This is a genomic window from Pseudomonas wayambapalatensis, assembly GCF_049942315.1.
GTDB classification, from domain to species: domain Bacteria; phylum Pseudomonadota; class Gammaproteobacteria; order Pseudomonadales; family Pseudomonadaceae; genus Aquipseudomonas; species Aquipseudomonas wayambapalatensis.
On the sequence record NZ_JBNFMU010000237.1, the window covers coordinates 57672 to 115342 of the forward strand.

48 protein-coding genes (2 of these 48 cut by a window edge) are annotated in these 57671 nt (G+C 63.3%); 14 read left to right on the plus strand and 34 right to left on the minus strand.

Annotated features, from left to right (window positions below; genetic code table 11):
* Window positions 1-1826, plus strand: partial view of an efflux RND transporter permease subunit gene (locus ACPZMI_RS25090; protein ID WP_426353264.1) — the 3' portion only. Its footprint begins 1306 nt before the window's first position; 1826 of the gene's 3132 nt are visible here — the last part of the coding sequence; its start codon lies beyond the left edge, outside the window; it ends in the stop codon at window positions 1824-1826.
* Between the two features lie 27 nt (window positions 1827-1853).
* Here the strand turns inward: ACPZMI_RS25090 and ACPZMI_RS25095 are convergent, their stop codons facing one another.
* Together ACPZMI_RS25095 and ACPZMI_RS25100 are read right to left on the minus strand one after the other, a co-directional pair.
* Entirely contained in the window at window positions 1854-3176 is a 1323-nt protein-coding gene (locus ACPZMI_RS25095) for an MFS transporter (protein WP_426353265.1), read from the minus strand.
* A gap of 177 nt (window positions 3177-3353) precedes the next feature.
* Entirely contained in the window at window positions 3354-4037 is a 684-nt protein-coding gene (locus tag ACPZMI_RS25100; protein ID WP_426353266.1) for a FadR/GntR family transcriptional regulator, read from the minus strand.
* Between the two features lie 278 nt (window positions 4038-4315).
* On the opposite strand from ACPZMI_RS25100, the gene ACPZMI_RS25105 reads away from it, so the two are divergent.
* From ACPZMI_RS25105 to ACPZMI_RS25120, 4 genes are read left to right on the plus strand one after another with little or no spacing between them, the layout of a single operon-like run.
* A complete protein-coding gene (locus tag ACPZMI_RS25105) occupies window positions 4316-5101 on the plus strand; it encodes a transporter substrate-binding domain-containing protein (protein WP_186664961.1) in 786 nt (261 codons plus the stop codon).
* A 22-nt stretch (window positions 5102-5123) separates the two neighbouring features.
* On the plus strand, window positions 5124-5789 hold the full coding sequence (locus ACPZMI_RS25110; protein ID WP_426353267.1) for an amino acid ABC transporter permease: 666 nt from the start codon (window positions 5124-5126) through the stop codon (window positions 5787-5789).
* Window positions 5790-6437 (plus strand): amino acid ABC transporter permease, encoded by a 648-nt coding sequence (locus ACPZMI_RS25115; protein ID WP_054890698.1) that lies wholly within the window; start codon window positions 5790-5792, stop codon window positions 6435-6437.
* Complete coding sequence (locus ACPZMI_RS25120; RefSeq protein ID WP_186664957.1) at window positions 6424-7158, plus strand: amino acid ABC transporter ATP-binding protein; 735 nt, start codon at window positions 6424-6426, stop codon at window positions 7156-7158. Before ACPZMI_RS25115 ends, ACPZMI_RS25120 begins: the two co-directional genes overlap by 14 nt.
* Before the next feature lie 73 nt (window positions 7159-7231).
* Here ACPZMI_RS25120 and ACPZMI_RS25125 read toward each other — a convergent pair whose 3' ends face one another.
* Together ACPZMI_RS25125 and ACPZMI_RS25130 are read right to left on the minus strand one after the other, a co-directional pair.
* Entirely contained in the window at window positions 7232-8122 is an 891-nt protein-coding gene (locus ACPZMI_RS25125) for a dihydrodipicolinate synthase family protein (RefSeq protein ID WP_426353268.1), read from the minus strand.
* 33 nt (window positions 8123-8155) lie between these two features.
* Window positions 8156-8938, minus strand: a complete 783-nt coding sequence (locus ACPZMI_RS25130; protein WP_186664954.1) for an aldolase — start codon at window positions 8936-8938, stop codon at window positions 8156-8158.
* A gap of 151 nt (window positions 8939-9089) precedes the next feature.
* Here ACPZMI_RS25130 and ACPZMI_RS25135 point away from each other — a divergent pair, with 151 nt between their 5' ends.
* Window positions 9090-9632 carry a helix-turn-helix domain-containing protein gene (locus ACPZMI_RS25135; protein ID WP_426353269.1) on the plus strand — a complete coding sequence of 181 codons (543 nt, stop codon included), beginning with the start codon at window positions 9090-9092 and terminating at the stop codon, window positions 9630-9632.
* 10 nt (window positions 9633-9642) lie between these two features.
* Window positions 9643-10431, plus strand: coding sequence for an AraC family transcriptional regulator (locus ACPZMI_RS25140; RefSeq protein WP_426353270.1), 789 nt, complete (start codon window positions 9643-9645; stop codon window positions 10429-10431).
* Here ACPZMI_RS25140 and ACPZMI_RS25145 read toward each other — a convergent pair.
* Entirely contained in the window at window positions 10428-11012 is a 585-nt protein-coding gene (locus ACPZMI_RS25145) for a LysE family translocator (protein ID WP_186664951.1), read from the minus strand. The two genes, ACPZMI_RS25140 and ACPZMI_RS25145, sit on opposite strands and share 4 nt — an antisense overlap.
* A gap of 261 nt (window positions 11013-11273) precedes the next feature.
* Between ACPZMI_RS25145 and ACPZMI_RS25150 the strand changes: the two genes are divergently transcribed.
* Window positions 11274-12845 carry a TerC family protein gene (locus tag ACPZMI_RS25150; protein ID WP_426353271.1) on the plus strand — a complete coding sequence of 524 codons (1572 nt, stop codon included), beginning with the start codon at window positions 11274-11276 and terminating at the stop codon, window positions 12843-12845.
* On the opposite strand, the gene rarD is transcribed toward ACPZMI_RS25150, so the two are convergent.
* Entirely contained in the window at window positions 12808-13695 is an 888-nt protein-coding gene (gene rarD / locus ACPZMI_RS25155; protein WP_426353272.1) for an EamA family transporter RarD, read from the minus strand. The two genes, ACPZMI_RS25150 and rarD, sit on opposite strands and share 38 nt — an antisense overlap.
* Window positions 13696-13728: 33 nt before the next feature.
* Entirely contained in the window at window positions 13729-15315 is a 1587-nt protein-coding gene (locus tag ACPZMI_RS25160; protein WP_186664948.1) for an EAL domain-containing protein, read from the minus strand.
* A gap of 308 nt (window positions 15316-15623) precedes the next feature.
* On the opposite strand from ACPZMI_RS25160, the gene hppD reads away from it, so the two are divergent.
* Window positions 15624-16700 carry a 4-hydroxyphenylpyruvate dioxygenase gene (gene hppD, locus ACPZMI_RS25165; RefSeq protein ID WP_186664947.1) on the plus strand — a complete coding sequence of 359 codons (1077 nt, stop codon included), beginning with the start codon at window positions 15624-15626 and terminating at the stop codon, window positions 16698-16700.
* 42 nt (window positions 16701-16742) lie between these two features.
* Here hppD and ACPZMI_RS25170 read toward each other — a convergent pair whose 3' ends face one another.
* Window positions 16743-17525, minus strand: a complete 783-nt coding sequence (locus tag ACPZMI_RS25170) for a CSS-motif domain-containing protein (RefSeq protein WP_186664945.1) — start codon at window positions 17523-17525, stop codon at window positions 16743-16745.
* 314 nt (window positions 17526-17839) lie between these two features.
* On the opposite strand from ACPZMI_RS25170, the gene ACPZMI_RS25175 reads away from it, so the two are divergent.
* Entirely contained in the window at window positions 17840-19909 is a 2070-nt protein-coding gene (locus ACPZMI_RS25175; RefSeq protein WP_426353273.1) for a hybrid sensor histidine kinase/response regulator, read from the plus strand.
* Window positions 19910-19915: 6 nt separating this feature from the next.
* Here the strand turns inward: ACPZMI_RS25175 and ACPZMI_RS25180 are convergent, their stop codons facing one another.
* Together ACPZMI_RS25180 and ACPZMI_RS25185 are read right to left on the minus strand one after the other, a co-directional pair.
* A complete protein-coding gene (locus ACPZMI_RS25180; RefSeq protein ID WP_288376678.1) occupies window positions 19916-21508 on the minus strand; it encodes a response regulator in 1593 nt (530 codons plus the stop codon).
* 100 nt (window positions 21509-21608) lie between these two features.
* Complete coding sequence (locus tag ACPZMI_RS25185; RefSeq protein ID WP_186708165.1) at window positions 21609-22664, minus strand: tetratricopeptide repeat protein; 1056 nt, start codon at window positions 22662-22664, stop codon at window positions 21609-21611.
* A 196-nt stretch (window positions 22665-22860) separates the two neighbouring features.
* On the opposite strand from ACPZMI_RS25185, the gene ACPZMI_RS25190 reads away from it, so the two are divergent.
* The gene (locus ACPZMI_RS25190; RefSeq protein WP_186719271.1) at window positions 22861-23730 is read left to right on the plus strand and encodes a pirin family protein; all 870 of its coding nucleotides are present in this window, start codon (window positions 22861-22863) and stop codon (window positions 23728-23730) included.
* A 29-nt stretch (window positions 23731-23759) separates the two neighbouring features.
* On the opposite strand, the gene ACPZMI_RS25195 is transcribed toward ACPZMI_RS25190, so the two are convergent.
* Window positions 23760-23987, minus strand: a complete 228-nt coding sequence (locus tag ACPZMI_RS25195; RefSeq protein WP_426353297.1) for a DUF6555 family protein — start codon at window positions 23985-23987, stop codon at window positions 23760-23762.
* 236 nt (window positions 23988-24223) lie between these two features.
* On the opposite strand from ACPZMI_RS25195, the gene ACPZMI_RS25200 reads away from it, so the two are divergent.
* Window positions 24224-24502: a DUF1652 domain-containing protein gene (locus tag ACPZMI_RS25200; RefSeq protein WP_186664940.1), complete on the plus strand. Its 279-nt coding sequence runs from the start codon at window positions 24224-24226 to the stop codon at window positions 24500-24502.
* Window positions 24503-24525: 23 nt separating this feature from the next.
* Here the strand turns inward: ACPZMI_RS25200 and ACPZMI_RS25205 are convergent, their stop codons facing one another.
* The 10 genes from ACPZMI_RS25205 to ACPZMI_RS25250 form a co-directional block, all read right to left on the minus strand.
* Window positions 24526-24813, minus strand: a complete 288-nt coding sequence (locus ACPZMI_RS25205) for a hypothetical protein (protein WP_186664939.1) — start codon at window positions 24811-24813, stop codon at window positions 24526-24528.
* Window positions 24814-24929: 116 nt separating this feature from the next.
* Complete coding sequence (locus ACPZMI_RS25210) at window positions 24930-25766, minus strand: ABC transporter permease (RefSeq protein WP_426353274.1); 837 nt, start codon at window positions 25764-25766, stop codon at window positions 24930-24932.
* Between the two features lies 1 nt (window position 25767).
* Entirely contained in the window at window positions 25768-26553 is a 786-nt protein-coding gene (locus ACPZMI_RS25215) for an ABC transporter ATP-binding protein (RefSeq protein ID WP_202885220.1), read from the minus strand.
* Window positions 26550-27560: an ABC transporter substrate-binding protein gene (locus ACPZMI_RS25220; protein ID WP_186664935.1), complete on the minus strand. Its 1011-nt coding sequence runs from the start codon at window positions 27558-27560 to the stop codon at window positions 26550-26552. Before ACPZMI_RS25220 ends, ACPZMI_RS25215 begins: the two co-directional genes overlap by 4 nt.
* 114 nt (window positions 27561-27674) lie before the next feature.
* On the minus strand, window positions 27675-28292 hold the full coding sequence (locus ACPZMI_RS25225; protein WP_426353275.1) for an START domain-containing protein: 618 nt from the start codon (window positions 28290-28292) through the stop codon (window positions 27675-27677).
* A 120-nt stretch (window positions 28293-28412) separates the two neighbouring features.
* Window positions 28413-29249 carry a bifunctional allantoicase/(S)-ureidoglycine aminohydrolase gene (locus tag ACPZMI_RS25230; RefSeq protein WP_054890674.1) on the minus strand — a complete coding sequence of 279 codons (837 nt, stop codon included), beginning with the start codon at window positions 29247-29249 and terminating at the stop codon, window positions 28413-28415.
* 159 nt (window positions 29250-29408) lie between these two features.
* Window positions 29409-30104, minus strand: coding sequence for a sel1 repeat family protein (locus ACPZMI_RS25235; protein WP_186664928.1), 696 nt, complete (start codon window positions 30102-30104; stop codon window positions 29409-29411).
* A gap of 158 nt (window positions 30105-30262) precedes the next feature.
* Window positions 30263-31357: a hypothetical protein gene (locus ACPZMI_RS25240; protein ID WP_426353276.1), complete on the minus strand. Its 1095-nt coding sequence runs from the start codon at window positions 31355-31357 to the stop codon at window positions 30263-30265.
* A 25-nt stretch (window positions 31358-31382) separates the two neighbouring features.
* Window positions 31383-32021 carry a LysE family translocator gene (locus ACPZMI_RS25245; RefSeq protein ID WP_186664924.1) on the minus strand — a complete coding sequence of 213 codons (639 nt, stop codon included), beginning with the start codon at window positions 32019-32021 and terminating at the stop codon, window positions 31383-31385.
* Between the two features lie 2 nt (window positions 32022-32023).
* Window positions 32024-32800 (minus strand): YqcI/YcgG family protein, encoded by a 777-nt coding sequence (locus ACPZMI_RS25250; RefSeq protein ID WP_426353277.1) that lies wholly within the window; start codon window positions 32798-32800, stop codon window positions 32024-32026.
* 163 nt (window positions 32801-32963) lie between these two features.
* Between ACPZMI_RS25250 and ACPZMI_RS25255 the strand changes: the two genes are divergently transcribed.
* On the plus strand, window positions 32964-33884 hold the full coding sequence (locus tag ACPZMI_RS25255) for a LysR substrate-binding domain-containing protein (RefSeq protein WP_186708153.1): 921 nt from the start codon (window positions 32964-32966) through the stop codon (window positions 33882-33884).
* Between the two features lie 62 nt (window positions 33885-33946).
* Here the strand turns inward: ACPZMI_RS25255 and ACPZMI_RS25260 are convergent, their stop codons facing one another.
* The 13 genes from ACPZMI_RS25260 to msuE all read right to left on the minus strand — a co-directional run bounded on the left by ACPZMI_RS25260 (window position 33947) and on the right by msuE (window position 49426).
* The gene (locus ACPZMI_RS25260; RefSeq protein ID WP_063544979.1) at window positions 33947-34411 is read right to left on the minus strand and encodes a nuclear transport factor 2 family protein; all 465 of its coding nucleotides are present in this window, start codon (window positions 34409-34411) and stop codon (window positions 33947-33949) included.
* A 129-nt stretch (window positions 34412-34540) separates the two neighbouring features.
* Entirely contained in the window at window positions 34541-34774 is a 234-nt protein-coding gene (locus tag ACPZMI_RS25265) for a hypothetical protein (protein ID WP_426353278.1), read from the minus strand.
* Between the two features lie 113 nt (window positions 34775-34887).
* Window positions 34888-36069, minus strand: coding sequence for an MFS transporter (locus tag ACPZMI_RS25270; RefSeq protein ID WP_426353279.1), 1182 nt, complete (start codon window positions 36067-36069; stop codon window positions 34888-34890).
* Between the two features lie 79 nt (window positions 36070-36148).
* A complete protein-coding gene (gene dkgB / locus ACPZMI_RS25275; RefSeq protein ID WP_186708149.1) occupies window positions 36149-36952 on the minus strand; it encodes a 2,5-didehydrogluconate reductase DkgB in 804 nt (267 codons plus the stop codon).
* A 235-nt stretch (window positions 36953-37187) separates the two neighbouring features.
* The gene (locus ACPZMI_RS25280) at window positions 37188-39545 is read right to left on the minus strand and encodes a TonB-dependent siderophore receptor (RefSeq protein WP_426353280.1); all 2358 of its coding nucleotides are present in this window, start codon (window positions 39543-39545) and stop codon (window positions 37188-37190) included.
* Window positions 39546-39711: 166 nt separating this feature from the next.
* Window positions 39712-41361 (minus strand): cyclic peptide export ABC transporter, encoded by a 1650-nt coding sequence (locus ACPZMI_RS25285; RefSeq protein WP_426353281.1) that lies wholly within the window; start codon window positions 41359-41361, stop codon window positions 39712-39714.
* Window positions 41362-41377: 16 nt separating this feature from the next.
* Window positions 41378-42712, minus strand: a complete 1335-nt coding sequence (locus ACPZMI_RS25290) for a lysine N(6)-hydroxylase/L-ornithine N(5)-oxygenase family protein (protein WP_186664914.1) — start codon at window positions 42710-42712, stop codon at window positions 41378-41380.
* Window positions 42713-42827: 115 nt separating this feature from the next.
* Window positions 42828-43688: a formylglycine-generating enzyme family protein gene (locus tag ACPZMI_RS25295; protein WP_426353282.1), complete on the minus strand. Its 861-nt coding sequence runs from the start codon at window positions 43686-43688 to the stop codon at window positions 42828-42830.
* A gap of 14 nt (window positions 43689-43702) precedes the next feature.
* Complete coding sequence (pvdN, locus tag ACPZMI_RS25300) at window positions 43703-44980, minus strand: pyoverdine-tailoring periplasmic protein PvdN (RefSeq protein WP_288376652.1); 1278 nt, start codon at window positions 44978-44980, stop codon at window positions 43703-43705.
* Window positions 44981-44995: 15 nt separating this feature from the next.
* The gene (gene pvdM, locus ACPZMI_RS25305; RefSeq protein ID WP_426353283.1) at window positions 44996-46348 is read right to left on the minus strand and encodes a pyoverdine-tailoring dipeptidase-like protein PvdM; all 1353 of its coding nucleotides are present in this window, start codon (window positions 46346-46348) and stop codon (window positions 44996-44998) included.
* A 194-nt stretch (window positions 46349-46542) separates the two neighbouring features.
* Window positions 46543-47658 (minus strand): sigma-54 interaction domain-containing protein, encoded by a 1116-nt coding sequence (locus tag ACPZMI_RS25310; protein WP_426353284.1) that lies wholly within the window; start codon window positions 47656-47658, stop codon window positions 46543-46545.
* A 10-nt stretch (window positions 47659-47668) separates the two neighbouring features.
* Entirely contained in the window at window positions 47669-48856 is a 1188-nt protein-coding gene (locus ACPZMI_RS25315; RefSeq protein ID WP_186708137.1) for an acyl-CoA dehydrogenase family protein, read from the minus strand.
* Between the two features lie 9 nt (window positions 48857-48865).
* Window positions 48866-49426, minus strand: coding sequence for an FMN reductase (gene msuE / locus ACPZMI_RS25320; RefSeq protein ID WP_054890659.1), 561 nt, complete (start codon window positions 49424-49426; stop codon window positions 48866-48868).
* Between the two features lie 351 nt (window positions 49427-49777).
* Between msuE and ACPZMI_RS25325 the strand changes: the two genes are divergently transcribed.
* On the plus strand, window positions 49778-57671 hold the 5' portion of the coding sequence (locus tag ACPZMI_RS25325; protein WP_426353285.1) for an amino acid adenylation domain-containing protein. It continues 5009 nt past the right edge of the window; only the first 7894 of its 12903 coding nucleotides appear in the window; its start codon is at window positions 49778-49780; its stop codon lies off the right edge, out of view.

Sequence of the window (57671 nt, forward strand, 5' to 3'; positions counted from 1 at the left end):
AGCGCTTCCATGAAGTGTTCGCGGCCGCTCGCGAGGCACGCCGGCCCCTGATCTACGGGCAGTTGATCATCATGGTGGTGTACCTGCCGATATTTGCCCTGACCGGTGTGGAAGGCAAGATGTTCCACCCCATGGCGTTCACCGTGGTCATGGCCTTGCTGGGGGCGATGATTCTTTCGGTGACCTTCGTGCCGGCGGCGATTGCGTTGTTCGTTACCGGCAAGGTGAAGGAGGAGGAAGGTGTGCTGATGCGTACTGCTCGCCAGCGTTACGCTCCGGTGCTCGCCTGGGTGCTGCAACGACGCAAGCTGGCCTTCACCGCCGCTGCAAGCCTGGTGCTGCTGTCGGGTGTATTGGCCAGCCGCATGGGCAGTGAGTTCATCCCCAGCCTCAGCGAGGGTGACTTCGCCCTGCAGTCGCTGCGGGTGCCGGGCACCAGCCTGAGCCAATCGGTGGACATGCAGCAACGCCTGGAACGGGCGATCATCGCCCAAGTGCCCGAGGTCGAGCGGGTATTCGCCCGCACCGGTACTGCCGAGATCGCCTCGGACCCGATGCCGCCGAACATCTCCGACGCCTATGTGATGCTCAAGCCGCGTGAGCAATGGCGCGATCCAGGCAAGCCGCGCGAAGCGCTGATTGCCGAGGTGCAGCAAGCCGCCGCCAGTGTGCCTGGCAGCAACCATGAACTGTCGCAACCCATCCAACTGCGCTTCAACGAGCTGATTTCCGGGGTGCGCAGCGATGTGGCGGTGAAGGTCTTCGGCGATGACATGGACGTGCTCAACGCCACGGCGGCGAAAATTGCCACCACCTTGCAGCAGGTGCCGGGGGCATCGGAGGTCAAGGTCGAGCAGACCACCGGGTTGCCGGTACTGACCATCGATATCGACCGCGACAAGGCGGCACGCCACGGTCTGAACATTGCCCAGGTGCAGGATGCGGTGGCCATCGCTGTCGGCGGGCGCAAGGCGGGGACGCTGTACGAGGGTGACCGGCGCTTCGACATGGTGGTGCGCCTGTCCGAAGCCCTGCGCACGGACGTCGACGGGCTGGCGAACCTGCTGATACCGGTGCCGGCCGGTGCTGGCGCGGCACAAATCGGCTTCATCCCGTTGTCGCAGGTGGCGAGCCTCAACCTGCAATTGGGCCCGAACCAGGTCAGCCGCGAGGATGGCAAGCGTGTGGTGGTGGTCAGTGCCAACGTGCGTGGCCGCGACCTGGGCTCGTTCGTCGAGCAGGCCGAGCAGGCCCTGATCGACCAGGTGCAGGTCCCGCTTGGGTACTGGACACGCTGGGGCGGGCAGTTCGAGCAGTTGCAGTCGGCTGCCGAGAGGCTGCGGGTAGTGGTCCCGGTTTCACTGCTGCTGGTGATGGCGTTGCTGCTGATGATGTTCAACAACCTGCGTGACGGCTTGCTGGTGTTCACCGGGATTCCCTTCGCCCTGACCGGAGGGGTGCTGGCCTTGTGGCTGCGGGACATTCCATTGTCGATTTCGGCAGGGGTCGGGTTTATCGCGCTGTCGGGGGTTGCGGTACTTAACGGCCTGGTGATGATCGCCTTCATTCGCAGCCTGCGAGAAGAGGGGCGATCGCTGCGGGTGGCGGTCGAGGAGGGCGCATTGACCCGGCTGCGGCCGGTATTGATGACCGCGCTGGTGGCGTCGCTGGGGTTCATCCCGATGGCGCTGGCCACCGGCACGGGCGCCGAGGTGCAGCGGCCGCTGGCGACAGTGGTGATCGGCGGGATCCTGTCGTCGACGGCCTTGACCTTGCTGGTGTTGCCCGCACTCTATCGCTGGGCGTATCGGCGGGAAGAAGAGTGAGGTGGCTGCCAGTCGGCTCCGGTGATGTCAGGCCGGGGCTGGCTGGCTCCCCAGCGATTCCTCATGCAGGGAAATGCGCGAAGTCTCCGGCAGCGCCAGCCCGCCAACCAGCGCCACCAGGGCGATGATCACCAGGTAGAAGGCCGGTGCCAGGCTGCTGCCGGTCTGTCCGATCAGCCAGGTCGCCACCAGCGGCGCGGTACCGCCGAACAGGGTATAGGCGACGTTGTAGGTGATGGCCGAGGCAGTGTAGCGGGTCCGGGTCGGGAAACTCTCCGACAGCAAGGCCGCTGTCACCACACCGCTGGACAAGGCGCCTACCGCCAGCAGGATCACGCCCAGCAGCGCGCCTGGCATCGAGCCGGAGCTGGCCAGCCAGTACGCGGGGAACACGCAGACCATCACCCAGATGCACGTGAAGCCGATGGTGCGGCGGCGTCCGATCCGGTCCGAAAACGCACCTGCCAACGGGCAGCCGGCTGCTGCGAACAGCAGCGCCACGGTGGTTACCAACAGCGACTGGGCGCGGCTGAGGTTGCCGACCAGTTGCAGGTAGGTGGCGAAGTAGGTGGTGAACATGTAGAACGACAGCGCCGTCAGTGAAATGAATGCGCCCAGGTTGCGGATCGCCCGGCCATGGTGGCGAAGCGTTTCCTTGAGTGGCGAATGTTCATGCTCGCGGCCCTCGGCGATGGCCTCGCGGAAGGCGGGTGTTTCTTCCATGCGCCAGCGCAGGTAAAGCCCGACCAGGCCCAGCGGTGCGGCGATCAGGAAGGGCACGCGCCAGCCCCAGGTGTTCATGGCGTCTGGCGTCAGGCTGGCTTCGAGGGCATAGGCAATGACCGCCGCGCAGGCGAATGCCGAGAAGGTCGAGACCGGCACGAAGCTGCCGTAGAACGCACGTTTTTCCCGAGGCGCATGCTCCATCAGGTAGGCGCAGGCCCCGGCGTACTCGCCACCTGCGGAAAAACCTTGCAGGCAGCGCGCCAGGGTCAGCAGTGCGGGCGCGGCGATGCCGATGCTGGCGTAGGTCGGCAGCAGCCCGATGAGTGTTGTTGAACCGGCCATGAGCAGGATGGTCAGCGACAGGATGCGCTTGCGCCCCAGGCGATCGCCCAGTGCACCGAACACGATGCCGCCCAGCGGACGCAGGGCGAAGGCCACGGCGAAGACGGCGAAGGTCTTGAGCAGGGCGACGCTGGCGTCCTGGCTGGCGAAAAACTGGCTGGCGATCAGCGTGGCGAGAAAACCGTACACCGCGAAATCGAACCACTCGACGAAGTTACCGATGGCCGATGCGGCAATCACCCGACGCAGGGTGGCGGGCGATACCTCATGGGATACAGACATGCGAATGCTCTCCGGTTGTCATAGGCAGCCTGGCAGGGGGTGGACACGGTCGAGCCGTGTCGTCTGGTTGTCAGGGCCAGTAGAGCGGAGGGCGGGGGGCGGTGCATCCTTGAGGGCGACACCGGGATATCTGTTTCGACCGCGGATCTATCGCGAACAGGGCACGACAGTCGCCGTTCAGACAGCGAACACCACCCCGGTACGCGAGGCGGCGTTGCGGATATGCTCCTGCATCGCTCGCTGAGCCCCGGCTTGCGACCGGCGTTCGAGGGCCTTGAGGATCTTGCGATGTTCCTGCCAGGTTTCCATGGCCCGCTCAGGGCGAATGAACGGCAGCTTCTGGCTCTCCAGGAAAATTTCCTGGCTCGCGGTGATGACCTGCAGCATCGCCTGGTTGCCGCAGGCCTGCAGCAGCAATTGATGGAACTCGAAATCGAGCCGCGCCGCGTTCTCGAAGCGCCCCTCGCGCAGCTCCTGGCGCATGGCTTCGACATTGGCCTGGAGCCGGTCGATATGGTCGGCGGTCAATGCCAGCGCCGCTTGCCCGGCGGCAAAACCCTCCAGTGCATAGCGCAGTTGGAACGTATCGGCGGCCGATACCTGCTCGGCATAGGGCCAGGAAAACCCACTGGGTGCCGGACTCTGTACGAATACGCCCTTGCCGGGCTGCACGCTCACCAAGCCCAAGGCGCTGAGCGACGACAGCGCTTCACGCAGTGAGGCGCGGCTGACCCCGAGTCGCTCTGCCAGGTCACGTTGCGAAGGCAGGGGATCGCCCGGCTGGTAACCGCCTTCATCGATGAGCTTGCGGATGGCCTGCAGGGCCAGTTCCGGGACGGCGCGGGGGAGAGTGTCGAGCATGCTGTTCAGACCAGTCAGAGGGCAATGACGCTGACGTTTTACGGTGAACCGACCGTGCTGGCAAGCGTTGCGCCAACCTGGCGCAGCCCCGAAAGGCCTTGCACGAAAGCAGGGCGCGCTCCAGGTCAGAGGACGACCATGCGGTACAACTGTTCAGACCAGTAAGACCTTGCAGCCACGGGCCTGGCGGCCTTTCGCAAAGGGCGTGGGCGCAGACTGGCATGCCCCCTGCAATGGCCAGGTCAGTCCCATCACCCGAATTCCAGCGAGGCCTTTTCATGACGACGTTCCGCTCCCTGTTCCTGGCGACTCTGTTCTGTGGCACCACCCTTGCGCTGCCCTTGGCCCAGGCCGACGCCTTGGCCGATATCAGTGCCCGTGGCGTGCTCAAGGTCGCCGTGCCCCAGGACTTCCCGCCGTTCGGTTCGGTCGGCCCGGACATGAAACCGCGTGGTCTGGATATCGATACCGCGCAACTGCTGGCCGACAAGCTTGGCGTCAAGCTGGCCCTGACCCCGGTCAACAGCACCAACCGCATCCCGTTCCTGACCACCGGCAAGGTCGATCTGGTGATCTCGAGCCTGGGCAAGAACCCTGAGCGTGAGGCGGTGATCGACTTCTCGCGCCCCTACGCGCCGTTCTACCTGGCCGTTTTCGGCCCGGCCGAAGCGAAGATCGATGACATTGGTGCAGTCGCCGGCAAGACCATCAGCGTCACCCGCGGCTCGATCGAGGACATGGCCCTGACTGCCGTGGCGCCCAAGGATGCGGTGATCAAGCGCTTCGAAGACAACAACTCGACCATCGCCGCCTACCTTTCCGGGCAGGTCCAGTTGATCGCCAGCGGCAGCGTGGTGATGTCGGCCATCGCCGAGAAGAATCCGGCCAAGGTGCCGGTGGTGAAGGTCAAGCTGAAGGACTCGCCGGTCTACGTGGGGGTGGCCAAAAATGAGGCGGCGCTGCTGGATAAGGTCAACAGCACCCTGGCTGCGGCCAAGGCCGACGGTAGCCTGAACCGCAATGCCGAGAAATGGCTCAAGCAACCTCTCCCAGCCGATCTTTGAGCGGCTGCGGACACCTCTAGCCATGGCTTATCAATTCGACTTCGCCCCCGTCCTTGCCCAGAGTGACCTGCTGCTCAAGGGGGCCTTGTTCACCCTGCAGCTGACCGCCATCGGCACCGTGCTCGGCCTTGCCATCGGCGTGATCGGCGCCGGTGTGCGGGCCTGGCGCCTGCGCCCGTTCGACCTGCTGTTCGGCCTGTACGTGGAACTGATCCGCAACACGCCGTTCATCGTGCAGCTGTTCTTCATCTTCTTCGGCCTGCCCGCATTGGGCGTTCGCCTGAGCGAATGGGAGGCGGCCGTGCTGGCGATGGTGATCAACCTGGGCGCCTATTCCACCGAGATCATTCGCGCCGGCATCCAGGCCATTCCCAGGGGGCAACTGGAGGCCGCGGCGGCCCTGGCCATGAGTCGTTTCGAGGCGTTCCGTCACGTGGTCCTGCGTCCTACGCTGGCCAAGGTCTGGCCGGCGCTGTCCAGCCAGATCGTGATCGTCATGCTCGGCTCGGCGGTGTGTTCGCAGATTGCCACCGAGGAACTGTCGTTCGCCGCCAACTTCATCCAGTCGCGCAACTTCCGCGCTTTCGAGACCTACCTGCTGACCACCGTCCTGTACCTGCTGATGGCCATCCTCGTGCGCCAACTGCTGAACTGGATCGGGCAGCGCCTGCTGATGGGGAAACGCTGAATGGACTTCACCTTCTGGGACATCCTGCGCAACCTGCTGACGGGGCTTCAGTGGACACTGGCGTTGTCGCTGGTGGCATTCGCCTGTGGCGGCCTGGCCGGGTTGCTGGTGCTGATCGGGCGCATTTCCGAGCGGGCGCTGCCACGGCGCCTGGCGCGAGGCTACATCGAGCTGTTTCAGGGTACACCGCTATTGATGCAGTTGTTCATGGTGTTCTTTGGCATTGCGCTGTTCGGTATCGACGTTTCTGCGTGGATGGCGGCGGCCATTTCCCTGACGCTGTTCACCAGCGCGTTTCTCGCCGAGATCTGGCGCGGGTGTGTGGAGTCGATTCCACGTGGCCAGTGGGAGGCCTCCGGCAGTCTGGCGCTCAGCCGTATGGAGCAGTTGCGCCACGTCATCCTGCCCCAGGCACTGCGCATCGCCATCGCGCCGACCGTGGGCTTCTCGGTGCAGGTGGTCAAGGGCACGGCGGTGACCTCGATCATCGGCTTCACCGAGCTGACCAAGACCGGCGGCATGATCGCCAACGCCACCTTCGAACCCTTCATGGTCTATGGCCTGGTCGCACTGGGTTATTTCATTCTCTGTTATCCGCTCTCGCTGAGCGCCCGTTATCTGGAAAGGAGGCTGCATGCCCCTGCTTAGAGTGTCCGCGCTGCACAAATACTACGGCGACAACCACGTGCTCAAGGGCGTCGACCTGAGCATCGAAGAGGGCGAAGTGGTCGCGATCATCGGCCGCAGCGGCTCGGGCAAGAGCACCTTCCTGCGCACCCTCAACGGCCTTGAGTCGATCAGCGACGGGGTGATCGAGGTGGACGGTGAATACCTCGACGCCAGTCGCGCCGACCTGCGCGCATTGCGTCAGAAGGTCGGGATGGTGTTCCAGCAGTTCAATCTGTTCCCGCACCTGACCGTGGGCGAGAACGTGATGCTGGCACCGCAGGTGGTGAAAAAGGCCGACAAGGCCCAGGCGCGCGAGATGGCTGAGCGCATGCTGGCCAGGGTGGGGCTGGCGGAGAAATTCGACGCCTACCCGGATCGCCTCTCCGGCGGGCAGCAGCAGCGAGTGGCGATTGCCCGCGCACTGGCAATGTCGCCCAAGGTCTTGCTGTGCGACGAGATCACCTCGGCGCTGGATCCGGAGCTGGTCAATGAGGTGCTGGGCGTGGTGCGACAACTGGCCAGCGAAGGCATGACCCTGATCATGGTCACCCATGAGATGCGCTTTGCGCGTGAGGTGGGCGACAAGCTGGTGTTCATGCACCAGGGCAAGGTGCATGAAGTGGGGGACCCGAACGCACTGTTCGCCGCCCCGCGTACGGCGGAACTGGCGAACTTCATCGGGATGACGGCGATGGTGTGAGCAAGACCGTGACAGGTGAGGGTCAACCAGTTCTCGCCCAGCCATCGTGTAGCGTGCAGTGACCTCCAGGCTTTCAGTGTTCGCGCAGATCGCTCAGCAGGCGCTCCAGCGTGGCGCGAGCTTGTTCATCCAGCCCGAACACCGGCCGACGCGGTTCGCCCACCGGCAGCCCGGTCATGGCCAGTCCGGCCTTGATGGTCGCCGGCAAACCACCCTTGAGAATGAAGTCCAGCAACGGCAACTGGTGGTAGAACAGCGCCTGGGCCTGCTTGAGGTCGGCGTCGAGTACCGCCTGGTACAGCTGCAGGTTCAATTGGGGAATGAGGTTGGCCGCAGCAGTGCACCAACCTTTTGCCCCGGCCACGAAGGCTTCCAGCGCCAGCGGGTTGCAGCCGTTGTAGAACGGCACCTGGCCTTCACCGAGCAGTTGCAGCCTGTGCATGCGCTGGATGTCGCCAGTGCTCTCCTTGACCATGGTGACGTTGTCCACCTCGCGCACGATGCGCAGGATCAGTTCCACTGGCATATCAGTGCCGCTGGTGGCGGGGTTGTTGTAGAGCATGATCGGCAGGTCGATGGCCGCGCCGATGCTGCGGTAATGCGCGAGGATCTCGTTGGGGCTGAGCTTCCAGTACGCCGAAGGCAGCACCATCACCGCATCGGCGCCATGCTGTTGGGCGAAGCGGGCGCGGCGGATCGCTCCGGCGGTGGTCAGGTCGGAGACACTGACGATGCTGGGCACTCGCTTGGCAATGCGTTCGAGGCTGTACTGGGCGACCTGATGCCATTCGCTGTCGCTCAGGTAGGCGCCTTCACCGGTGCTGCCCAGCGGGGCGATGGCCTGGACGCCGCTGTCGATGAGGCGATCGATGGATTGGCCCAGGGCAGGCAGGTCGAGCTGTTCGCCACTCTGGCTGAACGGGGTGATGGTGTAGCCGATGATGCCGTGGAATTCTGTGGTCATGAGGTGTGGCTCCGCAAGCAAGGCATTCAGGGGTCAGTCAAGGCAGTTGGCGTGTTTGCGCAGGCTCTGCCGGGCGAAATAGTTGAACGAGGCGCCGTGGCGCTTGGGGCGGTCGATCCAGTCGTGGGCTTCACGGCCAAGCTTGGGGTCGATGGGTTTGATGCTGCCGGCCGACATCGCCAGCAGCTGCAGGCGCGCGGCACGTTCGATCAGTTGGGCATAGACGCACGCCTGCTCGATACTGGTGCCGGTGGACAATTGGCCGTGGTGCGAAAGCAGGATGGCGCGCTTGTCGCCCAGGGCCTGACTGATGATCTCGCCTTCTTCGTTACCCACTGGCACGCCGGGCCAGGCACCGAGGAACGCGCAATCGTCGTACAGCGGGCAGAGGTCCATGTGCGAGACCTGCAGCGGCACCTCCAGCATCGACAGGGCGGCAACATGGGTGGGATGGGTGTGGATGATGCAGTTCACGTCTGGCCGGGCGCGGTACACCCAGCTGTGAAAGCGGTTGGCGGGGTTGGGCATGCCTTGGCCTTCGAGCACCTCCAGGTCTTCGTTGACCAGCAGCAGGTTGCTGGCACTGATCTCGTCGAAGCCCAGGCCCAGTTGCTGGGTGTAGAAAGTGCCAGGCTCCGGGCCGCGGGCGCTGATCTGCCCGGCCAGGCCTGAGTCATGGCCATGGTCGAAGAGAATTCGACAGGTCAGGGCCAGCTTTTCGCGTACAGTCCACGTATTATCGGCGAGTGAGCCTTGCATCTGTGCCAGCGCTTTGTGCACCAGTTGCTCTTTGCCGAGTGTCAGGGTGTTGGCCATGGGGATATCCTCTGTGGCGTGCTGTTGATGCCAGTGCTTGCCCGCCCCGCTGCTTTGATCGGGAGAGGGGCGGTCAATTGCATGACACAAATAAATCTACATGACACAAAGTGTCATTAGCAAGGCCGTTCACTCGGGAAAACCGCGCCGCATGTCTATCCGCTTGAAACTGCTGAGAAAAAAACTGGGCATTACCCTGGAAGTGCTGGCTGAGAAATCCGGCATGACCAAGAGCTACCTGTCGAAGGTCGAGCGTGGGTTGAACACGCCTTCGATCGCGGCAGCGTTGAAGCTGGCCAGGGCACTGAACGTCAATGTCGAAGAGCTGTTCGCCGAAGATCACACTGTCCAGGCGCGCTACAGCCTGGTGCGCGGTAGTGAGCGCCAGGCGCTGGTGGGGGATGGTGCGGGCCCGGGTTATGCGGTGCTGACTTCACAGATCGGCCAGCGCAGCCTGTTACCCTTTCTGATTCAGCCACCCCGCGATTTCAGCGACCCCACGTTCAAGGAGCACCAGGGCGAGGAATTCCTGTTCGTCCATGCGGGCCAGGTCGAGGTCGACTTCATGTCTGAACGGGTGTTGCTGGAGCAGGGTGATGCCCTGCATTTCAACGCGCAGACACCGCACCGCCTGCGTTCGGTCGGCGAGTGCCAGGCGCAGTTGCTGGTCGTGGTACAAGGCGGTGAGGCGTGAGGCGCGGACGATGATCGAAGTGTCGCGGTTCTGGCGCGATCCAGCGCTGCCCTTCGTCGAGGCGCGGCGGGTGGGTGATGGGCGCCAGGTGTGTTATGGCCCGCATTCGCATGAAGGTTTTTCCATTGGCGTGGTCACGGGCGGGCGCAGCAGCTACCTGTCCGGTGATACCTGGCGCGAGCTTACGGCCGGGGCCACGGTGCTGATGAACCCTGGCGTGGTACATGCGTGCAATCCGATTGAGGGAGGGGCCTGGTCGTATCTGATGTTGTACGTCGACCTGCCCTGGCTGGAGGCGCAGGGCTTCGTCCTGCCTCAGGCCACCTACAGCGAGTCGCCAGCGCTCTATGCGCGACTGTTGCAACTCTTTGCTGGACTGTTCGATGGCGACACGGACGTCAGCGAGGTGATGCTGACGGCGTTCTTCAAGGCGCTGCCGGGATACCTCGAAGCGGCGCCAGACGCGCATTCCCAGGCACATCCGCGTCTGGAGACGGCAGCGGCCTTCATTCGTGCCCATCGCCTCGACCCTTTGAGCCTCGACGATATTTGCGCCGCCGCGGGGTTGTCGCGGGCTTATCTGATTCGCGCGTTCCGCCGACGCTTCGGCTTGACGCCCCATGGGTATCTGGTCGATCAGCGGGTACAGCACGCCCGGGCGCAGTTGCGCCGCGGACGCGGGATCGCCGAGGTGGCGCTGGAGGCGGGTTTTGCCGATCAGGCGCACCTGCAGCGTGCCTTCAAGCAGCATCTGGCGGCCACGCCGGGGCATTACCGCAGCGGCGGTTGTGCGCGTTAACCCAGCACCAGGTACAGCGCACTGGCGACCAGCAATACCGCCAATCCGCGATTGAACAGACGCATGTGGCGCGGGTTCCCCAGGTACTGACTGATCACGCTGCCAGCCCAGGCCCAACTGGCCACCGAGACGAAGCAGATGGGCGCATACAGCCAGGTGAACAGCCACAGCAGTTGGTGATCGCCGCCAGTGTAGGCGCCGATCCCGGCCACTGAAGCCAGCCAGGCCTTGGGATTGAGCCACTGCATCACAGCGCCGTGCCAGAATGACGGCGCCTGCGCCTGATGACCGGCGTTCAGCTGGCCGTTGTCGCTGGACAGTTTCCAGGCCATGTACAACAGGAACAGCACCCCACCCCAGTGCAGCAGGCGACTTAGCACTGGCCAGCGCAGCAGCACTTCATGCAGCCCCAGGCCGATCAGTACCAGCAGCAGGCAGAATCCCACGCTGGCGCCTGCGGCATGGCCCAGGCTGGCGCGCAGCCCGTGACGTGCACCGCTGCCGAGGGCGACGATATTCACAGGGCCAGGAGAAATCGAGGCCGCGAGGGCGAAGGCGGCCATGGACAGGGACAGGCTCATGAAGGGCTTCCTTGGTGTCGAATGAGGTCAGCATCCTGTGTCACCCTTGAGGTTCTGGTATTGAACGAAAGTGCTCAATCGACGCTGTTACAGCTTTTGTAATAGTTTCACACTGTCAGAAAAACCTGCTTCGATTGTAGGATCACCTTCCCAAATTTCTATCAAGGTATCTATGAGCACCTTCGCGGAGCCCCCCAGTCCTCGGCCGTCCTGGCCATCCTTTCCGCGTCTTCGTGACGTCTCTCCCGAGAGTACCCGCTAATGGAATGGCTAGCTGACCCTACAGCCTGGCTAGGCCTGCTGACGCTTATCGTCCTTGAGCTGGTGCTGGGTATCGACAATCTGGTGTTCATCGCCATCCTCGCCGACAAGTTGCCGCCGCATCAGCGCGACCGTGCCCGGGTGATCGGCCTGACCTTGGCCTTGCTGATGCGCCTGGGCCTGCTTGCCTCCATCTCGTGGATGGTGACGCTGACCGCGCCGCTGTTCGAGGTCTGGGGCAAGAGCTTCTCTGGCCGTGACCTGATCATGCTGTTCGGTGGTGTGTTCCTGTTGTTCAAGGCCACCATGGAGTTGCACGAGCGTCTGGAAGGGCATGTGGCCCAGAGTACCGGTGTTGTGCGTCACGCTGCCTTCTGGCCGATCGTCGCGCAGATCGTCGTGCTCGATGCGGTGTTCTCGCTGGATGCGGTAATCACGGCCGTGGGCATGGTCGAGCAGCTCTCGGTGATGATGATCGCAGTGATCTTCTCCATCGGCATCATGATCGTTGCCAGCAAGCCGCTGACCCGTTTCGTCAACGCCCACCCGACGGTGATCATGCTGTGCCTGGGCTTCCTGATGATGATCGGTTTCAGCCTGACTGCCGAAGGCCTGGGCTTCCATATCCCCAAAGGCTATCTGTATGCGGCAATCGGTTTCTCGATCCTGATCGAGCTGTTCAACCAGGTGGCACGCGCTCGCCGCAAACGCAGCCTGCAGCAGCACAAGCCGCTGCGTGAGCGCACGGCCCATGCTGTACTGCGCTTGCTGGGTGGCCGACGTATCGAGGCTGACGAGGTGGGCGAGGAAATCGCCGACCTGGTCGAAGGGGGTGACGAACAGGTGCTGTTCGACCGCCGTGAGCGGGTGATGATCAGCGGTGTGCTGAACCTGGCCGAGCGACCGATCCGCACCGTGATGACCGTGCGTGCCGAGGTGGATGCGATTGATCTGGCGCTGCCGGATGAGGTCATTACCCAGGCCTTGGTCAACTCGCCCTACTCGCGACTGCCCCTGATTCGTGACGGTCGTATCGATGAGCCGCTGGGCTTCGTGCACAAGAAGGAGTTGCTCAAGGAGTTGCTCTCGGGCAACCAGCCAGACCTTGAAAGCATGGTGCGTACGCCGCTGAACCTGCTGGAGAGTTTCAGTATTCTCAACGCGTTGGAGCAGATGCGTGGTCAGTCCACTCACATCGCCTTCGTGGTCAACGAATTTGGTGACTTCACCGGCGTGCTGACCATGACCGATATCCTCGAGTCCATCGCTGGCGAATTGCCGGACGCCAGTGAGGTGGAAGGGCCGGGGATCGTCGAGGAGGCGGGCGGTTTCGTGGTCAGTGGTGCTCTGAACCTGAGCCAGGTCCAGGCGCGCACCGGCTTTGTCGCCCGCGCCACCGAGGATTACCAGACCATGGCCGGCCTGGTGATGAGCCTGCTCGATCGTTTGCCGGTGGTGGGCGATCGACTGGCCTGGAACGGTTGGACCATGACGGTAGTGGCAGTGGAGGAGCGCCGGGTACGCCAGGTGCGTCTTACACCGAGCGACGTCGCTGACGCAGCAGGTGCTTGATGCCTTCGAGCACCAGTACCAGCACCGCAGCCCAGATCGGCAGGTAGGTCAGCCACTGGTCAGGCGCGATGCTCTCGCCCAGGAGCAAGGCTACGCCGACCAGCAGCACCGGTTCGACGTAGCTGAGCAAGCCGAACAGGCCGAATGGCAGCAGGCGACTGGCGAGCACGTAGACGATCAGCGCCGAAGCGCTGATCGCGCCCAGCAGTGGGATCAGGCCATACAGCCCTGGATGTGCAGCCAGGTCGGCGCTCGACAGCGGGCCCTGGATCACGAAGTACAAGGCCCATGGCAGCAGCAGGCACATGTCGCACCACAAGCCACCCAGGTGGTCGGTGCGGCAGCGTCGGCGCAGCACGAAATAGATCGGGTAGCCGATCACCACCACCAGGGTCTCCCAGGCGAAACTGCCATGCTGGTAGAGCTCGTGACCGACGCCAAGTGCCGCGCAGCCTACTGCCAGCTTCTGCAGGCGTGACAGGCGCTCGCCATAAACCACCCTGCCGGTCAGGACCATGGCCAGCGGCAGCAGGAAATACCCCATCGACACCTCCAGGCTACGCCCGTGCAGCGGCGCCCAGAGGAACAGCCACAACTGGACTCCCAGCAGCCATGACGTGCCGACCATGCCCAGGAACAGACGAGGGGTCTGGCGAACACGTGCCAACAGTTCGCCGACATGCCTCCAGTCCTTGCTGAGCAGCATGAACAGGGTAAGGCATGGCAGGGTCAGCAGGGTGCGCCAGCCGAAGATCTCCTCGCCGTCGAGCGGCGCGAGCATGGAGGTATAGAAGTACATCACGGCGAACAGACAGGATGCCATGACAGACGAGATGATGCCTTTTGACACGAAAGCCTCGGTTGCAGAAGGTGAGCGGACGAATCAGCCGGGCATGATCTCAGGGGGCACGCCCTGGGGCAACCGCAAGCTGGCGGGCTGTGCAGCGAGCGCCTTCAGGAATTCTTCCAGCGGCATTGGCCGGGCATACAGGTAGCCCTGTTGGAAGTCCACCTGGTGGCGCGCCAGGTAATCACGCTGAACGTCGGTTTCCACGCCCTCGGCGACCATGCCGAGCCCCAGCTTGGTCGACAGTTCGATGATGGTGTCGAGGATGTGCTGCGACAGCGCATCGCTGCCGATCATGGCGACGAAACTCTGGTCGATCTTCAGGTAGTCGATCTTGAACTGGCGCAGGTAGTTGAGGCTGGACTGGCCGGTGCCGAAGTCGTCCAGGGCAATCATCACGCCCATCTGGTGGAGCTTTTCGAACAGCTCCAAGGTGATGGGCGTCGCTTCGATCAATTTGCGCTCGGTCAGCTCCAGGGTCAGGACCACCCGGCCAGGTGGAAAATGCTGGAGAAAGGTGCGGCAATCGTCAAGCAGTCGCAGGTCGCGACAGTGGTCGGCGGTGATGTTGATGCCAATGTGGAAGCCGTCCTCCATCAGCGCCGAATAGGGCGCCAGGCCTTGGGCGGTAAGCAGCATCAGGGCACGGGTCATGGGCACGATCTGCCCACTGTGTTCGGCGTAGGGGATGAACAGATCGGGGCGTACCAATCCTTCGTGCGGATGTTGCCAGCGCATCAACACTTCGGCACCGGCCCAGCGGTAGTCACCCTTGCGCACCACCGGCTGAAAGTATGGGATGAACTCGTTCGCCTCCAGCGCCCGGTTCAACTCGGCCCTTGACGACGAGGCGCGTCGCAGTTGCCAGCGACAGGCCAGACCGATAAGTACACCGATGACCAATAGAAGACTGAGCAGCGCCGGGTACTGGCTACGCAGCACTTCCATCGGTTTGTCCGGGCCGTAGCCTCCATGGACGCTGAACGGGTAGCGCACCGAATGTTGAGAGACTGGTGCGCTGGGGGCTGTTGGGGGGACGCCGGTATGGACCAGGCCATCGGCGCTCAACCAATGCTTGCCGATCTGAATCTGCAGGGTTTCGTCATCGGCGATCAGGCGCAGGGCCGTCAGCAGGTGGTCACCGTCGAGCGTTACGATGGCGCCGCGGCCCTCTTGACCGGTGCGATACACCAACAGCGGATGGCCCGGCGTGACCGAGTTGCCATCCATCAGCCATAGCTGGCCCTCAGTGTAGTCGAGGGTGTTGACCGGTTCGTCGTAATCGCCGAACAGCGAGGAGCAATACAGGGTGTCGTGGTCGAACAGGTTGGTTGAGCGCACGAACGCATTGCGTGTCACTTGCTCGCGCAGGGCCAGTGTGACTTCGCTACAAGGGCGTCCAGCCAGAGGCAACAGTGCTTGTGCTGCCGTGGAGAGCCCGCCCAGGATACGCTCCATGTGGCTGACGACCTGCTGCACGGTAGCCTGGCTGTTCTCTCGCAGGTCGCGTTCGATCTGCCAGTGCATGATCGCCAGGCCGCACAGCATTGGCAGTGCGCCGACGGCCCAGGGCAGCAGACTGCGCCAGCTCCAGCGGGCAGAGCGTTTAACCGTAAGAGGCATGCGGGTCTAGACTTGAATGGCTGGTGGTAGCACAAGGATAGCTCGGACCTTCGGCACATTGCCGAACTAAAGCGCGACAAAGGAAATTACGCCCTGTAGAATCAGTTTACGAATACAAGAATAAGGTCTTCCCCTCCTGGGAGGCCGACCCAGCCGAGACCAGGTTCATATGGCATATCACGGGTTCAAGCTGCTCTTTGGCGATTTTCTCTCCCGCAGCGTGAGGGGTATTCCCTGCTCACCACCTTGTCTGTCCGACATCCCAAGCGTTTGACACCGTTTTTTCTGCTGTAGATGAGGACACGAACATGGCTGATATCTTCGACAACCCGATGGGCCTGATGGGCTTTGAGTTCATCGAGTTCGCTTCGCCCACGCCTGGCGTGCTGGAGCCGGTATTCCAGGCACTGGGCTTCACCAAGGTGGCGACTCACCGCTCCAAGGATGTCCACCTTTATCGCCAGGGTGGCATCAACCTGATCCTGAACAACGAACCCAAGAGCATCGCTTCGTACTTTGCTGCCGAGCATGGCCCGTCCGTCTGCGGCATGGCATTCCGCGTGCGCAATGCGCATGAAGCCTATGCCCGTGCACTGGAGCTGGGGGCCCAGCCGGTGGAAATCGAAACCGGCCCGATGGAGCTGCGGCTGCCAGCGATCAAGGGTATCGGCGGTGCGCCGCTGTACCTGATCGACCGCTTCGAGGAAGGCAGCTCGATCTATGACATCGACTTCAACTTTATCGAAGGCATCGACCGCAATCCGGCAGGCGCGGGGCTGAAGATTATCGATCACCTCACGCACAACGTCTACCGCGGGCGAATGAGCTATTGGGCTGGCTTCTACGAGAAGCTGTTCAACTTCCGCGAGATCCGCTACTTCGACATCAAGGGCGAGTACACCGGGTTGACCTCACGTGCCATGACTGCGCCGGACGGCATGATCCGTATTCCGCTGAACGAGGAATCGTCGAAGGGATCGGGCCAGATCGAAGAGTTCCTGATGCAGTTCAACGGCGAAGGCATTCAGCACGTAGCCTTCCTCACCGACGACCTGCTCAAGACCTGGGATGCCCTGAAGGCCATCGGCACACGCTTCATGACCCCGCCGCCACAAACTTACTACGAGATGCTCGAAGAGCGCCTGCCGGGGCACGGCGAGCCGGTCGACCAGTTGCAGGCTCGGGGTATTCTGCTCGATGGTGCGTCCGCGCCAGGCGACAAGCGCCTGTTGTTGCAGATCTTCTCGGAGACCCTGCTGGGGCCGGTGTTCTTCGAATTCATCCAGCGCAAAGGTGACGATGGCTTTGGCGAAGGTAATTTCAAGGCTCTATTCGAGTCCATCGAGCGCGACCAGGTCCGGCGCGGTGTGCTGAACGTCGAATAAGCCTTGAGAACAGGGCGTTACCGGTCAATGACCGGCAACGCCTTATTTGACTGGGTTCCGGTTACGCAAGAGGCTCCAGAGTACGAGCACCGAGGTGAACAGGCCGATGAGCACAAGGGACGGCATGATATTTGTCTTGACCTGTCGTGCCTCACGAGCGGTGAAACCGGCGGGGTAACCTGCTCTGATCATGTAACCGTACTTTTCCGAGACCCCGTTCTGGGGGAACTCCGACAGCGAGGGGCGTCCTGCGTCACGGCTGTCACCTTCGGCCCAGAGGTAGAGGCCGCCAAACTCCAGCAGCAATACAAGCCCGTCCTTGAAGCCGCGCAGTTCGTTACGCAGTTCAAGCCCGTAGGTGCTGGCGATTACCGCATGGGTGTCGGCGACCAAGCGGTACTCCACGAGTACACCATTGGGGATGGTCGGTGAATTCATGTTGAGTCGCAGGTATTCGCCCTTCGCGAAGCGAGGCGTGTGCAAGGGTTTTGTGCCCAGGCTGCTGCAAAACCCGGCATCGTTGCGGGTCAGCACCAACGAGTGAACCCGCGGGTTGCGCCTGGCCTGGCTTTCCAGTTCCTGTTGAACCTCCTTGCATGGCCGGGTGCCCAGCGGCTGCGCGTGCAGTGCCGCGCGATGCAGGCTATCGAAGACACGATCGATAGCGAACACGGCTTCTTCGATGGATACCTTCGCGTTTTCCTCGAGCTGTTTGTTCAATTGGTAGTCCATGACCACCAAACCCGAGATCACAGGGGCTGTGCCGATCAGCATGGAGACCATGAGATTTGTCATGCGGTGGCTCAGATGCCTGGATATGCTCATCGAACTTCTCCCTATCGCTTTGATGTAGGGAGAAGCTTGCTCTGGGCCCCTTGGTGGCGCTGTAAGTCATGTCGTGAACGGATAGGCACAAACCATCTCTTATCTGTGCGATTGATTACGCCTGATGTAGTCGCTAGACCACTTGGTCAGTGGCCAGCGCTTTTGAAACAGACCTGATGACAGGTACAAGCGCAGACTGATCAGCAGAATCGTGTTCGGGGCGGCCTATATAGCGATGTGCTAGCCTTCAGATACTTCATGATCTTCAGGAGTTGCCATGGATTCGGAAACCCTGTCTGCCAGGAGCATTGTTCTTGGCTGCTGACGAACAGGCGCAAAGGAGCGCCACACAAGTCATTCATCTGGTTCCTCCGTCGTCTTCGGTCGAGGTGCGCGCTGAGCATATTCTCCGCTTCGACTGGGGCAGCACACCGTTGGGGGCACTGTCGCAATGGCCTCCCTCGCTGCGCATCGCGGTGGATATCATGCTGTTGTCGCCGTTTCCCTGTGCGCTGGCCTGGGGTAAGGAACTGACCCTGATTCCCAGCCAGAACTACCTGGCATTGCTGGCTGACGACCAGTCCCAGGTGGGCGTGCGCTTCGATCAGCTGTGGCAGGTCGAATGGGAACGCATTGGCCCATGGGTGTTCCAGGCACTGGACGGGCGCGCCAGCTTTGTCGACGAATCCCCCCTCCAGGTGCGTTATCGGGAGAACGGTGACTATGCCTGGTTCGCGTTCGGCTACGCCCCCCTGCATGATGAGCAAGGCGTGGTCGCCGGGATTTTGCACACAGCGATCAATACCACCGCCAGCGTGGAGCAAATCCGCCAGTGGCGTGAACTGGCGCAGGGCTTCCAGCAACAGATCGGATGTCATCTGCCCAATAGCGACTATCTCTGGCGCTTTTCACGGGATGCGATGATCATCGTCAGCCGCGATCTTGAACTGCTGGCCGCGAACGACGCGTGGCGTCGCGTGTTGGGATGGGACCAGCAGTCATTGAGCGCGATCACGGTCGTCGATTTTGTCCATCCCGCTGATCGTGCGGAGGTCCGGCTGGCGATCAATGAGCTGCTGCTTGGCCAGGTCGTCGAACAGGTGGAATCGCGGCTCAGGCACAAGGATGGGTACTACCGCTGGATGAGTTGGAGTGCGCGGCCCGAGGGTGATGTACTGATTGCGGTAGGGCGGGATATTACCGAAGAGCGCACGACGATCTTGCGCGAGGCCGAGAACCTGCTGCGCGATAGTCAACGAATGGAAACCGTTGGCCAATTGGCAGGCGGCATGGCGCACGAGATGAATAACTTGTTGGCGGGCATTGGCGGTAGCCTGGAGTTGCTCCAGCGCCGCTTGGGCCAGGGGCGCCTGGAGCGCATCGACGAGTACGTGCATGTGGCGCGGGATTCGGTACAGCGTGCGATGGCGTTGACCCATCGGCTATTGGCAATTTCCAGCAGCCAGCCACTGCAGCCGCGTCTACTCGATGTGAATAGCCTGTTGCGCGGCCTTGAACCATTGATTCATCAGGCACTCGGGCCCGAGTTCGTACTGAACTGGCAACTGGATCTCGCGCCCTGGCCAGTGCAGGTGGATCCTGGGCAGTTGGAAGTCGCGATTCTCAATCTGTGCAGCAATGCCCAGGATGCGGTCGTTGAACGGGGTCGCCTGACCATCCGGACAGCCAACGAACGATTTGTGAATGGGGATAAGCACGGTGAAAGCATCCCAGATGGGGATTATGTCGCCATTCATGTCGAAGACGAGGGGCAGGGTATGCCCGCAGACGTGGTAAGCCGTGCGTTCGAGCCGTTCTTCACTACAAAGCCCAAAGGTCGTGGCGCCGGGCTCGGGCTGCCGATGATCTATGGGTTTGCCCGCCAGTCTGGGGGCTATGTGTGGATCCAGTCGATTCCAGGGAAAGGCACCCAGGTTACCCTTCTGTTCCCGCGCCACCCAGGCGAGTTGCCGGTGGCCAGTGAAGGGGTGGAGGTGCCTGTGTTGAAGCGTGGCAGGAGTGAGCGAATACTGTTGGTCGATGACGAGGTCAATTTGCGGGCCTTGATGAAGGAGGTGCTGGTAGAACATGGCTTTGACGTCATCGAAGCCGGCGATGCCGGTATGGCGTTGGAGCGCTATCGTGAGGGTGGTCTCTTCGATCTGGTGATCACGGATATCGGGTTGCCGGGTGGTATGACCGGACGCCAGGTGGGCAAGACGATTCGCCAGGCCAAACCCCTGCAGAAAATCCTGTTCATTACCGGCTATACCGCGCAGCCCATCGAGCGCAGCCTTCTCGACCAGCCGGGAACAGCACTGATGCTCAAGCCATTCTCGCTCGAGAGCCTCGCGGTCCAGGTCCATCGGATGCTTGAGCCGTGACGGCGATCATGCCTCGCCGAGCATCTGCGCTACGCGCTGGCTCAGTTGGTGCAACTCGAAGGGTTTGCAGATCAATTGCATGCCTGGGTCGAGGAAGCCCTCGCGGGACATGGCCGTTTCCGCGTAGCCGGTAATGAACAGGACCGGCAGGCTCGGGCGTAGTGCGCGGGCAATCTCGGCCAGCTGTCGGCCATTCATGCCTGGCAGCCCGACATCGCTGATAAGCAGCGCAATGGGCTGTGAAGAGCGCAAAAGATTCAGCGCCTGCGTAGCGTCGCAGGCGCTCTGGCATGGAAAACCGTCATCGCGCAGCGCTTGGCAGAGCAGCTCGCGCACTTCGCGGTCGTCCTCCACGATCAGCACCTCGCGGCAGCTTCCTGCGATGGGCGTGCTTGCAACTTCCAAGGCCTGCGGTGGGGTGCTCAGGCAGCGTGGCAGGTAGAGATCGACCCGTGTGCCCTGGCCAATCTGGCTTTCCATCGTGACATGGCCGTGGGACTGCTTGCTGAATCCGTAGACCATCGACAAGCCCAGGCCTATGCCCTGGCCCACAGGCTTGGTACTGAAAAAGGGTTCGAAGGCATGTTCCAGGGTGGCGTGTGACATGCCCTGGCCAGTGTCGCTGAAGGTCAGTTGCAGGTAGTCACCACTGCTCAGGCCTGCGCCCTCAAACTGTTCCGCGTCGATATGCTGATTGCGGGCTTCGATGGACAAATGCCCACCACTGGGCATGGCTTCCCGGGCGTTGACCAGCAGGTTGTCCAACGATTCGCGCAACTGCTTGTCGTCTGCCTGGACAGGCCAGAGTGCGTCCGCCATGCGCAAGGATAGTTTCACCGAGTTGCCCAGTGTCGCCTGCAGCCGCGCAGGCTGCAGCAAGGCATGCAGGTCCACTGCTTGGCTCTGCAGCGATTGACGGGAAGAAAAAGCCAGTAGCCTGTGGGTCAGCATTGCTGCGCGGGCTACGGCGTCCTGGCCCATGCGCAGGACTTTGTCGAGCCCTTCGGTACGCCCTTGCTGCAGACGCCTGTCGATCAATTCAAAGCTGCCACCAATGCTGGTCAGCAGGTTATTGAAGTCATGGGCAACGCCGCCTGCCAACTGACCGATGGCTTCCATCTTGCGTGTCTGGTGCCGGGCCTGGCCGTCAGCCTGTTGACTGTCCAGGCGCTCGCGCAGCGCGCTCAGCGCATTGCGCGCCATGTACTGACGACGTCGAGCGCGCAGGGCCTGGTTCGCCGCACCCAGCAGTTGTTGTTCATCGAAGGGGTAGCTCAGGTGCGACAGGTTGCCCAACCGTTGAGGCATCGAACCATTGTCGGTCGTCGCGTGGGTGTTCAGCAGCAATACCGGCAGATCTGACCACTCCGGTTGCTCATCGATGAACCGGTGCAGGGGCGACTGCGGGTCATCGGTCAAGGTCTGCAGGTCGACGATTACCACGGCGACACCCTCGGCCAGCCATAGGCCGAAACGGTCCTTGTCGCCTGTGCACAGGCACGCGATACCGCTTCCAGACAACAGTTTGGCAGCGGTCGCTGCAACCTGCTCGGGTGCGAGGATGAGGGTGCGTTCGTCCAACGACAACGAACCGGACAAGACGAATCTCCCATGGCAGTCGCCCGGCCGGAAATAGCCGAGCATTCAGCGAGCTACTACCCACTGGACCACCAGGGTTCTGTCAGGGTTCAAGCGAGTTCTACAAACCTTGTTGCAAATAAGGGTCGTCTGGATTCTGTCGCTCAAGTTCGGCCAGCAAGACTTGTACGTTCTGCAATTGGCCAGTTTCCTTCCAGTAGCGAATCAGCAACACCCGCGCACGGCGATTGGCGGGCTGGCGATCGAGCAGGGTTTCCAGTTGCTTCTGCGCTGCTTCGACTTGCTCAAGGTCATGCAGGGTGACGGCCAGCGTGTAGCGATAGTCGGCGTTGTCCGGTTCCAACTCCACGGCACGGGAAAAAGCCAGCAAGGCATATTCCCGTTGATCGTGGCGGCTGAGCCAGAGACCCAGCTCATATTGCAGAAACGCGGAGTCAGGGCGCAGGGCCAAGGCTTTGCCCAACACCTCGCGGGAGGCGTCGTGCTGGCCTTGCCGTTCCAGCAATCGTACCTGCGTTGCCAGCGCCTCCAGATCTTGCGGCGCCAGAGCCAGGCTGCGCTGAAGGGCTGCTTCGGCCTGCGGATAGTCCTGTTCATGAAGGTACAGGCGCGCCAGGTGGACTTGTGCCTCGGCATCGTCGGGCTGTTGTTCGAGTGCTTGCTGATATTGCTCAAGGGCTGCCTGCAGCGGTCGGAAGTACAGGCCGATGGCATCGGGGTCGAGGCCCAGTAGTGCATCCACCACGGCGAACCGTACGCTCTGGTCGTCATCCTCCAGCAAAGGGCCGAGGACCAGGCTGCGTTGGGCGGGTGGCAGCAGGCGCCGGATGCTGGTGATCGCCGCACGACGTACCAGGGGGGCACCATGGTCGAGATCCTGCTGGGCCAATTTCAGCGCCTGTGGGGAGGGGTAGTGAGGCAGTTCGGCGTAGAGCGCAGCACGCCTGATAGGTGGCAGGTCATCGCGTTGCAACTGTTGGTACAGCACCCGTGCCGCACCCGGAAGACCTTCGTGGGCCTGGCGCAGCGCCTTGGCATAGCTCTGTGGCGGCTGGCTGGAGGGCTCTGGTTTCTGGTCGCGCCACAAGTAACCGATCACCCCCGGGATCGCCAGGACGAGCAGCAGTGCGATCAGGTAGCGGCGACGTTTGGGCATTAGCGGTACCGGGGGTCAGGAAGGAGTGAGCTTGGGGCAGCTGGCGGTTAAATGCAACGGGGCCAGGCAAGCCTTTGTGTCGTGGGGTTTAGAGGGAGACTGTCCTGCATATGAGACGAATAAGGCTATTTTGCCCGCCTAATTCACGATTGTTTTCATCGGTAGAATGTTCGCCAGCCAAGAGAGGAGATATCTCATGAAAAAGATCCTGGGTATTTACCGTAGCCCCCATGCCCATTGGGTAGGGGATGGTTTCCCCGTGCGCAGCCTCTTCACCTACGACCAGCTCGCACGCCATATCAGCCCGTTCCTGATGCTGGACTACGCCGGCCCTCATACATTCACACCGACCGACGCCCGTCGCGGGGTTGGCCAGCATCCACATCGCGGCTTCGAGACCGTGACCATCGTCTATCAGGGTGAACTCGAACACCGCGACTCCACTGGCGCCGGTGGCTTGATCGGTCCTGGCGACGTGCAGTGGATGACCGCAGCCAATGGCATCATTCATGAGGAATTTCATTCGCCGGCCTTTGCTCGCAGCGGTGGCGTCCTTGAGATGGTGCAACTGTGGGTCAACCTGCCTGCACGTGACAAACTCAGCCCGGCGGGGTACCAGACGCTGCTGGATGCCGAGATTCCACAGGTAGCGCTCGACGAGGGTGTCGGCAGCCTGCGGGTGATCGCAGGTGATTACCAGGGGCATCGGGGGCCTGCCCGGACGTTCACGCCCATGGATGTGTGGGATGTGCGTATGAACGCTGGGGCAACGCTGCAATTACCGATTGCCGAGGGGCGCAATGCCGCACTGGTCGTACTGCATGGGTCGATACAGGTAAACGACCAGCAGGACGTCAGTCCAGCCAGCCTGGTGTTGCTGGAGCGCGAGGGTGAGCATGCCAGGGTCACTGCATTGGAGGACGCCACGCTGTTGCTGCTCAGTGGCGAGCCGATCGATGAGCCGATCGTGGGTTATGGCCCCTTCGTAATGAACACCCAGGCTGAAATTGCCGAAGCATTCGACGACTTCCATGCAGGGCGTTTTGGGCAGATGGTGCCGTCCTGACAGCACACCACGCGGGGTAGCCGGAGCCTTCAGCCAGAAGCGCGCCAGCTTACCTCGCTGATGCCATAGCGCTCGGCCATGGGTCTGCTGACTTTATTGATCTTCTCTCGGCCATAGCGCCCGATCTTGCCTACACCGGCATCGCAGCTTGCCCAGTGCCACGCTTCGGCATTATCCATGCGCTCGGCGCGAATGATGAATGACTTGTGCTGGCCATGCAGCGCATAGTCGATCACGAAAAGTTTTGCATCAATCATCGCTACCCGATTCCTCAGCGCAACGCGCAACACGACGGTCCATGGCTTGATGTTGTGAAATCGAGACGGCCGATAAAGTTTGCGCCATCTTCGTCGAACACGACGAACGGTAGTTTTACCGCCGTTTGTCGCATCGCCCAGGTAACCGATTGAACGGGCCATCGTGCAACGGTTTCACTCGCTAGAGTGGATAGGGCTTTTACATCGCAGGCCAATATTGAAGAGAGGGTCATGACATGTCGTTGATCGGCGTTTCGATGCTGGAAATGCGTCAGATGATCGAGCAGGCCTGTCTGCCCGATCGTTGCGAGGTCAGCAGCCCGGATGGCGTCAACCTGACCATCCGCGTGGGGCGTGGTGAGAGCCTTGAAGAGGGTTACACGCTGACTGGAATACCGCTGGCCAGCCTGAACAGTTGTCGTGACCTGGTAGCCTTGGTCTGGCAGTTGCGTGAGGGGCAACGAGCAGGGCATGGCCCTGACGTCAAACTGACTACGCAGAAGGTAGCGTTCTAGCGCGCTACCGGCCGTTGACCGAATCACTGCAGCTCAAGCAGCAGATTCAAACCACCATCGCCGCATTTGCCCCGGTCCCGCACTATCCCCCGATATCGGCGTCCCTCCCACGCGAAGGTAACGCTATGGGCACGTTCAACCTTGTCGGGAAGTGGCGGGTGTATGTGCAAGCGCAGCGCGGGACGCCCTTGTAGATCAAGAGCGGCGAGCTGGGCGTGACATTCGACACTCTGTGCCACCGGGCCGAACAGCGTGTCGCGAACATAGTCGAGCTGCAGGCAACTGCTGGGCGCGCGGCCGGGCATCTTCATGGCTGTTGCCTGCGCGTCCGGTGATCATACGCACCAAAGGGTGATTGCATGGGGAATTCTCCGAAGGACCTAAGCATGTTGAGGGCGGCGGCCGGGCGGTGTTCCATTGGTATTTTCTACCGCCGTCCAGATTCATCGTCCGACTGCTGGCGCCAGGCTGACAGACGCCGTTCCAGGCCGGCGAGCAAGACATCGAAGAGCAGGGCACAGCATGTGAGAACGATGATGCCCGCCAACACGGTGTTGACATCGAAGGTGGCCTCGGCTTGCAGGATGAGGTAGCCGATTCCGCGAGTCGATCCCAGGTATTCACCCACCACGACCCCGACGAACGCCAGGCCGATGACGGTGTTCAGGCTGGAAAACACCCAACCTAGGGCGGCAGGCAGATAGACGATACGAACCAGTTGCCAACGGTTGGCGCCAAGCAGTCTCACGTTAGCCAACAATGCAGGGCTTACCTCGCGCACACCCTGGTAGACATTGAAGAACACCGCAAAGAATACCAGCGTGATACCCAGCGCGACTTTCGAGGCGATGCCCAGTCCCAACCACATCACCAGCAAGGGCGCCAGCACCACCCTGGGGACCGCATTGGCGGCCTTGATGAACGGTGACAATACCCGTGCCAGCGTGGGGGTCAGCCCTAACCAGAGGCCGACTGCCAAGCCTGAGGCGAGTCCGAGCAAAAAAGCCAGTATCGTTTCGGTCAGTGTGATCAGCAGGTGAGGGTAGAGCGTGCCGGGAAAATTCAGTGTAGTCAGCAGGTGGTCCCGCCAGTACAGCTCCAACGAGCCGTTGCCAGTGCTCAACCAGCGCCAGAGTTGCTGCAGAACTGCGTGGGGGTGACCGACAAAGAACGCCAGATCGTCGTCGGCAGCCAACCACGACCAGAGTGAAAGCATTGCGAGCAGCAGGGCGGCGCGCAGTAGCCAGAGGGTGGTCCACGACATGTCAGCCTCGGTCGTTTGTGGGGGTGGGAGGCAGGTGCCCCAGCGCGTGCCAGAGACGCTGGTACAGGGCTGCGGACTCGGGATCCTTGCGTAGTGACAACGTGTCGCGTGGGCGTGGCAGGGGAATTCGAATGTCTTCGATGCACCGGGATGCGGGGCCGGCGTTGAATACCAGGACGCGGTCAGCGAGGGTGATGGCTTCGTCGAGATCATGGGTGACGAACAGCACCGATTTGCGTCGTTCGCCCCACAATTCGAGCAACAATTGCTGCATGGCTTGGCGCGTTTGCGCATCCAGCGCAGCGAAAGGCTCATCCATGAGCAGCAGCGAAGCGTTGTGGATCAGCGCCTGGGCTAGGGCAACACGTTTGCGCATGCCGCCGGACAATTGATGAGGGTAGTGATCGGGAACGTCGGTCAGCCCGACCCGCCTCAACCATTGAGCGGCTTGCTGGTTGGCGTGTCGCTTGTCCAAGCCGCGCAGTTGCAGGGGGAGGCTCACATTGTCGAGCGCCGTGCGCCACGGCAACAGCGCATCGTGTTGAAACATGTAGGAGGCGTGGCGGTTCAACCCGAGCAAGGGTTTTCCATGGCAGCGGATCTGCCCGCCGTGGGCCGGTTTGAGCCCTGCGGCGAGGTCGAGCAGGGTCGATTTGCCGCAACCGGTAGGGCCAAGCACGCAGACGAACTCACCTTCACGTACAGTGAGATCGACCCGTGCCAATGCCAGCAAGCGATCGTGGCGGGCTTCCACGTCGAGCATTTCCAGAGCGAGGGTGGATGTCATGGTTGCAAGGCTTGATCAACGAATTGATTGGTCCAGGTTGCCTGGAGGTCGATCTGGCGTTCGGCCATGATCGGGTCGAAACTCTGCAGTGCCTGCAAGGCGTTGCGCGCCCCCTCTTCAGGGAAGCGGCCGTTTACGCTGAGGGATGACTGGATGTTTCGAAACGCCTGGCGATAAAGCGCCGCGTCGCCCATCAGGTAGGGTGTTGGCACCAGTTCGGCGACTTCGGCATCCGTGGCGTCGTGTAGCCAGGTCAGTGCCTTGAGCATGGCATTGGTCAGGGCTTGGATGGTCTGTGGGTTGTTCTGGATATAGGTGCTTTTGGCATAGAGGGTGTTCGCCGGCATGGGGCCGCCGAACAGGGCTGCGGTGCCGGCTGGCGTGCGCGCATCTGCGATCAGGCGTATTGCCTGTTGTTGTTCCAGCAGGCTGATCAAGGGTTCGGCGTTGGCCAGTGCGTCGATCTTGCCGCTCAGCATCGCCTGCACGGCTGTCGCGCCGGTGCCAACGGTGGCAAATGCAACGTCCTCGGGGCTGAGCCCTCCCTGTGCCAGCACGCGGTTGGCGAGCATCTGGGTTGAGGAGCCGGGCGCACTGATGCCGATGGTCTTGCCTCGCAGGTCTGCGATCGACCGATAATTCGACAGAGTTTTGGAGGAGATGCCCATGGCGAGCTGGGGGGTCTCGCTTGCCAGCACGAACGCCTGAAGTGCCTGGCCGCGAGCCTGCAGACGCAAGGTGTGCTCGTAGGCACCGCTGACCACCTGTACGGCATCGGCCACCAGCGCTTGCGCCGCCTTGCCGCCACCGGTGAAGTCGATGACTTTCACATCGAGGCCTTCATCGCGGAAATAACCCTGCTCCAGTGCGACTGTCAGCGGCAGGTTATAAATGACCGCCTGGCCACCGACGCCCAGGTGGACAGGGGTCAGAGCCTGGGGTTGCTTCTTGGCCGTGGCGGATGCTGCAACCAGCAGCATCAAGCAACTGAAAACAAATGCGCGCATGGCACCTCCTTGTTGTGGAGGTTCACAGGGTAGGGCATCAAGGCTTGGGTGAGAGGGTGAGACGCTCCGAATTGCGTGTAGGAGTGCTCCTAAAACCCCTTTGGCTACTGAGCGTCAGGGTTGACGTTCGGCTACCGCTCTCAGCGTTCTGAGCGTGACCATTGGCGCGTCGACCACAAAGCGATTGGCCAGCCAGCCCGGTACATCGCCAGCGGGATCGGCTTGCAGGCGATAGGTGACCTGGGTATCGCGTTCGGCCAGTGGGTGCATGATCCACTCACCTTGCAATTGGCGCACGCGAATGAAGCCAGGGGCCTCGGGCACCTTTTCCGGGTCAGCGCTGAGCCTGCGAACCAGCGAGCCGTCGTCCAGCCGCTCGGTGCGTACGCGCAGGACCATGTCCCGCGGTTGCGCGGGCCAAGGCAGCTCGGTGGTGAGGTAGACCCAGGTACTGTCGCCATCGACCTCCAGCAGGCGCATCTGTGCGCAGGCATACAACCACTTGCAGGCGACACGCAGGTTTTCCTGAAGGTCGCTCAGGATGCGAACACTGGCCTTGATCCGGACAACGCCGCGAAATTGCTGGTAGGGGGAGCCCTGGACGTCGCCAAGATAAATGTCGATGCCGCTTTCCTGATGGGCGAGGCGCCAGTTGTCGGCAGACAACGCAAGCGTCGGCAGCAGGAGTGCGCAGAGCAGGGCGAGGTGAAGTCGGGACAGGAGCTGCGGCATGTTCGGGCTCCACACTGGGGATCACCGTAGTATGCGCGGGAACAGGCAGAACGACATGAAGATGGTGTTGCGCCGATCAGGGCCGTGGCCGACCCCGATCGGTTGATGCAGGCGGGCGCCTCAGCGCTGCGGATTGAGCGTCAGGTGCACGTGGCGGTTCACGTCCTTGTACAGCAGGTAGCTGAACGGACCTGGACCACCCGAGTAGCAGGCTTGCGGGCAGAACGCACGCAGCCACATGAAGTCACCGGCTTCGACTTCCACCCAGTCCTGGTTGAGGCGATATACCGCCTTGCCTTCGAGCACATACAGGCCGTGTTCCATGACGTGGGTTTCGGCAAACGGAATCACGCCGCCTGGCTGGAAGGTCACGATGTTGACGTGCATGTCGTGACGCATGTCGGCCATATCGACGAAGCGGGTGGTGACCCAGCGTCCTTCGGTGCCCGGCATCTCGATGACCGTGGCGTTATCGCGGTGGGTGACGAACGATTCTGGAACCGCCAGGCCTTCGACCTTCTGGTAGTGCTTGCGCAGCCAATGGAACGTGACGTTGGCCTTGCTGTTGTTGCGCAGGCTCCACTCGGCCCCTGGCGCGAGGAAGGCATAGCCGCCAGGCACCAGGGTGTGGTGCTTGCCTTCGACGGTGATGTCGATCTCGCCTTCGACGACGAACACCACGGCTTCGGCATTAGGGTCCAGCTCAGGGCGTTCGCTGCCGCCCTCAGGGGCGACTTCGACGATGTACTGCGAGAAGGTTTCGGCAAAGCCGGTCAGCGGGCGAGCGATGACCCACATGCGCATCTTGTCCCAGAACGGCAAGTGGCTGGTGACAATGTCACGCATTACGCCCTTGGGAATGACGGCATAGGCCTCGGTGAACATGGCACGGTCAGTCAGCAGCTCGGTTTGAGCCGGGTGCCCACCGTGGGGGGCGAAGTAGGAGTGATTCGACATGGACAGTCTCGACTTGTTGTTCTCTCCCCGTGCCGTGAACCGCACCGGCCGGTGCGGCGCAGGGGATGCACGGACAGCATAGGGGCGAGGCCCTGGCATCCACAAATTAAATGTTGGAATACCCGGTATTTGCTTGCTGAATGCTGAGCGGCCGTGCTGTCAGCGATTGCTGGTCAGCCGCTGCTGGGCCGCCACGCAACCGTTGATCTCCACCGCCTTCTGCAGCAGCGCCTGACGCCGTTGTGGGTCGAGTTCACCTAGCAGGCGATAGACCTCCGCCTGGTAGTCACGCTGACGCCCCCACTGGAGCTCCAGGCCTTGCGGACGACTGCGGTTGCAAGCCAGGCGAGTGGCGGGCTGCGGATAGTAGGCGGCGTAAAGGGTCGCCATGCTCGGAATGGCTTCCAGCGCCTCGCGGTAGGCGGGGGTGGTGTTGTAGGACGGACACCAGTTGGCGATCGCCGTCGCTGGTGGGGCGAAACCCTGGCGCAGGCTGGCTTCGAGCAGTGGACAGGCCGCGTCGGCAATCTTCCCGGCGGGCAGGTAGGTCATGTAGTACAGCGCCAGACGGTACTGCGCCACGGGATGGCCCAAGGCAACCGACTTTTCCAGCAAGGCTACCGCCGTTGGCAATGTGCGGGCCATCGCCTGGCCCTGGCGGCTGAGCTCCGGATCGTTGGTATCGGCTGTGCGCAGTGGGCTGGCGCTGTCATCCTCGGTGTCGGCCTGCTCGAGCAATGGCAATGCCTGGCGGTAGAGCAGGTCGGCATGGGGATCGATGCGAACGTCGAGCGCCTGGGCGGCAAACGGCGTCAGCGCCGCGAACAAGCCCGAAAGGAAGACGGCTCGACTCACGAATGGGCCTCGCAGGCTGGCGCCCAGGTGAGACGAACCAGAAGCGTTTGGGCAGCAAGAGTGTTCATGACGTGTACGCGTTTGCCTCGGGCGACCGGGAGCGGTGATGGATCATTCTAGCCATCCCGAGGTGCTGTCGAAAGAGTCTTTGTTTGCTGTCAGACGAGCTTGAAAGGCGTGACCTTGCGGTTAGCGTACTTTTCCTGGGCCAACCCCAGCTTTGCGGTGATGACCTTGGCCAAGGCGTTGTTGCCCAGATCATTGAAATGCAGACGATCGATGAACAGATGCTCATTGAATACCGGTGAGCTGCTGAGCATGCCGTTCATGTCATAGCAGGGTACGGTCTGCGCCTGACTCTTGATGCGCCGGAAGAAGGTTGAATGCAATTGACTGTCGTAGACACCCTCCAGCAAGCGGTCGAAGTTGCCCGGCTGACGGTCCAGCGCCGACAGCATGGCATGTTCGCTGGCGGGCAACTGCTCGCGGCACCAGGGCAGCAGTGGCTGAAGGATGAACGTCAGGGTGGTATGGCTGTCGGCCAGTAGTCGCTCCCATTGGCACAGGGTGCGGCCGATGCAATCGGCGGCACGAAGCAGGCGTTGTTCCGGCGCTGACAGCGGCCAGGCGCAGGGTGACGGTGGCGAACGACGGGGCGCGAGACTTTGCCCCAGGCGCTGCCAAAACGAGGCCCGCCCGGGTTTGGCCGGTATTTGCACGCCTTCGTTGAAACTGTTGAGAAAACGCTGGTACGGCCGTGCTTCTTCAGGTTCCTGGTCGCCTGCGAGGATTTCGCCAAGCCCTTCCTGGGCCAGGGTGTTGAGGCCACTGAGGACCACGACATGGCCGATCTGGCCGAGGCGATGCTGATGACTGAGGAACATCAGCAGCTCCTGGGTGGCGTTCAGACCGCAGCCGGCCAGGTTCAACCAGATCTCGCCGGTGAGCATCGACAGGTAGGACGCTACGGTGTGTTCATCGGAACTGGCGCCGATACCCAGAGCGGTAGAGCCGCCCACCAGCAGGTTGATACGCGCCGCGCCGCCGCGCTCAGCCAGTGAGAAGCGCTTGCCGGCACAGTGGCTGTAGCGCAGGCCCAGGGCGTCGGTGTTGATGGTGTCGGAGCGGTAGCCACGCTCATGCACGTAAAGGGTATGCGGCGCGCGACGTCCGCCCAGCAGCAGGAAGCGCTGGTAGTCTTCTTGCAGGGGAATGGCGCTGCCCACGTCCGGGGTGATGTCGATCGGTGTCATGGGCGCTCCTGGGTATCGGGCGGGCTCAGGCGGCCAGTTCCTTGAGGTTGTAGAGCAGCCCCCCCGCGGCGATCAGCAGCAGGGCGACGCCAGACGCCAGGCTGATCAGGCGGTTGCTGCGCTGCGAGGCGATCTTGCCGATGGCGAAGATGTAGAGGCTCAAAACCGCGAAGTCGATGGCGATCCACAGCAGCGACAGCACTACCATGCTCTTCTCGAAGGATTCAGTGACCTGGATGAACTGCGGGAAGAAGGCAATGAAGAAGATGATGTCCTTGGGATTGGAAATGCCCACCATGAAACCTTGCAGCAGGCCGCCTCGGCCAGTGCTGCGCGGTGTTTCGACCGTTTCGGCAGCGTGCTCCCGGGGTTGCTGCTGCAGGGCTTCGCGCAGCGTGCCCACGGCAATGTAGCCAATGAACAGGCAGCCCAGCAGGCTCATGCCGCTGAGCCAGGCTTTGTCGATGGCGGCGCTGGTCATGATGATCCAGGCTGCAGCACCAATCAGCACCAGTGACGCCCAGTTGGTGCCGACGGCGGTGAACAGGGCTTTGCGCGAACCGGAGGCGGCAGCGGTATTGACGATCAGCGCCACTACCGGGCCTGGCGTGGCGATCAGCAGCAGGACGGTGAGGGCGTAGGTAGCAGTCAGTGCGGTATTCACGTTCAGTTCTCGATCTGGTTTTCAGGCGTTGCGGTGGCATGGAAGGGGCAGCGCGAGGGTTTGAGCGAGCCCATCTCCTGGAGTTGATATTGCTTCCATTCGAAGTTGTCGTCCTGGCCGAAGAAACCCAGGCTGTCGGGTATTACCCCGTCGTTGTACTGCGCAACCCGTTCACGGATCCGCGCGCGGATGCGCTGGCCACTTTCGGTGCTGGCACTGGCCACTTCGTCGAAGCTTTCCCGTGGATTGATGACGAAAGCGATGCTGTTGCCCAGGTTGCGGCTTTTCATCTGGCGATGGGCGGGAAAACTCATGTTGATGAACAGTGGCATGCCGGCAAAGCAGAATGACCATTGGGTGTCATGCGGGTCACGGGGCACATCCTGCGGCCAAGGCTGGGGATCGCGGGCGTGGACCTGCTGGAGGATCTTCCAGGCTAGCGCTTGCTGTTCGGCCAATGTGCCGTCGACGGTGGTTTCAAGAAACACCAGCAGCGGGTTGCCGATGCGCTGCTTGAGCGGGATCGGCGCGATGCTGCGGACATAGTCGGCGAGACCGCGGGCGATGTCATTGGCAGGATCATCGGCGCGTGCGAAAAGAATGTGGCAGGTGGCGGCGGCGACCGCCTTGCGTCCGAAGAGGCAGGGAAAGCCAGGGTTGCCGAGGATTTCCTTGAAGTGCTCTATGGTCTTGTACGTCCAATGCTGCTTGTTCCGAACATGTTCATCGGCCAGCTCTAGCGCATCCAGGCGATAGCAGTTTCCATAACCCGTAAACATGGTTTCCCCAGGAAATTTCTATAAAGTGGTTTTTCTGCCTTATCGCGGCGTGTTGGTTAGCTGTAATTGTTATTTACCAGCATTTTCGAAGAACCTCCCTAGGTTGTAAAATGCCTGGAACTATGACCTACTATTAGTTTCACTCATGCTTTGGAAGGCGACGATGTCAGAACGGATTCAAGCCCTGCATGCCTTGCGTGCCTTCGAAGTGGCTTCTCGTTACGGCTCTTTCACCCGCGCAGCGGAAGAACTGGCCTTGACCCAAGGGGCGGTAAGCCATCACATCAAGACCCTCGAAGCCATGTTCGGTTGCGACCTGTTCGAGCGCCGCGGCCCCAAGCTGCGCCTGACCGAGCACGGTCGGTTGCTGGCCCAGGAGCTCAAGGTCGGTTTCAAGATCATCGAGAATGCGTGCGCCTTGTTGCGCCAGGACCGTTACGGCCTGCGTCTGAAAGCCGCCTCTACGCTCACCGTGCGCTGGCTGCTCAAGGCTTTGGATGGTTTCAAGAAGATCGACGACAGCTGTAGCGTGCAGTTGTCGAGCGTCTGGATGGACATCGACACGGTGGATTTCTATTCCGAGCCCTACGATTGCGCCATCCTGCTGGGCAGCGGCAAGTTCCCTGCCGATGTCGAGAGCCTGAAGCTGTTCGATGAGTGGCTGATCCCGGTCTGTCACCCCGACTACCTCCAGGAGCCTGAGCCAGACCTGTCGGTGCTGCGCAACTGCGAATTCCTCCATCCCTCGTCCGATCGCCGAGACTGGCGGCGTTGGCTGGCGCGGGTCGATGCACTGGACATCAGCATCGATCAAGGGCAGGTGTTCGACACCCTTGACCAGGGAATTTCCGCGGCGCAGCAGGGCTTGGGCATTTCGGTGGTCGATCTGGTGCTGGCCAGTGCCGACCTTGCCGCCGGGCGCCTGATCACACCCTTCAAGCAGGCCGTGGCGACGGGCGATGGTTACTACATGACCTGGCTCAAGGCCAGCCCCAAGGCCCGGCAGATGAGCAAGCTTCGTGATTACCTGCTTGGCCAGGTACCAGCGCTGGCGCTCAAGGACATCAACTATCTGTACGGCTGAATACCGTTAAAGCACTTCGCCCAGGCCTGTCACGACAGGCCTGGGCGAATGCGTTCGCGAGGTCAGAAACCGAAGCTGCTCAGCCCCGGATGGTCATCCGGACGACGCCCCAGCGGCCAACGGAACTGGCGTTCCTCTTCGGTGATCGGCATTTCATTGATGCTGGCGTGGCGGTTCTGCATCAGCCCATCGGCGGCGAACTCCCAGTTCTCGTTGCCATAGGCGCGATACCACTGGCCGCTGTCATCGCGGTACTCATAGGCATAGCGCACGGCGATGCGGTTTTCGGTGAAGGCCCAGAGCTCCTTGATCAGGCGGTATTCGTGCTCACGATTCCACTTGCGGGTCAGGAAGGCCTGTGCCTCGTCGCGGTTGGTGGCGAAGTCGACCCGGTTACGCCAGCGGGTGTCTAGGGTGTAGGCGAGGGCAACCTTGGCCGCATCGCGGCTGTTCCAGCCATCCTCGGCCAGGCGGACTTTCTCGATAGCGGTTTCGCGGGTAAACGGCGGCAATGGTGGGCGGGACATCGCGGTACTCCTCATGTGCAGGTCCGGAAGAAGTGGCCTGATGGATGAAGCGTAGGCTCAAGCGTGTTCGGAGGGAATCGATGCTGGTGGCAGTTCATAATTGCGGCAAGTGGAATAATCCGACCCGTTTCAGGGCTCGACCTCGTCCACATGCGCTTCGAAGAACCAGTGCGGGATCTCCTCGGTGCGATATTGCAACTGCGTACCCGCGCTGACCCTGACCAACTCGCCGTCGTCAGTGGTCAGCACGCCCTGCTGGCTCACCTGCAGGGCGCGCTGATAGGCGCTGAGTGTCGCTTCACGGGCATGCTCGGGTACTGTCTGCTCGAGGGGCATCATAGCGCTGGCGGTGCAGGAAAACATCAGGCGGTGTCGTGGCGAAGGTCCTGGGGAGGGGCTATTGGAGACTGGCAGAAAACGCGGTTCAGCGTTTCCCCATTACCTGTAGTCCCCTTCCGAAGAACCCTGGACGGCGCTTACAGCGCTTCGCTGATGGTGCCGTTCGCCACCTTGTTGCGTCCACCCAGCCCCACCAGCAGCAGCGCGGTCGCCGCCAGCAAACCGCCGGCCATCGGCACCGCGGCGTAGCCCAGGTCGAGGCTGATCACCGCGCCGCCCAGGGCGGCACCGACAGCATTGCCCAGGTTGAACGCGCCCACGTTGATCGAAGAAGCCAGGCCTGGGGCCTCGGCAGCCGCGATCATCACTCGCATCTGCAGCGGCGGTACCACGGCGAAGGTGAACACCCCCCAGACCAGCAGGGCCAGCGCAGCACCGACATGGCTACCCAGCACCAGCGGCATGAGCAGCATGATCACCGCCAAGGTGCCGAGGAAGATCCGTGCCGCGCCGTCCAGTGACCAGTCGGCCAGACGACCGCCGAGGTTGTTGCCGATGGTGAAACCGACACCGATCAATACCAGGCCGAGTGTGACGAACGCATTGGAGGCGCCGGTCAGTTCCGCGAGCACCGGGGCAACATAGGTGTACAGCGTGAACATGGCGCCTGCGCCGAGCACGGTGGTGGCCATCGCCAGTAGCACGCTGGGGCGGGCGATCACCGCCAGTTCCTTGCGCACGTGGGGTACGCTGCCGCGCTCGCCCTTGGGCAGGGCGTACCACAAGGCACTGATGGCGATCAGGCCGAGTACGGCGGTGCCGGCGAAAGCCATGCGCCAGCCGATCTGCTGGCCGATCCAGGTGGCGGCCGGGACGCCGCCGATATTGGCGATGGTCAGGCCCATGAACATGGTGGCGATGGCACTGGCCTGCTTGTCCTTGGGCACCACACTGGCCGCGACCACCGCACCCAGGCCAAAGAAAGCACCGTGGTTGAGGCTGGTGATCAGGCGCGAGGCCAGCAGGGTGTAGTAGTCCGGCGACAGTGCCGACAGCAGGTTACCGACGGTGAAGATGCTCATCAGCATCATCAGTGCAGCACGCTTGCCGAAGCGGCTGAACAGCAGGGTCATGATCGGTGCGCCGACCATCACGCCAATGGCGTAGGCGGTGACCAGCATGCCCGCAGTAGGGATGCTGGCGTTGACACCTTCGGCAATGACCGGTAGCAGGCCCATGGGGGCGAATTCGGTGGTGCCGATGCCGAAGGCGCCGATGGCCAGGGCAAACAGGACCCGTTTAGAGGAAAGCGCGCTCATCGGAAACTCCGGGTTATGGCGAATTCAGGAATGTCGGGTGTGGCGTCGACCGCAGTCGACGCCCAAGTGCGGTGAGGGATCAGTCCCAGGCCGGCGCCAGGCCATCCGGGCTGACCTCGCGGCCGTTGCGTTCCAGGTCTGCGATCTGCGCCATGTCTTCTTCGTCCAGGCGCAGGTCACGGGCAAGCAGGTTGCTGGCCAGGTTCTCGCGCTTGGTGGAGGAGGGGATGACGGCATAGCCAAGCTGCAGGGCCCACGCCAGGGCGACCTGGGCCACCGTGGCCTTGTGCTTGGTAGCGATCTTGGCCAGTACCGGGTCCTTGAGCACCTTGCCATAGGCCAGAGTCATGTAGGACGTGACGGTGATGCCCTGTTCCTTGAGAAAAGCCGTGAGCTTGCGGTTCTGCAGGTACGGGCTGAGCTCGATCTGGTTGGTGGCGATCTCGCCCTTGCCGACCACCTCGATGGCCTGGCGGGTCAACTCGATGTTGAAGTTCGAGATGCCGATCTGGCGGGTCAGGCCAAGTTTCTTGGCTTCGGCCAGGGCGCCCATGAACTCGCGCAGCTCGACACCGTTGCCTGGGGCTGGCCAATGGATCAGGGTCAGGTCGACATAATCGGTGCGCAGCTTGGCCAGGCTCTCGCGCAGGCTGGGGACCAGCTTGTCGGCAGCGTAGCTGTCGGTCCAGATCTTGGTGGTGATGAACAGCTCGTCACGAGGCACACCGCTTTCGGCGATGGCCTGGCCGACGTCGGCTTCGTTCTTGTAGATCTGCGCGGTGTCGATGACACGGTAGCCCAGCTCCAGTGCGGACTTGACCGAGTCGATGACGGCTTGGCCGGTGAGACGGAAAGTGCCGAGGCCGAAGGATGGAATGCTCATGGATCTGCTCCTGCTGTGGGGGAATTCGGGGTCGATCGAGAGGCATTGGCGCCTGGATACATCGACCATTCGAGTGGGGAGCAGTTTGAAGGTTGCAGCGGGGTTGATTAAGAGGGGCGCGGGGCAAGGTCTTTTGACCTGGAGTCATGAATAGCCGGTGATTGCTTCGCGCAGCGGGCGTTTCGACTGCCTCAGAGCACATCGGGCCTGGCTGGCAGGCCCGATGTAGCAAGGGTTACAGCGTCCACCTCATGGTGACGGTGAAGTTGCGTGGATCGCCGAAGATGTTGGCCCCGGCCGGGTTGCTGATGTTCTGGTAGTAACGCTTGTCGAACACGTTGTTCAGATTGCCTTGCACGGTGAAGTGCTTGTTGATCCGGTAGGCGGTCATCAGGTCGGTCACGCTGTAGCCGCCCTGCTGCACACCGAAGCTGGTGTAGGCCCGGCTCTGGGTGCGGAAGCCGCCACCGATGCTCCACTGGCTCAGGTCACCCGGCAACTGGTAAACGGTGTTGACCTTGAACAGGTTGTAAGGGGTGTCGCTGTCGAAGCGGTCGCCCTTCTGTTGAGTACCGGTTTCCTTGGTGTACTTGGCGGCGGCATAGGTGTAGCCGACCGACGCCTGCCAGCCCTCGGCGAGCATGCCTTGCACTTCCAGCTCGACGCCCTTGGTCTCGACTTCGCCCGCCGCCTCGTAGCAGCCGTCGGAGAGGTCCGGGCAGGACGACTGTGGCAGGGCCTTGGCGAGGTTTTCCTGGTTCAACTGGAAGTAGGCCAGGCTCACGTTCAGGGCGCCGCCGAAGTATTCGCCCTTGATGCCGGTCTCGTAGTTGCTGCCGGTGACCGGATCGAGGATGGAGCCGGTGGCCGAGCGGGCTTCCTGTGGCTTGAAGATGCGCGTCCAGCTGGCGTACACCGAGTAGGTGTCGTTCAGGTCGTAGACCACGCCGGCATAGGGCGTGAACTCGCGGGTGGCCTTGGAGCTGTTGCCGAAGGCGTAGGTGCCGGATTGGGTCTGCTGTTCGTATTCATACCAGTCCAGACGCGAGCCAAGAGTCAGCTTGAGGTCGTCCTGGATGTTGAAGCGAACGGTGGCGTAGGTGCTGGACTGCTCGACCTTGCCCTTGCGCGACCAGTTGAAGTCGATCTCGGGCTTGGGCACCGAGCCGAAGTCGAACGACAGCGGATCGACCGGGTAATCGAAGGTGCCCAGCGGGCCGCCGCCAGGGCCGTCGTCGGTGCGGTCGTGGCGGTAGCTGCCACCGAGCACCAGTTCATGGGTGCGACCGAACAGGCTGAACGGGCCGCTGACATAGCCATCGACGCTCTTCTGGGTGTGCTCGTAGGTGTAGCGGCCTACGTTGAGCTGCAGCGTGTCGGCGGCCTGGTCGAGGCGATAGAAGCTGGTGCCGAGCATGTCCATCTCGCCACGCAGCCAGGTGGTGTTCAGGCGCAGCTTCCAGTCGTTGTCGAAGCGGTGCTCGATCTCGGCGAAGACGCTCTTGTTCTTCTTGTCCCAGTAGGTCCAGGACGGGCTCATGCGGTGCGAGCGGGAGATCGGCAGGAAATTGCCGTTGGCGAAGGTCGGCAGGCCGGACCAATCGGCGCCAGGGTTGTCCTCGCGGTTGTAGTAGCCGCCCAGGGTGAGGGTGGTGTCCTCAGTCAGGTCGAATTCGGTGATGCCATACATCAACTGGCGTTTGTTGCTGTAGTCGTCGACGAAGCTGTCCTTGTCCTGCAGGGCGACGACAGCGCGACCGCGTATGCTGCCACTGTCGTTCAGCTTGCTGCTGGCGTCGAGCTCGGTCCGAAAGTTGTTCCACGAGCCTGCGCTGGTGGTGATCGACATCTGCGGCTCGACGGTCGGCCGCTTGCGGATCAGGTTCAGCGTACCCGACGGGTTGCCGGCGCCGACCATCAGGCCGGAGGCCCCGCGCACCACTTCCACGCGATCGAACATCGACAGCATCGAGGTGCCGAGGGTGTCGGTGTCGTAGGCCACCGGCAAGCCGTCGATCATGATGTTGTCGACCGAGGTGCCGCGCGAGTAGAAGGTCGGACGTTCACCGCCGGTCTTGCGCAGGGTGAGGCCAGGGGTATACAGCGAGACGTCTTCGAGGGTCTGCATGTTCTGGTCGTTCATGCGCTGGCGGGTCAGTACCGTAACCGACTGCGGCGTGTGGCGCAGGGACGTCGGCAACTTGGTCGCCGTGCTCATCGAGCCTGTGGTGTACGAGCCTGTGCCTTCGGTGGTCTCGCCCAGTACGCCGGCGTTGACGTTGGTCGCCCCCAGTTCCACCGCGCCGCCTTCCCTACGGCCGCTGATGGTCACTGTGGTGCCGTTGACGCTGTAGCCAAGGCCCGTGCCGCCGAGCAATTGGCGCAACGCGGCATCGGGCTCCAGCGAACCCTTGACCGCGGTGCTGCGCAGGCCGCTGATCTGGTCGGGGGAGTAGAGCAGTTGCCACTGGCTTTGCTGCCCAAACGCAATCAACGCGCTACCAAGCGCCTGCTGGGGAATGTTGAAGGCCACTTGCTGGGCCTGGGCAACCATCGGCGCCGCCAGCATCATGCCGACAGCGGTGGCGGGCAAGCCGGACGCCATGAGGCGCCGGACAAGCATGGCCTTAGACAACGGGCGAAGGGTAGGGAAGAAGTGCATTGGCAGACTCTATGATTATGTTGTAGATAATGATTTGCATTACATCCAGTGAGACGCACAAACACAGAAGAACCGGAAAAATCCGGTTCTGTTTTTTTCAGGCGTGTGTTAGCTCCTCGACGACCTTGCCGGCCTCCAGCCTCACGAGCTGGTCGGCCATGTCGAAGTAGCGGTCATCGTGGGAGATCACGATGATGGTCTTGCCCAGGCGCTTGAGGTCCGGGAGCAGCTCGGTATAGAAGATGCGGCGGAAGGTCGGATCCTGGTCGGCGGCCCATTCGTCGAAGACCAGCACCGGGCGTTGTTCGATCCAGGCATTGACCAGCGCCAGGCGCTTGCGTTGCCCGGTGGACAGGTCGGTGGTGCTGAACTGGCCGTCGCTGACCTTGACCTTGTGGGCGATTTCCAGGCGCTCCAGGTACTGGTTGGCATCCTCGGGAATCGCCTGGTCACCCTGCACCAGATCGTCGAACAGGTAGTAGTCGGCGAAGACCGTGGTGAACAGCTGGCGGTAATCGTCCCGCGATTTGGCATCCACAGCCTTGCCATTGACCTTGATCTGGCCCTGCTGGGGGGCATAGAGCCCCAGCAGCAGCTTGATCAGGGTGGTCTTGCCGCAGCCGTTTTCGCCGACGATGAACACGATGTCGCCCTGGGCGATCTTTAGGTTCACAGGCCCAAGGGTGAAGGGGCGCGCATCACCTACCGGCGGGAAGGCAAAGCCGACATTGCTCAACTCCAGGCTGTGCACCTGCGCTGCGGCCTGTCCGGAGTCGGCCAGCAACAGGTGAGGCTCGGGGGTGGCGAAACGCTCCGACAGCTCGGCAATGCGCTGGAAGGCGATGCGCGCCCGGCCGATGATCGGCAGGGTGCTGATCAGGTGTTCCAGCGGCCCTTTCATGTACAGCAGCACCAGCACGAAACCGCTCATGACGCTGGCATCGGCACTGGGCCACAGCGACTGCAGCACCAGGGCCAGACCGATGACCACGAAGAACAGCATCGAGCCCAGGCTCTTGGCGACCACGAAGGTGTTGATCGAGCGTGTCTGCAGATCGCGGATCCGCTCGGCGGTATCGCTGATGCCATGCTGGAACATGCGCTGGCGGCGCGGGCGGTGGATACGCAGCTCCTTGGCACCGGCGGCGATTGCACTGTAGTGCTTCTGCAACTGGTCTTCGGCATCGCGCGCTGCCATGAACCCACGAATACCGCGGGACTGCGCCACCGACTGGATAGCGATGCCGATGGCCAGCGCGGCCAGCATCATCAGGAACATCGGCCAGGACAGCATCGCCAGGTAGCCCAGGCAGCCCAGGGTGACGGTCAGCGAAATCGCCAGTGGCGCGAAGGCGAAAGCGAAGTCGCTGATGGTGTCCACATCGTGGGTCAGGACCGGGATCAGGCGGTGGCTGCGAAAGCGCTCGATCTGTTCGATCGGTGCCGCCAGCACCTTCTCGCCCAGCTCCTTGCGCAGCTTGGCGATGATGTGCTGGCCCACCTGGTTGGTGCCGATGTCGGAGAGGATGCTGCTGACCAACGCCAGGGCGCACAGCCCGACGAAGCCCAGCACCAGCCCCTGGCTCAGCCCGCCTTCGGTGTGCAGCCCGTTGTTGATGGTGGCCAACAGGGCGGTGACGCTCAAGCCACCGACCATGCCCAGGGCAATCGACAGGGCGACCACCGGCCAGAAGGGCCGCAGCAGCGTCAGCAGCTCGCGCACGGCCCCACGGGGTTGTTTGCTCATCGGAAGGTTCCTGTCTTCAGGCGCTGGTCATGCGCAGTGCGGCCGGGGCGTTGCTGGCGTGCTTGCCCAGGTGCTGATACAGCGACTGACCGATTTCTGCGGCACGTGCCGGCAGCACCGACAGCAGGGTGTCGCTGAGCCCGTGCGAGGCTTCGCAGAAGCCTTGCAGGTAGACGCTGGCACCGAACTCGGGGCTCGCCAGGGCGCGATAGTCGCGGTCGACCTCGAAGTCTTTCAGGTGCTGCTGCAGCGGAGCCAGCAGGTCGCGGTGGGAGCGACGCTCGTAGCCGGTGGCGAGGATCACCGCGTCGTAGCGGTGGGTCTGGCGGACATCGGTGGCCAGGTCGCGCAGGGTCAGCTCGATGCCTTCGGCGGTGTCTACCACTGCTTCGATGGTGCGGCGGCACAGCACGGCATGGCGATACTGATGGGCGACTTTCTGGCGATACAGGATGCCGTAGATGCGCTCGAGCAGGTCGACGTCGACCACCGAGTAGTTGGTGTTGTGGTACTCGCCGATCAGTTTCTCGCGTTCGGCGTGCGGCTGGTTGAACACCAGGTCGGTGTACTCGGGGGCGAAGATTTCATTGACGAAGGGGCTGTCGTCGGCAGGCTTGAGTGCCGAGGCGCGCAGGATCATGTCGACCTTGACCGACGGGTAGCTGTCGTTGAGGTCGATGAAGGCCTCGGCGGCGCTCTGGCCCGAGCCGATCACGGCGATGCGCATGGGCTTGCCGCTGTTGCACGGCAGTTGCTGGAGGGCGCTCAGGTACTGGGAGTGGTGGAACACGCGCGGGTCGTTCTTGAACGGGCGGAAGGCATCGGGAACCTTGGGCGTGCCGCCGCTGCCGACCACCACCGAGCGGGCCCGGCGCTGGTGCTCCTGGCCGTGCTGGTCACGCGAGACCAGGCGCAGGTGATCGACCCGGCCATCACGCAGTTCCGGTTCGATGCGCAGCACTTCTTCGCCATACACCGCCTGGGTGGCGAAATGCTCGGCGGCCCAGCGCAGGTAGTCGTTGTACTCCAGGCGGCAAGGGTAGAAGGTGCCCAAGTTGATGAAGTCGGCCAGGCGCTGCTTCTGGTGCAGGTAATTGACGAAGCTGTAGGGGCTGGTGGGATTGCGCAGCGAGACCAGGTCCTTGAGGAAGGAGATCTGCAGCTCGCTCTGGGTAGCCAGGGTATTGCCGTGCCAGCGATAGTCGCTCTGCTTGTCGATGAACAGCGCGTCGAGGGCGTGGCCGTTGGTTTCGGCGAGCTCTTCCAGGGCAATGGCCAGTGCCAGGTTGGAAGGGCCGAAGCCAACGCCGATGAGGTCGTGGATTTTGTCGGGCGAAGAGGTCTGGCTCATGGTTGCGGTTCCTTGGATGGTCGAGTGGGGGCGCCGCGTGGGGCGCCCCGAGTCCTGCGCAAGTACACCGATAGGAACGAGCCGGGGGTGGGAGAATTTACCGCCGCGTGGCGTCTCAGAGCTCGCGGGCTACCCGGAAACCAAGCCAGTCGCCACGGTCTTCGCGTACCGTGGTGTTGCGGTTGCCTGAACGCGAGAAGATCGGCGCTTCACCCCAGTCGTTGCCACGGATGGAGATCTGCTTGCAGCCCGCCTCGGTGCGCGCGCTGCCGTCGGCGGGGGCGCCGAAATAGCTGTCGTGGTAACAGTCGGCGACCCATTCGTAGACATTGCCGTGCATGTCGTATACGCCGAAGGCGTTGGCCGGGAAGCTGCCGACCGGCGAGCTGAAGCTGTAGCCATCCTTGGGGCCGTAGACGTTGGCGTTCTTGCTGATCTCGAAGTTGGCGTCCGGCTCGAACGGGAACATGCCGGTGCTGCCGCCGCGTGCGGCGTATTCGCGCTGGGCTTCGCTGACCATGGCGTAGCGCTTGCCGGTCTTCTTCGACAGCCAGGCGACATAGCGCTCGATGTCGACGTAGCTCATGCACACCGCCGGCTGGCGAGGGCCTTGCGGGTAGCTGGGCTTGCTGTTGGTGCAGCGCCGCCCATGACGATCGTCGCCGTCGGCGATGACGATGCCAGTGGCCTTCTGGTAGTCGGCCCATTCACCGGCGGTGATCTGGAAGCGACTGATGGCGAACGGCTTGGCGAAAGTCACCGGGTGCTGTGGACCTTCGTCGTCCTGGCGGCCCATCTCGTCGGGCGGGGTGCCCATGGTGAAGGTGCCGGCAGGCAGCACGACCATTTCCGGGCAGGTCTTGTCGCAGTCGCGGAACACTGTGCCGGGCTTGTCCGACGGCTGCGCGGCCAGGGCCGGCAGGCTGCAGGCGGCCAGCACGGCGGCCAGGGTGAGGCGGTGCAGAGGTGCGCTCATGGGAGATGCCTTGTTCAAAGTTGCTGGGTAATCAGGTTCATGACCCGGTCGATCTGCTGCTCGTCGTTGAGCAGGCCTGGCGCCAGGCGGATGACAGGGCCAACGTCGCGTTCGACGGCATCGCACATCACCTTGCCGGCGATCAGCTTGGCGGCGAAGGCATCAGGGTCTTTGCCGGGCACACGGAAGAAGGTGAAACCTGCCGAGAACTGCGCGCTGCGAGGCGTCACCAGCTCGATGCGACGATCTTCAAGCAGGCGCTCCTTGAGCCGGGCGTTGAGCTGGTGGATGCGCGCCTGCACATCGGCCTTGCCCAGTTGCAGGTGCAGCTTGAACGCCTCGCCCAGCGACCAGCGGTATTCGAAGGCGTGGTAGCCGCCTGGGGTCATGATGGTGGCGAAGTCTTCATCGCGGGAGAAGGTGGCGACGCTGGGGGTGAGGTGATCCATGCTGGTCGAGGCTGCGCAGATGATGCCGGTGCCGCGCGGGCCGAACATCCACTTGTGGGTGCCGGCGATGAAATAGTCGCAGTTGAAGTCGGCGAAGCGCTGGTTTTCCACGCCGAAGCCATGCACGCCATCGACCACGTAGAGGATGCGCTCGGCCTCGCTGCGGTCGCGGTTGTGACGGCGCACCAGTTCGCCGATCTCGCCGACCGGCAGCTTGACGCCGCTGCTCGAGTGCACCCAGGTCATGCCCAGCACGCGGGTCTCGGGGCGGATGTTGCGCTCCAGGGTGGTCAGCACCTGGTCGGTGGACACCTCCCAGGGGTTGTCGAACAGGCGGATCTTGCGCACCTGCGTACCCTGGCGCTGGGTACGGAAAGCCAGGGTCTTGTGGGTGGAGTAATGCTCGTGCTCGGTGGTCAGGATTTCCTGCTTCGCGCCGACCTGCAGGCCGCCATAGATCATGGCCAGGCCTTCGGTGGTGCTGCCGGTCAGGGCAATCTGCCGCGGGCCGACTTCCAGGTAGCGTGCGGCCCAGTCACGCACTTCGTCCTCGCGCTGCCATTCGTACTGGCTTTCCCAGTCCATCAGGGCGGCGGGGTTGCGGTCGAGGTCGGCGCGGTGGCGGTCGATCGCTTCCTGCACCGGACGCGGGTGGGCGGTGACCAGGAAGTTGGCGAAGTGGGCAATGTCCGGGTCCAGCGGGAACAACGTGCGCAGGTTGCGCCATTTGTCCGTGCCGGTGAGCGCTGCTGGCGACGAGGTTGCAGCCAGGGCGCCAGGCAGCAGCGGCAGGCTTGCGGCGACCAGGCCGGCCTGCTTGAGAAAGGTACGACGGTTGCTCATGCGGGCAGGCCTTGATCAGTGTTGGGTGGTGGCGACAGGTTGACCGGCTTTTTGCACCTGGTCCCAGACCCGCAGGAAGTTGCCCGCCCAAAGTTTGGCGATATCGGTTTCGCTGTAGCCGCGGCTGAGCAGCTCGGCGGTGACATTGCGGGTCTCGCTGACATCCTTCCAGCCATCGAGGCCGCCGCCGTCGTTGAAGTCCGAGCTGAGGCCGACGTGGTCGATACCCACTTTCTTCACCGTGTAGTCGATGGCGTCCGCGTACTGCTTGAGGGTCGCCTTGGGTTCTTCTTCAAGAATCCCGTACAGGCTGCTGGCGTACTCGCCGAAACGTGACTCAGGCCAGATGGCGATCACCGCATCGCCCGGCATCAAGGCATTGGCCAGGCCCTGCAGCGGCTGCAGGTCGAAGCGCGCGCGCAGCGCCTCGAGTTTTTCCAGCACCGGCTTTTCCAGCGGCTTGAGGTACTGGCCGAAGCCGACCACCTGGATCACGCCGCCGCTGTCCTTGATCAGTTGCATTTCCTTGTCGGAGAGGTTGCGCGGGATGTCCACCAGCGCCCGTGGCGCGGAATGCGAGGCCACGATTGGCGCGCGGCTCAGGCGCACGACGTCTTCCAGGGCCAGGGTCGACATCTGCGAGACATCGATGATCACGCCCAGGTCGTTGAGTCGCTTGACCGCCTGCTCACCCAAGGGCGACAGGCCGCCCAGGGCGTCGGCGGTGTCATTGAAGAACGGCAGTGGGCGCGAGGAGTCGGCCCAGTCGTTGTTGCCGGTGTAGCTGAAGCCGAACATGCGCATGCCGCGAGCAGCCCACAGATCGAGCTGGGACAGGTCATGGCCCAGCGGGTAGGCGTTGAGCATGCTGATGAAGATGGCGAACTTGCCTTCGCCGTTCAGGCGCCGGAAGTCGTCGGGGGTATAGGCGATACCGACCTGGTTGGGGAAGTCGCGGACCATGCCGCTGATGATCTTGTAGCGCACTTCCTGCTGCTGGCGCGCCTCGTCGACGAAGCCCGGGGTTGGGCGGTGCGGGGCGTTGGGGCCGTTCCAGATCTCTGGCCAGCCGAAGATGGTAAGGGCCGCACCGGAAAGACGACCGCGATTGGCCTTGACCAGGTCGAACTGCCCCGGGCCATCCTTGTCGATCTCGTTGCCGGCGCTGCCCAAGTCCAGCGGCACCGTGATATGGCTGTCGAACGAGAGCATGTGTTCATGCAGGGCGTTGGCCTGTTCGACGATCTTGTGCGGGTAGCCGGCATCCTGGCGTTGCCAGTAGAAGTAGCCGGCGGCACTGCCCAGGGCGGCCACCAGGGCCAGAGGCAGGCCTATGTACAGGGCTTTGCGGGAGCGGGTCTTGGTCATTGCCATCTCGTTGCAGGGCTGATCGCAACCGCCTGGCGGGCAAAGGGCGGCGCCGGGCAGGGTTCGGGTATCAGGTGGACGAATGGCGTGGGGAGAGATTTACGTGCAGCAGCGGGTTTACCCGCGAAAAGCGCACCACGGCGGGTGACGCAGGCCTCGCCAGCGCAAGGCCATGGGCGCAGGCAATGACGCGATCAGATCGACAGGCGCACCATCCGGTTGTCCAGCGGCTGCTCCGGTGCGCGGCGCTTGTTCACCACCAGCTCGCCAATGGCGATCAGCCGCGTGCGCGTGACGTTGCGCGACAGCCCCAGCAACTGCGCGGTATGCACCTGGTTGTAATGGCAGAAGCGATAGGCCGAGCGCAGCAACGCATTCTCCACCTTCTCGTACAGGTCGCCCGGCTGTTCCTCGTACAACCGGCTGAACGCCTGCTGCAGCAGTTCATCGATGCCGCCGCCCCTGCTGGCAGAGGCCGTCGAAGGCGGATCGTCCTGACGCTCCAGGCGCAGGTTCGACAGGCGCAAGTCGCGGGCATGGATCAACCCGTCGCCGCAGGTCAGCAGGCTGTGGTGAATCACATTCTCCAGCTCGCGGATGTTGCCCGGCCAGCTATAGGCCACAAGCTTTGCCTGGGCGTCGGCTGCCAGCTCCACCGGGCCGTAGCCCAGGCGTTCGCTGTAGCTGCGAATGAAGTGGCGCGACAGCGGCAGGATATCGCCCGGCCGCTCACGCAGCGGGTGCAGCGAGAGGGTGACAACGTTCAGGCGGTAGTACAGGTCTTCGCGAAAGTGCCCGGCGTTGATCGCCTTTTCAAGTTGCACGTTGGTGGCGGCCAGTACCCGCACATTGATCGGAATGCTCTTGCGTGACCCCAGGCGCACCACCTCGCGCTCCTGCAGCACGCGCAGCAGCTTGACCTGGATGGGCAGCGGCAGGTCGCCGATTTCATCGAGGAACAACGTGCCGCCGTTCGCCTCCTCGAACCAGCCGGCCTTGGACGCCAGGGCGCCGGTGAAGGCGCCTTTCTCATGGCCGAACAGCTCGGCCTCGACCAGCGACTCGGAAAAGGCGCCGCAGTTGACCGCAACGAACGGGCCGTCGCGGCGAGCGCTGAGGTTGTGGATGTGGCGTGCGACCAACTCCTTGCCCGTGCCGGTCTCGCCAATGATCAGGACGCTGGCCTCGCTGGGAGCGACCTGTTGCAGGTGGGCGAGCAGCGCCTGCGACCTGGGGTCTTCGAAGACCTGTGCGGTCGCCCTGATCGAGGTAGCCAATGACGGTGAAGGGGGGAGGGTCAGCAATTGCATGGACGTGCCTTTAGGAATAGAAGGACGGGGCAGGGCGTTTGTCGTTCAGCGCCCACTCGCCGAGCTCATGGATGCGGTAGTCCACCGGATCGTGCAGGGTCTGGGTCCTGAGGTTGCGCCAGTGCCGGTCGAAGCGCAGTGAGGCATGGGTGGCGCGGGCGCCGGTGACTTCGAACAGGCGGTTGCAGATGTCCAGCCCGTGGCGCGTTGCGGCAACCTTGGCGGTGCCGATGGCCAGGGCCAGGTCGCCACGCGCCTCGGCGCTCAGGTTGTGTTCGAGGGCCCAGGCTGCATCGAGCTGGTCGCTGGCGCGGCGGATCAGCAGGCGCACGCTTTCCAGACCCACCCAGAACTCACCATAGTGGCGCAGCACATAGGGGTCTTCGCGGCTCTCACTGGCGCTGGAACGGAACCAGGGGCGACTCTCCTTCAGCGTGTACTGGCGCGCTTCGTCGAAGGCGCCTTCGGCGATACCCAGGAACAGGTTGGCGAAGTGCAGTTGCGCGATCAACGGACGCAAGGCGGCGAACGGCGTGCTCAGCGGGCCGGGGTCGAGCAGCAGTTCGTTGTGCTCGACCCGCACCCGTTCGAAGGTGGCACTGCCACTGTCGGTCTGGCGTTGGCCGATGTTGTCCCAGTCACCGTGCAGGCTGATGCCGGTACGGCCACTGGGGATTGCCGCGATCAGCAACTTGCCGCCGGCGCGCTCGTCCACCGCCGAGGCGATGAGCATTTCCGAGTCGCTGGCGCCGGAGCAGAAGCTCTTCTTGCCGGAGAATTCGCACCACCCCTCGAAATGCTTGGCCTGGGTTCGCGTATCCAGCGGGTTGAGGGCATTGCCCCAGAACCAATGCTTGCGCGCGGTCTGCTCGAACCAGGGTTGCCATTGGTCAGGGCGGGAGAACAGGCGCACGGTGGCCAGCATCAGGTGGTGGAAACCGAACACGTGGGCAATGGAACTGTCGACCCGGGCGAACTCACGCACCACATCGAAGGTTTCGCGCCAACTCGCGCCCTGGCCACCGAAGGCCGTGGGAATGGCCAGTGACAGCAGGCCGCTGTCGCGCAGGGCATCACGCTCGGCCTTGGGGGTGCCGCCGCGTTCGTCGCGTTCGACAGCCGTGAGGGCGAATTGGGCGGCCAGGTCGCGGGCAATGGCAAGCGCCGGACGCGTGGTGGGGGTCACGGGTGCATTCATGGCGGTCACTCAGGCACTCTTGCGCAGCTGATGGTGGGGGGCGAACAGTGGTACGGCACGTTCGGCGGCCAGGCCGATGCGCGCAGCCAGGGCATCACTGGAAACGCGATAGTCCTGCAGCTCGGCCTGACTGGCATAGACGCCGATGGGCAAGGTCAGTGCCTGCAGGAAACTGAACAGGGGGCGCAACTGATGATCCAGCACCAGCGCGTGGCGCTCGCTGCCGCCGGTTGCGGCCAGCAATACCGGGGTGTCGACCAGGGCGTCCTGGCCGATCAGGTCGAACAGGTGCTTGAAGTGCCCCGGGAAGCTGCCCCGGTAGACCGGCGTGGTCACCACCAGCAGGTCGGCCTGTTCGATGTGCTGCAGTTGCTGCTCGACGGTGTCGGGCAGTTCGCTACGCCACAGTGCAGCACCCAGTGGGCGGGCAATATCGCCCAGCTCGATGAGGTGCGGCCGGATGTGCAGATGCTGGCCAAGCTCGGCGAGGATGGCTTCGGTCAATGCCAGGGTGCGCGAAGGGCGGGAAGTACCACCTGAGAGGGCAACGACGTTCAAGGGGGTGCTCATGGCGAGTCTCCTGTTCGGGTGAGCGGGGGACTTTGCTTGAGCAATCGTCGTGCCGAAGTTTCGATGCCTTTTGAATCAACGCGTTGCCGCGTTTTCTGCGACAACCGCCGTGTTGCCGGAGCAGCGGGGTTGTTGATCGGGTGTTGCGCTGCAAACAGTTGGCCGGTGTTGGCTGCTGCACAGTTGGGAACGTTATAGAGGAAGTTTTAACCGCATAAAAGGAATAAGAATTCATATTCTTATTCGTTTATTTATAGTCCGCGCTTTGTCCCCCCTTACCCTGTCACCCCTTGCACCCCTGATCCTTTAGCTTGGCGCCATTTCCGACTGGCAAAAGCAGGATGCTTACCCATGCGCTTCAGCGAACTGATGGCTGTGCTCTCCACCCGTGCAATCCGACTTCAGCGTGACGATCAGGACCTCGTCGTCCATGGTGACGACGATGCCCTGGAGGACGCCCTGTGGGATGCATTGGCCGCACACAAGCCGGCGTTGCTGGAGATGCTCGCCCAACAGAATGACGACTGGCTGAGCCCGGCGTTCAAGATCACCCCGCAGATGCTGCCGCTGGTGGACCTCGACCAGCAGGCCATCGACCGCATTGTCGCCAGCATTCCCGGCGGCGCGGCCAACGTGCAGGACATCTATCCCCTGGCCCCGCTGCAGGAGGGCATGCTCTACCACCACCTGTCGGCCGATGCCGGCGACCCCTATCTGTTGCAGGCACAACTGCGCTTTGCCGACCAGGCGCATCTGGACGCCTTCGCCGATGCGCTGGACTGGGTGATCCAGCGCCACGACATCCTGCGCACCTCGATGTACTGGGAGCGCCTGGACGAGCCGGTGCAGGTGGTCTGGCGCGAAGCTCCGCTGGGGCGCGAAGCGCTGCAACTGCCTGGCCAGGACGAGCCGCTGGCGCAATTGCGCAGACTGCATGACTCCCGCCACTATCGCCTCGACTTGCGCCAGGCTCCGCTGTTGCGCCTGGTGCATGCCCGGGGTAAGGGCGAGGAGGTCGTCGCCCTGTTGCTGTTCCACCACATGGTGATGGATCACACCGCACTCGACATCGTGCGCCGCGAGATCGGCGCCTGGCTGGCCGGCAATGCCGAACAGGTCGGGCCGGCGGTGCCGTTTCGCAACCTCCTGGCGCAGGCGCGTCAGGCGCTGGACGTGCCGGCGCATGAAGCGTTCTTCACCGCGATGCTGGCCGATATCGACGAACCTACCCTGGCCTTTGGCGTGGCCGAGATCGAGGACCCGTCGGTGGAAGACGCCCGCCTGACCCTCGAGCGTGGGCTGAGCCTGCGCCTGCGCGCCCAGGCACGCCGTCTGGGCGTGAGCCCTGCAGCCATCACTCACCTGGGCCTTGCCCGTGTCCTGGGCCAGTTGTCGGGGCGCGAGGCGGTGGTGTTCGGCACCGTGCTGCTCGGGCGCATGGAAGCCGGCGAGGGCGGCGAACAGGCGCTGGGCATGTTCATCAACACCCTGCCGCTGCGCATCGACGTCGGCGAGCAGGGCGTGCGCCAGGGGTTGCAGGCGACTCACACACGCTTGACCGGCGTGCTCGGCCATGAACAGGCGCCGCTGGCGCTGGCCCAGCGTTGCAGCGCGGTGGCGGCGCCTGCGCCGCTGTTCAACACCGTCCTCAACTACCGCCATAGCGATGCCGCCGACGCCGCCGAAGTCATCGACATCGCCCCTGGCATCCAGGTGCTGGGCGCCGAAGAACGCACCAACTACCCGCTGACGATCAACATCGACGACCTCGGCGAAGACCTGCGCATCACCGCCCTGGTCGGCGGCGGGCTGGGCGCCCAGCGGATCGCGGGTTACCTGGCGCGGGCACTCGAGCAGATCGTCGAGGCCCTGGACAACGACCCGGATGCTCCGCTGAACGGGATCGATATCCTGCCTGCCGACGAGCGTGAGCAACTGATCCATGGCCAGAACCGTCCCTTGCTCGAGTTCGCCCTGACGCCGCTGGTGCACCAGCGCTTCGAGGCCCACGCCCAGGCGCGCCCGCAGGACACTGCGCTGATCTTCGAGCAGCAGAGCCTGAGCTACGGCGAACTCAACCAGCGGGCCAACCAGCTCGCTCATCGCCTGATCGAACTGGGCATCGGCCCGGATGACCGCGTGGCGATCTGCGTCGAGCGCGGCCTGGGCATGCTGGTCGGCCTGCTGGGCGTGCTCAAGGCCGGTGCGGGCTATGTGCCTATCGACCCTGCCTATCCTGCCGAGCGCATTGCCTTCACCCTGAGCGACAGTGCCCCGCGGGCCATCCTCACCCAGGCCGACAGCCTGGCACTGCTGGGCGAGGTAACGGCACCGGTGATCGACCTGGACGACCCGTCGTTGCAGCTACAGCCCACCGGCAATCCGAAGCTCGCCGGGCTGCTGCCTTCGCACCTGGCCTATGTAATCTACACCTCCGGCTCCACCGGGCTGCCCAAGGGCGTGATGGTCGAGCATGGCAATGTCTCGCGCCTGTTCTCGGCGACCCACGACTGGTTCGCCTTCAACCGCCAGGACACCTGGGCGCTGTTCCACTCCTTCGCCTTCGACTTCTCGGTGTGGGAAATCTGGGGCGCGCTGGCCTTCGGAGGCCAGTTGCTGATCGTGCCGCAACGCATCAGTCGCTCGCCGGACGAGTGCTATGCCTTGCTTTGCCGCACGGGCGTCAGCGTTCTCAACCAGACGCCCAGTGCCTTCCGCCAACTGATCGCAGCGCAGGAGCGCAGCGAACTGCAACACTCCCTGCGCCAGGTGATCTTTGGCGGTGAGGCGTTGGAGCCCGGGATGCTCAAACCCTGGTACGCGCGCATCGGCAATGCCGGTACGCGTCTGGTGAATATGTACGGCATCACCGAAACCACCGTGCACGTCACCTACCGACCGTTGCAGGCCGCCGACGCGCAACTGGTTGGGGTAAGCCCGATCGGTTCGCGCATTCCCGACCTGCAGCTCTATGTACTCGACGCCCGCCGCCAGCCTGTGCCGACCGGTGTCACCGGTGAGCTGTACGTGGGCGGTGCCGGTGTCGCCCGCGGCTACCTGAACCGCGAAGCGCTCAGTGCCGAGCGCTTCATCGCCGACCCGTTCAACCCTGGCGGGCGTCTGTACAAGACTGGCGACCTGGCGCGCTGGGCCGCCGATGGCAGCCTGGATTACCTGGGCCGCAACGACGATCAGGTGAAGATTCGTGGCTTCCGCATCGAGCTGGGCGAGATCGAAGCACGCCTGGCGGCTTGTGCGGGGGTACGCGAGGCCGTGGTCATGGCACGTCGCGACAGCGCCGGCGAGCAGCGCCTGGTCGCTTACTGGCTGGCCGCCGCAGGCGCCGAGCCCGATGCTGCCGCGCTGCGTGACAGCCTGCTGTGCCACCTGGCCGAGTACATGGTGCCGGCGGCCTTCGTGCGCCTGGAAAGCTTCCCGCTGACCGCCAATGGCAAGCTCGACCGCAAGGCCTTGCCCGAGCCCGATGGCGAGGCCTTCGCCCGTCGCGCCTTCGAAGCGCCGCACGGGGAAGTGGAGCAACGCATCGCGGCGATCTGGCAGCAATTGCTGGGCCTGGAGCAGGTGGGCCGGCACGACAACTTCTTCGAGCTGGGCGGCCACTCGCTGTTGGCGGTCAAACTGGTGGAGCGCATGCGTCAGCAGGAACTGGCGGCCGACGTGCGCGTGCTGTTCGGCCAACCGACGTTGTCGGCGCTGGCGGCTGCGGTGAGCGCCGATCTACCGACGCAGGTGCCGATCAACCGCATTCCGGCGAACTGCCTGCGCATCGAACCGCACATGCTGCCACTGGCCGACCTCAGCCAGGACGAGATCGACACATTGACCGCCGGCATTCCGGGGGGGACGACCAATGTCCAGGACATCTACGGCCTGGCACAGCTGCAGCAGGGCATTCTCTACCACCATCTGGCCAGTTCCGGCGCCGACCCCTACGTGTTGCGGGCACGCTTCGCCTTTGCCGGCGAAGTGGAGCTGCAAGGCTTCGTCAAGGCGCTGGATTTGGTGATCGCCCGTCACGATATCCTGCGCACCAGCCTGCACTGGGAGGGACTGCAGGAAGCGGTGCAGGTGGTGCATCGCCAGGCGCAACTGCGCATCAGCGAGCAGGCCGACCTGCATCGCCTGGACCTGACGTGCGCGCCGTTGATGCAACTGGTGCGTCATGCCCAGAGTGAGCGGCTGGAGGCGACCTTGTTGCTGCACCATATCCTGCTCGACCATACCGCCGTCGAACGGCTGGTGGCCGAGGTGGGTGCCGCACTGCAAGGTCAGCCGATGCACATCGACAGCGTGCCGTACCGCAACTACGTGGCGCGTGCGCGGCTGGATGCCGATCCTGCGGCCGATGAGGCGATGTTCCGCGAGATGCTCGCAGATATCGACGAGCCGACCGAGGTGTTCGGCCTGCGCGATGTGCAGGGCAATGGCGTGGAGGTGATCGACAGCCACCAGGCGCTGGACGCCACGCTGGCCGGGCGCCTGCGGGTGCAGGCCCGCGCGCTGGGGGTGAGCGTCGCCAGCCTGGTGCACCAGGCCTGGGGGCAGGTATTGGCGCAACTGAGCGGGCGCAGCGAGGTGGTGTTCGGCACTGTGCTGCTGGGCCGCCTGCAGGGTGGCGCCGGGGCGGATCGGGCGCTGGGCATGTTCATCAACACCTTGCCGCTGCGGGTCAGTGTCGATGCCGTTGGTGCCGCCGAAGGTGTGCGTCGTACCCATCAGCGTCTGGCACGCCTGCTCGGCCACGAGCAGGCGTCGCTGGCCCAGGCCCAGCGCTGCAGCGGTGTGCCGGCGTCCCAGGCGCTGTTCACCAGTTTGCTCAACTTCCGCCACAGCAGCGCCAAAGGCGCAGGGGATGGCCTGGGTTGGTCGGGCATCGAACTGTTGGCTTCGCGTGAACGCAGCAACTATCCGCTGGTGGTCAACGTCGATGATCTGGGGCAGGGCCTGGAACTGACCGTGCAGGCTGTGCCGCAGGTCGATGGCGTTCAGGTGTGCGCCTTGCTGGGCAGCGCCCTGGCGAACCTGGCCGATGCCCTGGAGACGGTTCCGGAAACACCCCTGCATGCGGTGTCCTGCCTGTCGCCCGAGGCGCGCGAGCAGGTGCTGCACGGATTCAACGCCACCGGCCGCGCCTACCCACGCGAACACGCGGTGCAGAGCTTGTTCGAGGCGCACGCCGCCCAGACCCCGGACGCGGTTGCCGTGGTGCACGGTCAGCGCCAGTGGCGTTACGGCGAGCTCGATCAGCACGCCAACCGGCTGGCTCGTCACCTGCTGGAACTGGGCGTGCGCCCGGGGCACCGTGTGGCGCTGCTGCTGCCGCGCTCCTTCGACCTGCTGGCCAGCCAGTTGGCCGTGATCAAGTGCGGCGCGGTCTATGTGCCACTGGATGCCAATGCACCGGTCGAGCGTCAGGCGTTCATGCTCCAAGACAGCCGTGCCACGCTGCTGCTGACCCAGGCCGATCAGCCGCAGGTCGGCGCAACACGCAGGCTAGAGCTGGATACCTTGGATCTGGCGGCCTATCCCGCCCACGGCCTGGACATTCCCGTGGATGCGCGGGCTGCGGCCTACATCATGTACACCTCCGGCTCGACCGGCCTGCCCAAGGGTGTTCTGGTGGCCCATCGCTCGATCGTGCGGCTGGTCATCAACAACGGCTTCGCCGACCTGCAAGGCGAGGACCGCGTGGCCTTTGCCTCCAACCCCGCGTTCGACGCCAGCACCCTGGAGGTCTGGGCGCCGCTGCTCAACGGCGGGCGCGTGGTGGTGATCGATCAGCATCAGGTGCTGTCGCACGAGGCCCTGGGCCAGGCATTGCTGGAGCATGAAGTCACGGTGCTGTGGCTGACCGCCGGGTTGTTCCACCAGTACGCCGCGCACCTGCTGCCGGTGTTCCGTTCGCTGCGTTACCTGATGGTCGGTGGCGATGTGCTCGACCCCCAGGTGATTGCCCGTGTACTGCGCGAAGGCGCTCCGGCGCACCTGCTCAATGGCTATGGCCCGACCGAAGCCACGACCTTCAGTACCACCCATGAAATCCTCGCAGTGGGCGAGGGGGCGATCCCGATTGGCCGGCCGATTGGCAACAGCCTTTGCTATGTGCTCGATGCCTGGCGCCAGCCGGTGCCGATCGGTGCCGTCGGTGAGCTGTATATCGGCGGGGACGGGGTTGCTCTGGGCTACCTGAATCAGCCGGCCTTGACCGCCGAGCGCTTCTTCGAGGATCCGTTCAGCCAGACGCCGGGCGCACGCCTGTACCGTAGCGGCGACCTGGTCAGTTGGCAGGCTGACGGCACCTTGCGTTACCTGGGCCGCAACGACCAACAGGTCAAGCTGCGCGGCTTCCGTATCGAGCTGGGTGAAATCGAAGCGCGCCTTGCGGCGTGCGCCGGGGTGCAGGAAGCCGTGGTGCTGGTGCGCGAAGAGGGCCCGGGCGACAAGCGCCTGGTGGCCTGGTTCAGCACCGAAGACCGCGTCCCGCCGATCACCGAGCTGCATGCGCAATTGCAAGGCCAGTTACCCGACTACATGCTGCCGTCGGCCTATGTCCATGTCGGCCAGTGGCCGTTGACCGCCAACGGCAAACTGGATCGCCAGGCGTTGCCGCAACCGGGCCAGGCCGCGGTGGTGAGTCGTGCCTTCGCCGCGCCTGAGGGCGAGGTGGAGATCGCGCTGGCCGCGATCTGGGCCGAAGTGCTCAAGGTCGATCGTGTCGGCCGACACGATCACTTCTTCGAGCTGGGTGGCCATTCGCTGCTGGCGGTCAGCCTGATCGAGCGCATGCGAAAGGCCGGCCTTGCCGCCGATGTGCGCGTGCTGTTCGCCCAGCCGACGCTGGCCGCGCTGGCCGCTGCGGTGGGCAGCGGACGCGAGGTGCGGGTGCCGGACAATCGCGTACCCGCCGGCGCCCAGCAGATCACCCCCGACATGCTCAGCCTGGTCGAACTGGACCAGGCCACCATCGAGCGCATCGTCGCCACGGTGCCCGGCGGAGCAGCCAATGTGCAGGAGATCTATCCCCTGGCCCCACTGCAGGAGGGCATCCTGTACCACCACCTGAGTGCCGGACAGGGTGACCCCTACCTGCTGCAGTCGCGCCTGGCCTTCGACACCCTCGAACGCCTGCAGACCTGGGCTGATGCCCTGCAACAGGTCATCGATCGGCACGACATCCTGCGCACCTCGCTGGTCTGGGAAGGCCTGGCGCAGCCGGTGCAGGTGGTGTGGCGCCAGGCGAAGCTGGCCGTGATGCCAGTCGAGCTGGAGGGCGAAGGCGAGGTCATCGACCAATTGCAAGCGCGCTTCGACGCCCGTCAGCACCGGCTCGACCTGTCCCAGGCACCCTTGATGCGTCTGGTCTACAGCCAGGATCCGCGCAACGGCCAGGTCGTGGCAATCCTGCTGTTCCACCACCTGGCCCTCGACCACACCGCGATGGACGTGGTCGGCGCCGAAATGCACACCCTGCTGTTTGGCGATGTGGCCAACCTGAGTGCGCCGGTGCCGTACCGCAACTACGTGGCCCAGTCGCGTCTGGGCAGCGATGCGGCGGGCGCCGAGGCGTTCTTCCGCGACATGCTCGGTGATATCGACGAACCGACCCTGCCGTTTGCCCAGCAGGATGTTCAGGGCGAAGGCCACGGCATCGCCGAGGCGCACCAGGCCCTCGATGGCGCGCTGGCCCGACGCCTGCGCGAACAGGCGCGTACCTTGGGCGTGAGCGCCGCGAGCCTGATGCATCTGGCCTGGGCGCGCCTGCTCGGTGTGCTGGCCAACCGCAGCGAGGTGGTGTTCGGCACGGTGCTGATGGGCCGTCTGCAAGGTGGTGAGGGTGCCGACCGGGCACTGGGCGTGTTCATCAACACCTTGCCGCTGCGGGTCGACACCCAGGTGGCGGTGGCCGAAGCAGTGCGTGCCACCCATGCCCGGCTGTCGGCACTGCTCGGCCATGAGCACGCGTCGTTGGCCATGGCCCAGCGTTGCAGTGGCGTACCTGCCGGGCAACCGCTGTTCAGCGCCTTGCTCAACTACCGCCACAGCGCTGCCGATGCGCCACGCGATGGCGAGGGTATCTGGCAGGGTGTGCGTCTTCTGGGCGGCGAAGAGCGCAGCAACTACCCGCTGACCTTGAGTGTCGACGACCGGGGCGAGGGGTTCACCCTGAGCGTGCTGGCCGTCGCCGACATCGGCGCTGAACGTATTGCGCAGTGGATGACCAACA

Coding starts and splice junctions, on each gene's coding strand:
- ACPZMI_RS25095 (WP_426353265.1), bottom strand. CDS start 3,176: ATGTCTGTATCCCATGAGGTATCGCCCGCCACCCTGCGTCGGGTGATT.
- ACPZMI_RS25100 (WP_426353266.1), bottom strand. CDS start 4,037: ATGCTCGACACTCTCCCCCGCGCCGTCCCGGAACTGGCCCTGCAGGCC.
- ACPZMI_RS25105 (WP_186664961.1), top strand. CDS start 4,316: ATGACGACGTTCCGCTCCCTGTTCCTGGCGACTCTGTTCTGTGGCACC.
- ACPZMI_RS25110 (WP_426353267.1), top strand. CDS start 5,124: ATGGCTTATCAATTCGACTTCGCCCCCGTCCTTGCCCAGAGTGACCTG.
- ACPZMI_RS25115 (WP_054890698.1), top strand. CDS start 5,790: ATGGACTTCACCTTCTGGGACATCCTGCGCAACCTGCTGACGGGGCTT.
- ACPZMI_RS25120 (WP_186664957.1), top strand. CDS start 6,424: ATGCCCCTGCTTAGAGTGTCCGCGCTGCACAAATACTACGGCGACAAC.
- ACPZMI_RS25125 (WP_426353268.1), bottom strand. CDS start 8,122: ATGACCACAGAATTCCACGGCATCATCGGCTACACCATCACCCCGTTC.
- ACPZMI_RS25130 (WP_186664954.1), bottom strand. CDS start 8,938: ATGGCCAACACCCTGACACTCGGCAAAGAGCAACTGGTGCACAAAGCG.
- ACPZMI_RS25135 (WP_426353269.1), top strand. CDS start 9,090: ATGTCTATCCGCTTGAAACTGCTGAGAAAAAAACTGGGCATTACCCTG.
- ACPZMI_RS25140 (WP_426353270.1), top strand. CDS start 9,643: ATGATCGAAGTGTCGCGGTTCTGGCGCGATCCAGCGCTGCCCTTCGTC.
- ACPZMI_RS25145 (WP_186664951.1), bottom strand. CDS start 11,012: ATGAGCCTGTCCCTGTCCATGGCCGCCTTCGCCCTCGCGGCCTCGATT.
- ACPZMI_RS25150 (WP_426353271.1), top strand. CDS start 11,274: ATGGAATGGCTAGCTGACCCTACAGCCTGGCTAGGCCTGCTGACGCTT.
- ACPZMI_RS25160 (WP_186664948.1), bottom strand. CDS start 15,315: ATGCCTCTTACGGTTAAACGCTCTGCCCGCTGGAGCTGGCGCAGTCTG.
- hppD (WP_186664947.1), top strand. CDS start 15,624: ATGGCTGATATCTTCGACAACCCGATGGGCCTGATGGGCTTTGAGTTC.
- ACPZMI_RS25170 (WP_186664945.1), bottom strand. CDS start 17,525: ATGAGCATATCCAGGCATCTGAGCCACCGCATGACAAATCTCATGGTC.
- ACPZMI_RS25185 (WP_186708165.1), bottom strand. CDS start 22,664: ATGCCCAAACGTCGCCGCTACCTGATCGCACTGCTGCTCGTCCTGGCG.
- ACPZMI_RS25190 (WP_186719271.1), top strand. CDS start 22,861: ATGAAAAAGATCCTGGGTATTTACCGTAGCCCCCATGCCCATTGGGTA.
- ACPZMI_RS25195 (WP_426353297.1), bottom strand. CDS start 23,987: ATGATTGATGCAAAACTTTTCGTGATCGACTATGCGCTGCATGGCCAG.
- ACPZMI_RS25200 (WP_186664940.1), top strand. CDS start 24,224: ATGTCGTTGATCGGCGTTTCGATGCTGGAAATGCGTCAGATGATCGAG.
- ACPZMI_RS25205 (WP_186664939.1), bottom strand. CDS start 24,813: ATGAAGATGCCCGGCCGCGCGCCCAGCAGTTGCCTGCAGCTCGACTAT.
- ACPZMI_RS25210 (WP_426353274.1), bottom strand. CDS start 25,766: ATGTCGTGGACCACCCTCTGGCTACTGCGCGCCGCCCTGCTGCTCGCA.
- ACPZMI_RS25215 (WP_202885220.1), bottom strand. CDS start 26,553: ATGACATCCACCCTCGCTCTGGAAATGCTCGACGTGGAAGCCCGCCAC.
- ACPZMI_RS25220 (WP_186664935.1), bottom strand. CDS start 27,560: ATGCGCGCATTTGTTTTCAGTTGCTTGATGCTGCTGGTTGCAGCATCC.
- ACPZMI_RS25225 (WP_426353275.1), bottom strand. CDS start 28,292: ATGCCGCAGCTCCTGTCCCGACTTCACCTCGCCCTGCTCTGCGCACTC.
- ACPZMI_RS25230 (WP_054890674.1), bottom strand. CDS start 29,249: ATGTCGAATCACTCCTACTTCGCCCCCCACGGTGGGCACCCGGCTCAA.
- ACPZMI_RS25240 (WP_426353276.1), bottom strand. CDS start 31,357: ATGACACCGATCGACATCACCCCGGACGTGGGCAGCGCCATTCCCCTG.
- ACPZMI_RS25250 (WP_426353277.1), bottom strand. CDS start 32,800: ATGTTTACGGGTTATGGAAACTGCTATCGCCTGGATGCGCTAGAGCTG.
- ACPZMI_RS25255 (WP_186708153.1), top strand. CDS start 32,964: ATGTCAGAACGGATTCAAGCCCTGCATGCCTTGCGTGCCTTCGAAGTG.
- ACPZMI_RS25260 (WP_063544979.1), bottom strand. CDS start 34,411: ATGTCCCGCCCACCATTGCCGCCGTTTACCCGCGAAACCGCTATCGAG.
- ACPZMI_RS25265 (WP_426353278.1), bottom strand. CDS start 34,774: ATGTTTTCCTGCACCGCCAGCGCTATGATGCCCCTCGAGCAGACAGTA.
- ACPZMI_RS25270 (WP_426353279.1), bottom strand. CDS start 36,069: ATGAGCGCGCTTTCCTCTAAACGGGTCCTGTTTGCCCTGGCCATCGGC.
- dkgB (WP_186708149.1), bottom strand. CDS start 36,952: ATGAGCATTCCATCCTTCGGCCTCGGCACTTTCCGTCTCACCGGCCAA.
- ACPZMI_RS25285 (WP_426353281.1), bottom strand. CDS start 41,361: ATGAGCAAACAACCCCGTGGGGCCGTGCGCGAGCTGCTGACGCTGCTG.
- ACPZMI_RS25290 (WP_186664914.1), bottom strand. CDS start 42,712: ATGAGCCAGACCTCTTCGCCCGACAAAATCCACGACCTCATCGGCGTT.
- ACPZMI_RS25295 (WP_426353282.1), bottom strand. CDS start 43,688: ATGAGCGCACCTCTGCACCGCCTCACCCTGGCCGCCGTGCTGGCCGCC.
- pvdN (WP_288376652.1), bottom strand. CDS start 44,980: ATGAGCAACCGTCGTACCTTTCTCAAGCAGGCCGGCCTGGTCGCCGCA.
- pvdM (WP_426353283.1), bottom strand. CDS start 46,348: ATGACCAAGACCCGCTCCCGCAAAGCCCTGTACATAGGCCTGCCTCTG.
- ACPZMI_RS25310 (WP_426353284.1), bottom strand. CDS start 47,658: ATGCAATTGCTGACCCTCCCCCCTTCACCGTCATTGGCTACCTCGATC.
- ACPZMI_RS25315 (WP_186708137.1), bottom strand. CDS start 48,856: ATGAATGCACCCGTGACCCCCACCACGCGTCCGGCGCTTGCCATTGCC.
- msuE (WP_054890659.1), bottom strand. CDS start 49,426: ATGAGCACCCCCTTGAACGTCGTTGCCCTCTCAGGTGGTACTTCCCGC.